The organism is Ligilactobacillus agilis, from assembly GCF_025311475.1.
GTDB classification, from domain to species: domain Bacteria; phylum Bacillota; class Bacilli; order Lactobacillales; family Lactobacillaceae; genus Ligilactobacillus; species Ligilactobacillus agilis.
Window position 1 is genome coordinate 115,344 of the sequence record NZ_CP104397.1, and the last position, 57,671, is coordinate 173,014.

53 protein-coding genes and 2 tRNA genes (2 of these 55 cut by a window edge) are annotated in these 57,671 nt (G+C 42.1%); 39 read left to right on the forward strand and 16 right to left on the reverse strand.

The annotated features are described in order from the left end of the window. A protein-coding gene (locus N4597_RS00460; RefSeq protein ID WP_260904079.1) for a DJ-1 family glyoxalase III crosses the window boundary here: on the forward strand, window positions 1–521 show its 3' portion. The gene continues 55 nt to the left of window position 1, outside the view; 521 of the gene's 576 nt are visible here — the last part of the coding sequence; the start codon falls outside the window, past its left edge; it ends in the stop codon at window positions 519–521. Window positions 522–581: 60 nt separating this feature from the next. Here N4597_RS00460 and N4597_RS00465 read toward each other — a convergent pair whose 3' ends face one another. Both N4597_RS00465 and N4597_RS00470 read right to left on the reverse strand, forming a co-directional pair. Then, a complete protein-coding gene (locus tag N4597_RS00465; protein ID WP_225440761.1) occupies window positions 582–1,757 on the reverse strand; it encodes an MFS transporter in 1,176 nt (391 codons plus the stop codon). A gap of 7 nt (window positions 1,758–1,764) precedes the next feature. Continuing rightward, window positions 1,765–2,130, reverse strand: coding sequence for a PaaI family thioesterase (locus N4597_RS00470; RefSeq protein ID WP_056976086.1), 366 nt, complete (start codon window positions 2,128–2,130; stop codon window positions 1,765–1,767). An 84-nt stretch (window positions 2,131–2,214) separates the two neighbouring features. Here N4597_RS00470 and menB point away from each other — a divergent pair, with 84 nt between their 5' ends. From menB to cydC, 6 genes are all read left to right on the forward strand, one after another. Beyond that, complete coding sequence (gene menB / locus N4597_RS00475) at window positions 2,215–3,036, forward strand: 1,4-dihydroxy-2-naphthoyl-CoA synthase (RefSeq protein WP_050611397.1); 822 nt, start codon at window positions 2,215–2,217, stop codon at window positions 3,034–3,036. Between the two features lie 5 nt (window positions 3,037–3,041). Further along, window positions 3,042–4,466 carry an o-succinylbenzoate--CoA ligase gene (locus tag N4597_RS00480; protein ID WP_260904085.1) on the forward strand — a complete coding sequence of 475 codons (1,425 nt, stop codon included), beginning with the start codon at window positions 3,042–3,044 and terminating at the stop codon, window positions 4,464–4,466. Window positions 4,467–4,692: 226 nt separating this feature from the next. Continuing rightward, a complete protein-coding gene (locus N4597_RS00485; RefSeq protein WP_050611395.1) occupies window positions 4,693–6,114 on the forward strand; it encodes a cytochrome ubiquinol oxidase subunit I in 1,422 nt (473 codons plus the stop codon). After that, window positions 6,115–7,134, forward strand: a complete 1,020-nt coding sequence (gene cydB / locus N4597_RS00490) for a cytochrome d ubiquinol oxidase subunit II (protein ID WP_089144074.1) — start codon at window positions 6,115–6,117, stop codon at window positions 7,132–7,134. After that, the gene (gene cydD, locus N4597_RS00495) at window positions 7,134–8,855 is read left to right on the forward strand and encodes a thiol reductant ABC exporter subunit CydD (protein WP_260904088.1); all 1,722 of its coding nucleotides are present in this window, start codon (window positions 7,134–7,136) and stop codon (window positions 8,853–8,855) included. Before cydB ends, cydD begins: the two co-directional genes overlap by 1 nt. Next, window positions 8,848–10,596: a thiol reductant ABC exporter subunit CydC gene (gene cydC, locus N4597_RS00500; RefSeq protein ID WP_260904091.1), complete on the forward strand. Its 1,749-nt coding sequence runs from the start codon at window positions 8,848–8,850 to the stop codon at window positions 10,594–10,596. The genes cydD and cydC overlap by 8 nt, the downstream gene beginning before the upstream one ends. Window positions 10,597–10,637: 41 nt before the next feature. On the opposite strand, the gene N4597_RS00505 is transcribed toward cydC, so the two are convergent. Next, complete coding sequence (locus tag N4597_RS00505) at window positions 10,638–11,612, reverse strand: polyprenyl synthetase family protein (protein WP_260904093.1); 975 nt, start codon at window positions 11,610–11,612, stop codon at window positions 10,638–10,640. 177 nt (window positions 11,613–11,789) lie between these two features. Between N4597_RS00505 and N4597_RS00510 the strand changes: the two genes are divergently transcribed. The 4 genes from N4597_RS00510 (at window position 11,790) to N4597_RS00525 (ending at window position 16,172) form a co-directional block, all read left to right on the forward strand. Further along, window positions 11,790–12,692, forward strand: a complete 903-nt coding sequence (locus N4597_RS00510) for a prenyltransferase (RefSeq protein WP_050611390.1) — start codon at window positions 11,790–11,792, stop codon at window positions 12,690–12,692. A 17-nt stretch (window positions 12,693–12,709) separates the two neighbouring features. Beyond that, window positions 12,710–13,918 carry an NAD(P)/FAD-dependent oxidoreductase gene (locus tag N4597_RS00515; RefSeq protein ID WP_056976108.1) on the forward strand — a complete coding sequence of 403 codons (1,209 nt, stop codon included), beginning with the start codon at window positions 12,710–12,712 and terminating at the stop codon, window positions 13,916–13,918. Window positions 13,919–13,953: 35 nt separating this feature from the next. After that, on the forward strand, window positions 13,954–14,856 hold the full coding sequence (locus N4597_RS00520; protein ID WP_260904097.1) for a hypothetical protein: 903 nt from the start codon (window positions 13,954–13,956) through the stop codon (window positions 14,854–14,856). Between the two features lie 227 nt (window positions 14,857–15,083). Further along, window positions 15,084–16,172, forward strand: a complete 1,089-nt coding sequence (locus N4597_RS00525; RefSeq protein WP_050611387.1) for an ABC transporter ATP-binding protein — start codon at window positions 15,084–15,086, stop codon at window positions 16,170–16,172. A gap of 147 nt (window positions 16,173–16,319) precedes the next feature. On the opposite strand, the gene N4597_RS00530 is transcribed toward N4597_RS00525, so the two are convergent. Continuing rightward, on the reverse strand, window positions 16,320–17,537 hold the full coding sequence (locus N4597_RS00530; protein ID WP_260904099.1) for a transposase: 1,218 nt from the start codon (window positions 17,535–17,537) through the stop codon (window positions 16,320–16,322). 156 nt (window positions 17,538–17,693) lie between these two features. Between N4597_RS00530 and N4597_RS00535 the strand changes: the two genes are divergently transcribed. Genes N4597_RS00535 through N4597_RS00545 form a run of 3 tightly spaced genes read left to right on the forward strand, consistent with a single transcriptional unit; the run spans window position 17,694 to window position 20,396 of the window. Continuing rightward, window positions 17,694–18,497 (forward strand): ABC transporter permease, encoded by an 804-nt coding sequence (locus N4597_RS00535; protein ID WP_056976112.1) that lies wholly within the window; start codon window positions 17,694–17,696, stop codon window positions 18,495–18,497. A gap of 1 nt (window position 18,498) precedes the next feature. Further along, entirely contained in the window at window positions 18,499–19,326 is an 828-nt protein-coding gene (locus tag N4597_RS00540; RefSeq protein ID WP_050611385.1) for an ABC transporter permease, read from the forward strand. Beyond that, window positions 19,323–20,396: an ABC transporter substrate-binding protein gene (locus N4597_RS00545; protein ID WP_089144082.1), complete on the forward strand. Its 1,074-nt coding sequence runs from the start codon at window positions 19,323–19,325 to the stop codon at window positions 20,394–20,396. The genes N4597_RS00540 and N4597_RS00545 overlap by 4 nt, the downstream gene beginning before the upstream one ends. Window positions 20,397–20,588: 192 nt before the next feature. Here N4597_RS00545 and N4597_RS00550 read toward each other — a convergent pair whose 3' ends face one another. Next, on the reverse strand, window positions 20,589–21,623 hold the full coding sequence (locus tag N4597_RS00550; RefSeq protein WP_260904105.1) for a serine hydrolase domain-containing protein: 1,035 nt from the start codon (window positions 21,621–21,623) through the stop codon (window positions 20,589–20,591). A 157-nt stretch (window positions 21,624–21,780) separates the two neighbouring features. On the opposite strand from N4597_RS00550, the gene N4597_RS00555 reads away from it, so the two are divergent. Both N4597_RS00555 and N4597_RS00560 read left to right on the forward strand, forming a co-directional pair. Continuing rightward, a complete protein-coding gene (locus N4597_RS00555; protein ID WP_260904106.1) occupies window positions 21,781–22,560 on the forward strand; it encodes a DUF4931 domain-containing protein in 780 nt (259 codons plus the stop codon). After that, complete coding sequence (locus N4597_RS00560) at window positions 22,557–22,739, forward strand: hypothetical protein (RefSeq protein WP_056976121.1); 183 nt, start codon at window positions 22,557–22,559, stop codon at window positions 22,737–22,739. Before N4597_RS00555 ends, N4597_RS00560 begins: the two co-directional genes overlap by 4 nt. A 55-nt stretch (window positions 22,740–22,794) precedes the next feature. Here the strand turns inward: N4597_RS00560 and N4597_RS00565 are convergent, their stop codons facing one another. The 3 genes from N4597_RS00565 to treR all read right to left on the reverse strand — a co-directional run bounded on the left by N4597_RS00565 (window position 22,795) and on the right by treR (window position 25,916). Then, window positions 22,795–24,213: an MFS transporter gene (locus N4597_RS00565; RefSeq protein ID WP_260904110.1), complete on the reverse strand. Its 1,419-nt coding sequence runs from the start codon at window positions 24,211–24,213 to the stop codon at window positions 22,795–22,797. Window positions 24,214–24,305: 92 nt separating this feature from the next. Continuing rightward, the gene (locus N4597_RS00570; protein WP_202021591.1) at window positions 24,306–25,076 is read right to left on the reverse strand and encodes an alpha/beta hydrolase; all 771 of its coding nucleotides are present in this window, start codon (window positions 25,074–25,076) and stop codon (window positions 24,306–24,308) included. A 111-nt stretch (window positions 25,077–25,187) separates the two neighbouring features. After that, window positions 25,188–25,916, reverse strand: a complete 729-nt coding sequence (treR, locus tag N4597_RS00575; protein ID WP_202021590.1) for a trehalose operon repressor — start codon at window positions 25,914–25,916, stop codon at window positions 25,188–25,190. Window positions 25,917–26,518: 602 nt separating this feature from the next. Here treR and N4597_RS00580 point away from each other — a divergent pair. Beyond that, window positions 26,519–26,953 carry a GNAT family N-acetyltransferase gene (locus tag N4597_RS00580; RefSeq protein ID WP_172585597.1) on the forward strand — a complete coding sequence of 145 codons (435 nt, stop codon included), beginning with the start codon at window positions 26,519–26,521 and terminating at the stop codon, window positions 26,951–26,953. A gap of 167 nt (window positions 26,954–27,120) precedes the next feature. Further along, the gene (locus N4597_RS00585; RefSeq protein WP_202021589.1) at window positions 27,121–27,606 is read left to right on the forward strand and encodes a hypothetical protein; all 486 of its coding nucleotides are present in this window, start codon (window positions 27,121–27,123) and stop codon (window positions 27,604–27,606) included. Window positions 27,607–27,646: 40 nt separating this feature from the next. Here N4597_RS00585 and N4597_RS00590 read toward each other — a convergent pair whose 3' ends face one another. Then, window positions 27,647–28,627: a DUF1002 domain-containing protein gene (locus tag N4597_RS00590; protein ID WP_202021588.1), complete on the reverse strand. Its 981-nt coding sequence runs from the start codon at window positions 28,625–28,627 to the stop codon at window positions 27,647–27,649. 85 nt (window positions 28,628–28,712) lie between these two features. Further along, the gene (locus N4597_RS00595) at window positions 28,713–29,363 is read right to left on the reverse strand and encodes a type II CAAX endopeptidase family protein (RefSeq protein WP_094131031.1); all 651 of its coding nucleotides are present in this window, start codon (window positions 29,361–29,363) and stop codon (window positions 28,713–28,715) included. A gap of 335 nt (window positions 29,364–29,698) precedes the next feature. On the opposite strand from N4597_RS00595, the gene N4597_RS00600 reads away from it, so the two are divergent. From N4597_RS00600 to N4597_RS00615, 4 genes are all read left to right on the forward strand, one after another. Continuing rightward, complete coding sequence (locus N4597_RS00600) at window positions 29,699–31,678, forward strand: DHH family phosphoesterase (RefSeq protein WP_202021597.1); 1,980 nt, start codon at window positions 29,699–29,701, stop codon at window positions 31,676–31,678. Between the two features lie 18 nt (window positions 31,679–31,696). Continuing rightward, window positions 31,697–32,146 (forward strand): 50S ribosomal protein L9, encoded by a 450-nt coding sequence (rplI, locus tag N4597_RS00605; protein WP_050611373.1) that lies wholly within the window; start codon window positions 31,697–31,699, stop codon window positions 32,144–32,146. Between the two features lie 75 nt (window positions 32,147–32,221). Then, window positions 32,222–33,613: a replicative DNA helicase gene (gene dnaB / locus N4597_RS00610; protein ID WP_260904123.1), complete on the forward strand. Its 1,392-nt coding sequence runs from the start codon at window positions 32,222–32,224 to the stop codon at window positions 33,611–33,613. Window positions 33,614–33,853: 240 nt separating this feature from the next. Next, window positions 33,854–35,146, forward strand: coding sequence for an adenylosuccinate synthase (locus N4597_RS00615; RefSeq protein ID WP_094131033.1), 1,293 nt, complete (start codon window positions 33,854–33,856; stop codon window positions 35,144–35,146). Window positions 35,147–35,716: 570 nt separating this feature from the next. Here the strand turns inward: N4597_RS00615 and N4597_RS00620 are convergent. Next, complete coding sequence (locus tag N4597_RS00620; RefSeq protein ID WP_056976454.1) at window positions 35,717–36,229, reverse strand: acyl-CoA thioesterase; 513 nt, start codon at window positions 36,227–36,229, stop codon at window positions 35,717–35,719. Between the two features lie 111 nt (window positions 36,230–36,340). Here N4597_RS00620 and N4597_RS00625 point away from each other — a divergent pair, with 111 nt between their 5' ends. From N4597_RS00625 to N4597_RS00645, 5 genes are all read left to right on the forward strand, one after another. Next, window positions 36,341–38,221 carry a bifunctional metallophosphatase/5'-nucleotidase gene (locus N4597_RS00625; protein WP_260904124.1) on the forward strand — a complete coding sequence of 627 codons (1,881 nt, stop codon included), beginning with the start codon at window positions 36,341–36,343 and terminating at the stop codon, window positions 38,219–38,221. A 583-nt stretch (window positions 38,222–38,804) separates the two neighbouring features. Next, window positions 38,805–40,040 (forward strand): NupC/NupG family nucleoside CNT transporter, encoded by a 1,236-nt coding sequence (locus N4597_RS00630; protein WP_050611369.1) that lies wholly within the window; start codon window positions 38,805–38,807, stop codon window positions 40,038–40,040. A gap of 201 nt (window positions 40,041–40,241) precedes the next feature. Further along, entirely contained in the window at window positions 40,242–41,393 is a 1,152-nt protein-coding gene (locus tag N4597_RS00635; protein ID WP_170091976.1) for an RNA-guided endonuclease InsQ/TnpB family protein, read from the forward strand. Window positions 41,394–41,735: 342 nt separating this feature from the next. Then, window positions 41,736–41,808 (forward strand) — tRNA-Lys (locus tag N4597_RS00640). 40 nt (window positions 41,809–41,848) lie between these two features. Continuing rightward, window positions 41,849–41,921, forward strand: a tRNA-Lys gene (locus N4597_RS00645). Between the two features lie 121 nt (window positions 41,922–42,042). Here the strand turns inward: N4597_RS00645 and N4597_RS00650 are convergent. Then, complete coding sequence (locus N4597_RS00650) at window positions 42,043–42,594, reverse strand: ECF transporter S component (RefSeq protein WP_050611368.1); 552 nt, start codon at window positions 42,592–42,594, stop codon at window positions 42,043–42,045. Next, window positions 42,584–43,447, reverse strand: a complete 864-nt coding sequence (locus N4597_RS00655; protein WP_260904125.1) for a pyridoxamine kinase — start codon at window positions 43,445–43,447, stop codon at window positions 42,584–42,586. Before N4597_RS00655 ends, N4597_RS00650 begins: the two co-directional genes overlap by 11 nt. 242 nt (window positions 43,448–43,689) lie before the next feature. Between N4597_RS00655 and yycF the strand changes: the two genes are divergently transcribed. The 10 genes from yycF to N4597_RS00705 all read left to right on the forward strand — a co-directional run bounded on the left by yycF (window position 43,690) and on the right by N4597_RS00705 (window position 54,390). Then, the gene (gene yycF / locus N4597_RS00660; RefSeq protein WP_050611366.1) at window positions 43,690–44,403 is read left to right on the forward strand and encodes a response regulator YycF; all 714 of its coding nucleotides are present in this window, start codon (window positions 43,690–43,692) and stop codon (window positions 44,401–44,403) included. Between the two features lie 19 nt (window positions 44,404–44,422). Further along, window positions 44,423–46,294, forward strand: coding sequence for a cell wall metabolism sensor histidine kinase WalK (gene walK, locus N4597_RS00665; protein WP_094131041.1), 1,872 nt, complete (start codon window positions 44,423–44,425; stop codon window positions 46,292–46,294). Continuing rightward, entirely contained in the window at window positions 46,284–47,603 is a 1,320-nt protein-coding gene (locus N4597_RS00670; protein WP_260904128.1) for a YycH family regulatory protein, read from the forward strand. Before walK ends, N4597_RS00670 begins: the two co-directional genes overlap by 11 nt. A 17-nt stretch (window positions 47,604–47,620) precedes the next feature. Next, window positions 47,621–48,415, forward strand: coding sequence for a two-component system regulatory protein YycI (locus N4597_RS00675; RefSeq protein WP_056976448.1), 795 nt, complete (start codon window positions 47,621–47,623; stop codon window positions 48,413–48,415). A 69-nt stretch (window positions 48,416–48,484) separates the two neighbouring features. Beyond that, window positions 48,485–49,669, forward strand: coding sequence for a family 1 glycosylhydrolase (locus N4597_RS00680; protein ID WP_172583975.1), 1,185 nt, complete (start codon window positions 48,485–48,487; stop codon window positions 49,667–49,669). 27 nt (window positions 49,670–49,696) lie between these two features. Further along, window positions 49,697–50,506 (forward strand): MBL fold metallo-hydrolase, encoded by an 810-nt coding sequence (locus N4597_RS00685; RefSeq protein ID WP_202021581.1) that lies wholly within the window; start codon window positions 49,697–49,699, stop codon window positions 50,504–50,506. Between the two features lie 90 nt (window positions 50,507–50,596). Continuing rightward, complete coding sequence (locus N4597_RS00690) at window positions 50,597–51,850, forward strand: S1C family serine protease (protein WP_101811596.1); 1,254 nt, start codon at window positions 50,597–50,599, stop codon at window positions 51,848–51,850. 331 nt (window positions 51,851–52,181) lie between these two features. Further along, on the forward strand, window positions 52,182–52,661 hold the full coding sequence (rlmH, locus tag N4597_RS00695; RefSeq protein WP_056976444.1) for a 23S rRNA (pseudouridine(1915)-N(3))-methyltransferase RlmH: 480 nt from the start codon (window positions 52,182–52,184) through the stop codon (window positions 52,659–52,661). A 147-nt stretch (window positions 52,662–52,808) separates the two neighbouring features. Next, a complete protein-coding gene (locus tag N4597_RS00700; RefSeq protein WP_260904133.1) occupies window positions 52,809–53,564 on the forward strand; it encodes a DeoR/GlpR family DNA-binding transcription regulator in 756 nt (251 codons plus the stop codon). A gap of 16 nt (window positions 53,565–53,580) precedes the next feature. Continuing rightward, window positions 53,581–54,390, forward strand: a complete 810-nt coding sequence (locus tag N4597_RS00705; protein WP_260904135.1) for an HAD family hydrolase — start codon at window positions 53,581–53,583, stop codon at window positions 54,388–54,390. Here N4597_RS00705 and N4597_RS00710 read toward each other — a convergent pair. The 3 genes from N4597_RS00710 to N4597_RS00720 all read right to left on the reverse strand — a co-directional run bounded on the left by N4597_RS00710 (window position 54,373) and on the right by N4597_RS00720 (window position 56,345). Continuing rightward, on the reverse strand, window positions 54,373–55,134 hold the full coding sequence (locus tag N4597_RS00710; protein WP_056976441.1) for an ABC transporter permease: 762 nt from the start codon (window positions 55,132–55,134) through the stop codon (window positions 54,373–54,375). The genes N4597_RS00705 and N4597_RS00710 overlap by 18 nt on opposite strands. Then, window positions 55,115–55,771 carry an ABC transporter ATP-binding protein gene (locus N4597_RS00715; RefSeq protein ID WP_056976440.1) on the reverse strand — a complete coding sequence of 219 codons (657 nt, stop codon included), beginning with the start codon at window positions 55,769–55,771 and terminating at the stop codon, window positions 55,115–55,117. Before N4597_RS00715 ends, N4597_RS00710 begins: the two co-directional genes overlap by 20 nt. Window positions 55,772–55,874: 103 nt before the next feature. Then, window positions 55,875–56,345, reverse strand: coding sequence for a nucleoside 2-deoxyribosyltransferase (locus N4597_RS00720; RefSeq protein ID WP_056976439.1), 471 nt, complete (start codon window positions 56,343–56,345; stop codon window positions 55,875–55,877). 195 nt (window positions 56,346–56,540) lie between these two features. Between N4597_RS00720 and N4597_RS00725 the strand changes: the two genes are divergently transcribed. Both N4597_RS00725 and N4597_RS00730 read left to right on the forward strand, forming a co-directional pair. After that, complete coding sequence (locus N4597_RS00725; protein WP_050611353.1) at window positions 56,541–57,278, forward strand: deoxynucleoside kinase; 738 nt, start codon at window positions 56,541–56,543, stop codon at window positions 57,276–57,278. 125 nt (window positions 57,279–57,403) lie between these two features. Then, window positions 57,404–57,671 carry the 5' portion of a universal stress protein gene (locus N4597_RS00730; protein WP_050611551.1) on the forward strand. It continues 209 nt past the right edge of the window, so only the first 268 of its 477 coding nucleotides appear in the window; the start codon lies at window positions 57,404–57,406; its stop codon lies off the right edge, out of view.

Here is a 57,671-nt window from a genome sequence, read left to right on the forward strand (position 1 = left end):
TAACACCAGTCGATGTCTTACGGCGGCTAGGCCAAGACGTTGATATGGTAGGGTTAAAGGAACTAGCAGTAACAGGTGCCCACCAAATCAAGTTGACCTGTGATAAAGTTTTAGACGATAGTCTCCTTGATTATGACATGGTGGTCTTACCTGGTGGTTACCAAGGGGCTCAGAATTTGCGCAACAGCGACCAGTTACTGGCGCTAATGCAAAAACGCAACCAAGCCGGTAAGTGGAATGCAGCCATGTGTGCAGCGCCTATGGCCTTTGCTAGGTACGGCTTATTAAATGACAGTGATTATACTTGTTATCCAGAGATGGAAAAAGAATTTGCAAGTGACGTAACTAATGGTCGGCACCATGAAGACATTGTTGTCGTTGATTCGACCAAGCATATCATCACTAGCCGGGGGCCTGCAACCGCCTTGGCATATGCTTATAAAATTGCTGAGGTCCTCGGAGTAGACCCAGCCCCTCAAAAAGAGGCCATGCTTTATAATTTCTTGGCAACTAATATTTAAGTTTAATGAATAATAGCCCTAGCTTGCGGTGAGTCTGCAAGCTAGAGCTATTATTTTTTATTAGTTCTTAATAAAGAAGCTACTGATGAAGGCCAGTAGGGACCATAAGACTAGGCAGAAGAAGGCGGCGGTAAAGGAGCCACCGCTAAGTTGGACGACTGCCCCAATCATGATAGGGGCGAGGAAGCCGCCTAGTTGGCCCCCGAAGTTAACTAACCCAATCGAAGCACCGTAGTTTTTGAGGTTAGGCGTTTGGGCAATGTAAGCAAAGCAGCTTGTGAAGGCTAAGGCTTTGAAGAAGAAGGTCAGCACTTCACAGACAATTACCCAGGTTAGAGCAGTGGCTTGGTACATCCCAAACATAAAAATTAATGTTCCTAAGGTGCTGAGGGCAATTAGGAGCTTAGCTTGGTTTTTAAAGAGGTGAACTAGTAAAAAGCCGCTGATTAAGGCCGCAATCCCACCGGCAATTGTAGGTAGGGGGACCAACCAGGCGATATTTTTGAGGTTTAAATGCCGTTTGGCTAGCAAATAAGTCGGCATCCAGGTATCTAACCCCTTGGTCACGACATTAAGGCTCAGGCCGATAATGATGAAGCTGATGATTTTAGCGTCGGCTTGCTTCAAGCTTAGCTTTTGTTTAGGTGCGCTTGAAGTGGAAACTGTTTGGCTAAAGGGCCGTTCGTAGTAACAGTAACTTCCTAGGATAAGAAGCCCCAGTAAGCCTAAGGCAAAAAAGGCGCCCCGCCAGGACCACTGACCGATGGCAAAGGTAATTAAAAAGGGCGCGATGGTTGCTCCGGCATAGTTGGATGACAGGGTGATGCTGGTAGCCTGTGAGCGTTTAGACTTTGGATAGGTTTCAGAAATTTGCTTTAAAGCTGCGGCTGGATAAGGACCCTCGGCTAAGCCAAAGGCAAACCTAATAATCAATAGTGAAAGTAAAGACCAGGCCAGCCCAGTGGCAATGGTGAGTAGTGACCACAAGCCTAGGGTGCAAGCGACCATTTTCTTACTACCTAGTTTATCGACTAGCCAGCCACCCGGGATTTGCATGAGAGAATAGCTGAAGAAAAAGGCGCTGGCTAGGCTGCCTAAAGCGGTGGGACTTAGGTGGAAGTCTTTGCCGATATAGGCAAGTGAGATATTTAACACGGAGCGGTCGATGAACAGCAGCATATAAGCTAGGTAGATTAAGCTTAAAGTTATTAGACGACTAGTACTTTTTTTATTCATGGTAAAACTACTTTCTATTAATTTTTAAGGTAATGGTTGAAAAGCTGGTTACAGTTTGATTGAGGTAAGTTTTTGCTTGCCAAACATGAATTGTTCGTCCAAGCGAAAGGGGGCTTGCGATTACGGTGAGTGTTTTTCCAGCTTGAGCAGCCTTTAAATGATGGGTCGTAATGTCGAGTCCCACGGGGAATTGGTCAGGTTGACAGTAGAGGTTAGCTCCTAGGCTAGCAGCACTTTCTGCCAAGACGGCGTTTAGGCCACCGTGAAGGAGGCCATAAGGTTGGAGGTGCTTAGGCTTGATGGGCATAGTTAGGCGGACCTCGGTTTTAGAGAGTAACTCTTGGTTAATCTCTAATTCTTCTAATAAATTCATGGTATCACCCCTTAAATATATTGCTAACAATGTTATAATAAGAGCGGTTCAATTATAACATTTTTGTAAGGATGTGGATTATAAATGTCAAATGTAACTTGGGAAAAAATCAAAGATTATTCTGAAATTATTTTTGAACGGACAGGAAAGATTGCCAAGATTACCATGAACCGGCCGGAAAAACTTAACGCCTTCACCCCGGTAACGGTTCAAGAGATGATTGACGCTTTTACTATTTGTCGCGACGATAGTTCGATTGGGGTCATCATTTTAACAGGGGCTGGCGATAAGGCCTTTTCATCCGGGGGTGACCAAAGTGTCCGTGGAAATGGGGGCTACGTTGGCCCCGATAAGATTGCCCGCCTAAACGTTTTAGATTTGCAACACCTAATTAGAATTATCCCTAAACCAGTGATTGCTATGGTTAAAGGCTGGTCCGTTGGGGGCGGTAACATCTTACAGTTAGTATGTGACTTAACCTTGGCTGCTGACAACGCTAAGTTTGGTCAAACTGGTCCTAAAGTAGGGAGTTTTGATGCGGGGTACGGTTCAGGTTACCTAGCACGGGTAATTGGGCACAAGCGGGCTAAGGAAGTATGGTTCTTAAACCACTTCTACACGGCTCAAGAAGCTTATGAAATGAATTGGATTAATAAGGTGGTTCCACTTGCAGACTTGGAAAAAGTTACCTTAGAGTGGTGCCATGAAATTTTGAAGAAGTCACCAACGGCAATCCGCTTTATTAAGGCGGCCATGAATGCAGATACGGACGGCTTGGCCGGTTTACAGCAATTTGCAGGGGATGCCACCATGCTCTTTTACACTACCGATGAAGGTAAGGAAGGGCGCGATGCCTTTAATGAAAAGCGCGAACCAGACTTTGATCAATTCCCTAAGTTTCCTTAAAATAAATGGAAAACTGGCTCAAAAAAAGAATTGCTTTAAGTCCCACTAAACTAGCAGTGGTTACCCCTGAAACTAAGCTCACCTTCAGGGAATTGGGCGACTTGGTTTCTAAGCAGATGGGTTTACTGGCAAAGCTTGTCAAGAAGGGGACGCACGTTGGGGTGTTGACCAATAATAATTTGACGGGTTACAGCTTAATCTTGGCGCTGCAACAACTAGGCTGTGTTATTGTCCTCCTCAATAAACGCCTAGCCGCGCCGGAACTTCAATATCAGCTAGCAGACGCTGAGGTGGAACTATTAATTTACGAGGATGACTTAGCGTTGGTAGGCCTAACGGGGCTTGAGATGATAAGTTTTAGTGAGCTTACTAACCAGACTAGCGAAGCTTGCCAGGTTCAAGCAGAATTTAAGCCTGACGAAGTCACCACGATTATGTATACTTCGGGGACGAGTGGTCAGCCTAAAGGGGTCTGCCAAACCTATAATAACCACCTCTACTCAGCGTTGGGTTCGGCCTTAAATCTCGGCTTGACTACTGAGGATAACTGGCTATGTGTGGTGCCTTTATTTCATATTAGTGGTCTGTCAATTATGATGCGGTCACTGATTTATGGTATGACGGTGACCCTCTTACCTAAGTTTGATGCTGACGAGGTAATGCGGTATTTAGTGGCAGTAGATATTACCGCGATTTCAGTGGTACCAACCATGTTAAAGCAACTACTAGCACTGGGACAATCTAGTTTGAATCCAGCCTTCCGCTTCTTTTTGCTAGGTGGGGGACCGATTGATAAGCCTAGCTTGGAAAAATGTCGAGCACAAGGGTGGCCGGTAATCCAGTCTTATGGGATGACGGAAACAGCGTCTCAGGTCGTGGCTTTAAGTTTTAATGACGCTGCTAGTCACCTCGGTTCCGCGGGTAAACCACATTTCTTCATCCAGTTAAAACTCGCTAGTGACGGGGAGATTATGCTTAAGGGACCAAATATTAGCCCAGGTTACTATCACCAGGCATTAAAAAATCAGCGGACCTTTGTTGACGGTTGGTTTAAAACCGGAGACATCGGGAGCTTAGATCAAGACGGCTACTTGTATGTAAAGGGGCGGAAGGGTGACATGATTATTTCCGGGGGAGAAAATATCTTCCCACGGGAAATTGAGGATTGTTACCTTAAACTGGCTGCGGTGGCAGAGATAGTGGTTGCTGCTAAGGAAGATGCTAAGTGGGGCCAGGTACCAGTGGCGTTTATAAAATTAAAAGAAGATATTTCCCGGGAAAAGTTAGTGACCTATGGTCGTAAGTTCCTGGCCCACTATAAGGTGCCTAAGGAATTCTATCTAGTTACCGACTATCCCCGGACTGCCAGTGGGAAAATTCAGCGCTATAAATTACTGGCACAGTTGGCAAAACTACAAAAAATTGTCTAAAATTTAAAATTATTAGTAAATCTTTGAAAAATTTTAAATGTAGGCGTATACTTCAAGTGTAGACTAATTTGTGACGTGCAACTTAAATTTAAGTTGGACGCAACAATTAAGGATATGTTAAAATCTAGCTTGGTTTAAGGTAACTAGGATGAAACTGTGCACTTGTTTGCTTATTTATAGCCTAGTTACCGTTTAAGAATGTAAATTAAAACGGGAGGGGATTTCTATGAGTATTGTGACTTTGGCACGCTTCCAATTTGCGATGACGACCATTTTCCACTTTTTCTTCGTACCTTTTACAATCGGTACGGCTCTAGCAGTCGCAATTATGGAACTTTGTTATGTCAAGACAAATAATGAAGAGTATAAGAAATTAACCAAGTTCTGGGGTAATATCATGCTCTTGAGTTTTGCGGTGGGGGTTGTGACCGGGATTATCCAAGAATTCCAATTCGGGATGAACTGGTCTGATTACTCACGGTTTGTTGGTGATATTTTTGGGGCACCATTGGCTGTTGAAGCATTGTTAGCCTTCTTCATGGAATCAACATTCTTAGGTTTATGGATGTTTACTTGGGATAAGGTCGGCAAGAAGCTACACGCAACTTTTATTTGGTTGGTAGTAGCAGGGTCAATGTTGTCTGCAATGTGGATTTTAGCCGCTAATAGTTTCATGCAACACCCAGTTGGATACACTATCCGTCATGGCCGGGCCGAAATGACCGACTTTTTAGCACTTATTACTAACTCACAGTTCTTCTATGAATATGGGCACGTAATTACCGGGGCAATTACCATGGGTGGGATTATTGTCGCTGGTTTGGCTGCCTTTAGATTGTTGAAGAAGGACAAGTTATCGGCTACAACTACTAACCTTTATAAGAAATCAGTGCGTTTGGGCTTAGTGATTTCATTAATCGGTTCAATTTCCGTAATGGGGATTGGTGACTTACAAATGAAAGCCTTACTTAACGACCAACCAATGAAGTTTGCCGCTATGGAAGGTGACTACAAGGATTCTGGCGACCCAGCTGCTTGGACAGTGGTTGCTTGGGCTAACGAAGCCAAACACGAAGAAGTCTTTGGGGTTAAGATTCCTTACATGTTAAGTATCCTTTCTTACGGCAAGCCATCCGGTTCAGTTAAAGGGATGGATACCGTTAATAAGGAATTAACGGCTAAATATGGTAAGCGTAACTACTATCCAATGGTTAACACGCTGTTCTATAGTTTCCGTTTGATGGCGGCCTTCGGGGTCTTGATGTTCTTAGTATCTGCTTTAGGACTCTTCTTCACACGCAAGAAGAACCCAATCTTGTATGAGAAGAAGTGGATGCTATGGATTATGGGTCTAACAACCTTTGCCCCATTCCTAGCTAATACTTTTGGGTGGATGATTACCGAATTCGGTCGTTATCCATGGACTGTTTATGGTTTATTTACCATCCAACAAAGTGTGTCACCAAATGTTTCTGTAACCTCATTACTAATTTCTAACACGGTTTACTTCTTGCTCTTTACTTCCTTAGCAATCACGATGATTGGCTTAGTGGTTAGAGAATTGAAGAAGGGGCCGGAATATGAAGAAGAACAACTGCGGGCAGTAACTAATGCTTCAGTTGATCCATTTGATAAGGGGGCGTTTTAGATGAGTGGTTTACAATTCTTTTGGTTCTTACTAATCGGCGTCTTATTTTCAGGTTTCTTCTTCCTAGAAGGTTTCGACTACGGGGTAGGGATGGCTGTTCAGTCACTCGCTCACAATGAAGAAGAAAAAGACCAAATCGTTGCGACGATTGGACCGGTTTGGGATGGTAACGAAGTGTGGTTACTAACTGCTGGGGGGGCAATGTTTGCTTCCTTCCCATACTGGTATGCAACTTTATTTAGTGGCTACTACCTCATCTTATTGATTATTCTCTTTGGGTTAATCATTCGGGGGGTATCCTTTGAATTTAGACACAAGGTTCCAGTTGAAAAGAAGCAACGTTGGAACTGGACTTTAAGTATTGGTTCATGCATGGTGCCTTTCTTCTTAGGGGTTATGTTTATTAGTATGGTTCAAGGGATGCCAATTGATGCTAACGGCAACATGTCAGCTACCTTTACAGACTATATCAACGTCTTTTCTGTCGTTGGTGGGGTGGCCGTAGTACTTTTGACTTACCTCCATGGTTTGAACTACATTAGTTTGAAAACCGAAGGTCCTGTTAGAGAACGGGCTCGTAACTACGCCCAATTCTTATACTGGGTGCTTTACCTAGGCTTGGTAGTCTTTGCGGTCTTACTCTTCTTTATGACCGACTTCTTTAAGCTTCATGCAGCTACAACCTTAATTACTCTAGTAGTCATTGTTTTACTAACAGTGATTGCTCACCTAGCTGTCTTTAAGCGTAAAGAAATGACTGCTTTTATTGCTAGTGGTCTTTCCCTAGTGAGCGTGGTAATCTTGCTCTTCCAAGGGCTCTTCCCACGGGTAATGATCAGCTCACTTGGTTCTAAGTATGACTTATTGATTAAAGATGCTTCATCAACTCCATATACTTTGAAATTGATGTCAATCATTGCAATCACCTTGGTTCCATTTGTATTAGCTTACACTGCGTGGGCATACTACATCTTTAGAAAACGGATTAAGCAACCAGTCATTGTAACGGGGGAAAAATAATGGTCGATAAAGCGATTATGCGCTTGTCGGGTATTCAGAAATTAATGGGATTGCTTGCGGGGCTTGATGTCTTGCAAGCTTTCTTTATTATCGGACAAGCTTACTACTTGAGTAGTGCAATTACCGGCCTATGGTCGGGTGAAAGTTTAACAACACAAGGTCCGGCAATTGGGCTATTTGTCCTCTGCTATTTAGGCCGGCACCTAATCAATTACTTCAAGGATGAACGGCTAGATAGTTACGCTGCAACGCAAGCGCGCTTATTACGGCGTCAGTTGCTCACCAAACTTTTTAAGCTCGGGCCGCAAATTGTTCAAGAAGAAGGTACCGGGAACGTAATTACTATGGCCTTAGATGGGGTTAGCCAGGTGGAAAATTACTTACACCTAATTTTAAACAAGATGGTCAACATGTCGATTATTCCATGGATTATCCTTGCCTTCGTCTTTTATCTCGATTGGCAGTCAGGGCTAGTATTACTGATTGTTTTTCCATTAATCATCATCTTTATGATTATCTTGGGTTATACGGCTAAGGCTAAGGCGGACCGGCAGTATGAATCCTACCAGCGCTTATCTAACCACTTTTTAGACTCATTACGTGGGATTGATACCCTCAAGTTCTTTGGTTTAAGCAAGCGGTATGCGCAAAGTATCTACCGGACCAGTGAAAGTTTCCGCAAGGCAACGATGAGCACCTTAAGGATTGCGATTCTATCTACCTTTGCGTTAGACTTCTTCACGACCCTGTCAATCGCGGTGGTAGCGGTCCTGTTAGGGTTGCGGTTAATCGACGGGCGGATGGAGCTTTTCCCAGCCCTAACCGCTCTAATCCTAGCGCCAGAGTACTTTTTACCGGTGCGTGACTTTGCTAATGACTACCATGCGACCCTTGACGGTAAAAACGCCATGCAAGCCATTCAAGCTATCTTGACTAAAGAGGAAATCAAAAAAGAGCAAGTTAAATTGCCTACTTGGAGTGAGGATTCAGTCCTAGAGCTAAACAATGTAGGGATGGCCTACGGTCAAAAGGAAATCCTAGCGGGGACCAACCTAAAGTTTAAAGGTTACCAAAAGGTGGGGATTATCGGGATGAGTGGTTCCGGTAAATCAACCTTAATCAACCTTTTGAGTGGCTTCTTGCCTGCTAAGGAGGGTCAAATTAAATTGGCCGGTCAAGAGGTAGCTAACTTCGACCAAGCTGATTGGAAAAAGCAGTTACTCTATATTCCCCAAAACCCCTATGTCTTTGAGGGTAGCCTACGGGAGAATTTGACCTTCTATACGCCTAATGCTAGTGAAGCAGATATCCTTGAAGCTATTAAGGTGGTTGGTTTAGACGAGCTCTTAGCTGAACTGCCCCAGGGGTTAGAGACTAAGATTGGAAATGGCGCCCGGGCTTTAAGTGGGGGCCAGGCGCAAAGAATCGCGCTCGCCCGGGCCTTCTTGGATAAACAGCGGCGGGTAATGATTTTTGACGAGCCAACTGCTCACCTAGACATTGAAACTGAACTAGAACTTAAGGAAAAAATGTTGCCGCTAATGGCCAACCGCTTGGTCTTGTTTGCGACCCACCGCCTCCACTGGTTAAATCAAATGGATTTGGTGGTAGTTTTGAATGAAGGTCAAGTCGTTGAAGTGGGACCTTATGCTGAGTTATTAGCCAAAAAGGGTTACCTCTATCAGCTTAAAAATGAAATGGGGGGTGGAGTCAATGAATAAGGTAGCGTTATTTAAGCAACTTCAAGGCGATAAATGGGTGAAGCCCTTTTTGAAACAATATAAGAAAACCTTGTATTTGGCCCTATTTTTAGGGTTCTGCACCTTCTTTTGTGGGGGGGCATTGATGTTTAATTCGGGCTATTTGATCAGTAAGTCGGCCTCACATCCAAGCAATATTTTGTTGGTTTACATTCCGATTGTGCTTACCCGGGCCTTTGGGATTGGCCGCCCAGTATTTCGCTATGTCGAACGCCTAACCAGTCATAACTGGGTTTTAAAGATGACCTCCAACCTACGGGTGAAGCTTTACCGCATCCTAGAGCAAGATGCGATTTTCTTCAAGCGTGATTATAGCCTGGGGGATGTAATGGGGTTGTTGGCCGAAGATATTAACCACCTCCAAAACCTTTATTTACGGACGATTTTTCCGACCGTAATCGCCTGGCTCTTGTACATCTTCATAGTGATTGCCTTGGGCTTTTACTCACTATGGTTTGCGCTTGTCATGCTCTTTTATTTTGGGATTATCCTCATCGTCTTTCCTTTATGGTCAGTGCTAGTTAACGGGGCCCGTCAAAAGCAAGAGAAGGTTCTAAAAAACGAGCTCTATACTAACCTCACTGACAATGTCTTGGGAATTTCAGATTGGATCTTTAGTCAGCGGGGCCAAGAGTACGTTGAGTTGCATGAACAGGCTCAAGCTGACTTGTATGCCGTCCAAGCCAAACTGCGGAAATTCAATAACTTGCGCAGCTTACTGTTTGAGTTAACCTACGGGGGGATGGCCTTAGTAACCTTGCTATGGGCTAGTGGTCAGTTTGTTGGTGACCACGGGGGTGCAGCTAACTGGATTGCAGCTTTTGTTTTAGCCATCTTTCCTTTAGTCGATGCTTTTGCCGGCCTACCAGCTGCTAGTCAGGAAACCAATGTTTATGCCGACTCGTTGGAACGATTAAATAAGTTGCCGGACCAACGGGAGGCTAAAGAAGTCAGTGAGTTGCCACAAGCACCTTATGACTTGGTCGTCAAAGACTTATCATTCCAATATGGTAAGAATCAAAAAGAAGTGCTGACTGATTTGAACTTAACGATTAAACGGGGACAAAAGCTGGCCATTTTAGGGCGGAGTGGTTCTGGTAAGAGTACCTTAGCCAACTTATTACGCGGTGACCTCAAGCCTACCAAGGGCCAAATTACCCTCGGTGGTGTGGATGTCAGTGTCCTAAATGAACAAATGGCTGATTATATTGGTGTCATTCAGCAAGCGCCATATTTATTTAATACGACCTTAATTAACAACGTTCGTTTGGGTAATGAGGATGCTAGCCCTGAGGACGTTTGGGCAGTGCTTGAACGGGTTGGACTTAAGAAGATGGTAGCTAGTTTACCAAAGGGTTTAGAGACCATGGTTGATGAAGCCGGCCTCCGTTTTTCTGGCGGGGAGCGACACCGCTTGGCGCTAGCCCGCATCCTACTTCAAGATACTCCGATTGTCCTCCTAGATGAGCCGACGGTTGGGCTAGACCCAGTAACGGAGCAGGCCCTAATTACGACCTTTATGGAACAGTTACAGGGCAAAACCTTGATTTGGATTACCCACCATTTGAAGGGAATCGAACAAGTAGATAAAGTAATCTTTATTGAGGATGGTCAGCTAGAGATGGAAGGTAGTCCAGAAGAATTGGCTAAGACCAGTCCTCGCTACCAAAAGCTAAAGGCGATTGATGACGGGCGCCTTTAAACTAAAAGTCACGCATGGAGATTCATGCGTGACTTTTTTAGTTAGATTTTACGTTTAAGTAAATGGTTGGTTAGTTTAGTAAGCTGCTTTTTAGTCTGAGACTTAGGCAGGCCTTCAATATCAACTAAGGCTTTGTGGGTAAACTTGCGGGCGACCTCACGAGCAGCATCGACTCCGCCTAAGGTTCTGACTAGGTTAGCGACGGCCTGCATATCTTCCAACTCCATTTGGTTTTGTTTATCTAAGTATGGTTTAAAAGCTGCCGGCTCTTTTTTTAGGGCTAGGAGCAGTGGAAGCGTGTAGACCCCAGTATTTAGGTCCTCGATGACTGGTTTATTGAAGTCGGCCTGGTTAGCACTATAGTCCAAGATATCGTCTAGCATTTGGAAGGCTAGGCCAATGTTGAGCCCGATTCGCCCGGCCCGGCGGACTACTTCTGGGCTAGCCCCACTAAAGTAGGCGCCTTCTAAACTTGCCAGGCGAAAAAGTTCGGCCGTCTTACCAGAGGTTGACCGTAAGTAATCGTGAATTGACTGGGTCTGGTTGTAACGGAGCTGCATTTGGTCTAGTTCACCTAGTAAAATCTTTTTCATAGCGGCTGCGTTGATCTGCATATAATGAGAACCGTTCATAGTTTCTAAGGTCAAGTCAAAGAAAATGGTAAACAATAAGTCACCAGTATAAACGGCGATGTCTTTCCCAAATTTAGCTTGGATAGAAACCGTGCCACGCCGTAAGGGGGAATCGTCAATAATATCATCATGGATTAGGGTCGCCATATGTAAGATTTCTAGGGAAGCGGCGATTTTGGTCAGCCGGTCTTCGTCTTGGTTGGGGCCAAAGTTGGTAAATAAAAAGAAAAAGGCCGGACGCAGGTACTTACCCCCAGCCTGAGCTAGCTGGGCGACCGCCTGGGAGATTTCTGGATTACGAACTTGGACGCGTTGTTCGATTAGGTTTTTAACTAGCGCAACTTGCTTTTCTAAAACAGGGTATGTTTTCCAATATGATGACATGAATAAACCTCTTTACTAACGTTTAGATACAAGTTTAATTCTACCCGTTTAAAAGCTTAAAAGCTAGTTAAGAAATTAAATTGTAAACGATTTTAATTTGGCAAAATATTTTTCAAATTTAAGAGATTGCTTTATAATAATTATGTAAAAGTTTTATTGAGAGAAGGGTACTTGAAGATGACTGTCCCAGTTTTTTTGGAATTGGTCGAAATGAAAGCTAAGACGGCCAGTGTTTTACCCTTTTTAATTGGTCTTTGTTTTAGCTATTACTACTATGGTACGGTCCATGTTGCCTATGTTCTCATGTATTTTGTGGCCATGTTTTTATTTAACATGTTCGTCGACATTTGGGATAACTATAATGATTATCACCGGGCGGTCGATGTTCATGATTACAAACAAAATACCAATATCATTGGCCGTGAGCACCTATCTTTAGTCCAAGTCAAAACAATAATGGCTTGCTTTTTTATTAGTTCACTGTTGATAGGGTTAGTGCTAGCCTGGCTAGTAGGCTGGCCCCTGTTGATTATGGGGGGCTTTTGTTTCTTGGTGGGCTTACTTTATTCGGCTGGACCTAGGCCGTTATCGAGCCTGCCACTAGGTGAATTTTTCTCTGGTTTTACCATGGGCTTTGTAATTAGTTTAATCTGCGTCTACCTCAACACCTACCAAGATTTTGCTTGGACCTGGGCGAATTTAGGGCGGATTTTGCTAATTGCCTTGCCTAACACACTGTGGATTGCTAATTTGATGTTAGCCAATAACCTGTGTGATAAGGAAGAAGACGAAAAAAATCACCGCTACACCCTGGTCCATTACATAGGCTTAAAGGGTGGGCTGTGGCTGTTTGCCGGGGCCAATGTCGTAGCTTTATTAGCAATTATTGGAGAGTTTTTATGGGGGCTTGCCCCAGCCACAGTTTTGCTGAGTTTGCTATTGATTCCATTTATCTACAAGCAAACTAAGTTGTTGTGGCAAAAACAAGTAAAAAGGGAAACGTTTATCTGTGGAGTAAGGATTCTTGCAGTGGGTTCTTTAACCCAAGTAGTGACTTACTTAATCGGAATTATATTGTAAAGGAGTTCGTGCTGACTATGAAGGAAGTATTAGTATTAGGTGCAGGTTATGCAGGTTTAAAGACTGTTCGTAATTTGCAAAAGGAAAGTGGAGATTTCCACATCACTTTAGTTGATATGAATGACTATCACTATGAAGCAACTGAGTTACACGAAGTTGCTGCTGGTTCCCAACCAAAGGATAAGATTACATACCCAATTAGAGATGTCTTAAACGACAAGAAGGTAACTTTCTTACAAGACGAAGTTACTAAGATTGACCCAGCTAATAAGTTGGTATCAGTTAAGAAGAATGGTAGCCTCCACTATGACTATGTGGTTGTCGCCTTAGGTTTTTGCTCAGAAACATTTGGTATCAAAGGGGCCCAAGAAAATGCCTTGCAAATGGTTGACATTGATACTGCCGAAGCAATTCACCAACACATCATCGCCATGATGAAGAAATACAAGGAAACTAAGGATAAGAACTACCTCAAGTTACTTATCTGTGGGGCTGGTTTTACCGGGATTGAATTAGCTGGGGCTTTCGTTGACGAACGCAAGAAGTATGCCCAAATTGCCGGCGTAGATGAAAGTGAAATCGAAATTATCTGTGTAGAAGCAGCTACCCGGATTTTACCAATGTTTGATGATGAAATGGCTCAATACGGGGTTAACCTAATTAAGAAATTAGGGGTTAACTTGATGACGGGCTGCATGATTAAGGAAATTCGTCCAGGGCAAGTTGTTTACGCTAAGGGCAAAGATGATCCAGAAGAACACGTAGTAGAAGCAGCTACAATCGTTTGGACTACTGGTGTCAGTGGTAGCCCTGTTATCGGTGAATCTGGCTTTGAACAACGTCGGGGTCGGGTAATGGTTAAGCCTAACTTAACTGCCCCAGATTATGATGATGTTTACATTATCGGGGACGTTTCCGCATTGATGGATTCAGCTTCTAACCGGCCATTCCCAACTACTGCTCAAATCGCAACCCGGATGGGAGCTCACGTAGCTACTAACTTAGCTCACCAATTAAAGGGAGAAGCAACAGAAGACTTCGACTTCAAGTCACTAGGGACAGTTGCTTCCGTAGGTAACACCCACGCCTTTGGGGTGGTTGGTACTAAGAAAATCAAGGGGTACCCTGCTTCCTTTGTTAAGAAGGCAATCATGAACAAGTCTTTAGTTGATATTGGTGGTTTGAAGGAATTATTAGCCAAGGGACGTTTTGATTTGTACCACTAAAAAATGTCCCCGTCGTTAAGATTGGGGGAATGGCTATGAAAAAAACGTTGATAGTTTCGTTAGCAGCCTTAGCCTTAATGTTAGCGGGCTGTGGTAACCAAACGGAAAAGCAAGCGCAAGCTAGCAGCGATAAGGTTTCCACGAGCCACAAGAAGCAAGCCCAGACTAAAAAAGCAAGTTCTACTAGTAGCTCAAGTTCGGTTTCTAGTCAAAGCAGTAGTGAAGCAAGTAGTAGTCAGGCTCAAAGCAGTGCTACTACTTCGAGTGCACCTGACTACTCTGGTCAAGTACGGATTTCGGCAACGCAAAATCTACAACGGCTAGGCCAGTTTAATTATTTGCTAAAGTATAACTTAGGTAAGGAGATTGTGCTTCCTAATAATCCAGGTTATAACGATGAAAGTAAGAAGTTAAACGTCTGGTATGAAGGTGATGGGAACAACTATAGTATTCACTACAGCCAAGCTGCCAGTGGTCAAGACTTTAACGCCAATAGTTTGCGGGATGTAACTGATTATGCCGTCTTTACCAAGCAGACCTATGGTTCCGCTAGCGAAGCCCAGGCTGAAATCAATTACCAAACGGCGGCCATGACTCAAGGTCTACCTAAGGTTAACCTGGGATATGGAATTATTGGGACGATTGATTCTGGGGCAGGTCAAAAGTACTTGCACTGGAATGAAGGTCGCTGGTCTTTAGGTGTCCACGCAGTGGCAGTCAATGACGAAGACCCAGTACCAACTGCTCGCAAGGTAGTGGAACTGCTAGAGCGTTACTACTTGCCTACACCTGATAAGTATGGGTCTGGTAGCTTTAGTGTAGCTAGTTCTAGTGGCCAACAGGCACCTATCTTAAAGTGGCAGGCTGGTAATAGTGTTTATAGCCTGGAAGCCAAGGATTTAACGGTATTAGTTAGAATGGCTTCAACTGTCAAATAATATAAGAATGACCTCTACGTTGAAAATACAACGTAGGGGTCATTCTTATTAGTGTTGGTTTGTAATCTCAATGACATTTTTTATTTAAGTTTATTTAATGTAAATTGAATAAAAATGCTAGCATAATAATTATATATAGTGTATTATCCTAGGAGTGCTAATATATCGTGCACTAAGAAACGTGAAAAGTCACGCAGCGGTGGCTTATAAAACAAGGGGGTTAGATTGTGAAACAAGCAATTATTTCATTTAATAACGTCATGAAGTCTTATGACGACGACGTGCCAGTTTTGAAAAATATCAGTTTTGACATCGAGGAGGGGAAGTTTTACACCTTACTGGGGCCTTCAGGGTGTGGTAAGACGACGATTCTCCGCATGATCGCAGGTTTTTCAGAGCCAACTAAGGGAGACATTTACTTTGAAGGGAAAAGAATTAACAAGGTTCCGGCTAATAAGCGCCAAGTTAATACCGTTTTCCAAGATTATGCTTTGTTCCCACATATGAATGTATTTGATAATATTGCCTTTGGTTTGAAGATGCGGCATTTACCTAAGGAACAGATTGAAACCAAGGTAAAAGAAGCTTTGAAGATGGTTCGCTTGGATGGTTACGAAAAGCGCGGGATTAATGAGATGTCAGGGGGACAAAAACAACGGGTGGCGATTGCCAGAGCGATTGTTAATGAACCTAAGATTTTACTATTAGACGAGCCTCTTTCAGCTTTAGACCATAAGTTGAGAACTGATATGCAGTATGAATTGCGGGAATTGCAACGGCGGTTGGGAATCACCTTTATCTTCGTGACCCATGACCAGGAAGAAGCTTTGGCCATGAGTGATGAAATCTTCGTCCTCAATAACGGATCAATCGTTCAAAGTGGAACACCGGTTGATATTTATGACGAGCCGATTAACCACTATGTGGCTGACTTTATCGGGGAAAGTAACATTGTTGATGGAACCATGATTGCAGACGAATTGGTCGAATTTGTTGGGCACCAGTTTGCCTGTGTTGATGGGGGGATGCGTCCTAACGAACCCGTGGAAGTGGTGTTACGTCCAGAAGATTTGACTTTGACTAGCGTGGAAGCGGGTAAACTCAAGGTTAAAGTCGATACCCAACTCTTCCGGGGAGTTCACTATGAAATTATCTGCTATGATGAAGCAGGTAATGAGTGGATGATTCATTCCACCCATAAGGCAGTTCCTGGACAAGAATATGGCTTAAACTTTGAGCCAGAAGATATTCACGTTATGCGTTTCAATGAGTCGGAAGAAGATTTCGATGCCCGGCTTGAAAGTTACGAAGATTAGGGGGACTAGTTGTCAACTACCCCTCACTAAAGTGAGAGGCTTGTAGTTCACGACCTTACGGTCAGTGGTCATAACGCAATTGATTGCTCCTACACTATGCGTGACTACATCATTGGGTGGTTGACAGCACCCACTTAACTAACACGTTTACGCGTTAGTTGTTAATTCCAATTTAGGTTGTTCTTGCCCACTAATATATTGCGTACCCAATAACTGGATATTCATTGCACCTAAGCGGTCATCATTAGAGCGATAACCACAATTAGAGCAGTGATATTCATGTAAATCGTGATTACGGTTAGATTTTTTAGTCGTTCCGCATTTAGGACAACGTTGCGAAGTATATTGAGCTGAAACTTCAATTACTTCACTATTATTTAAGTGCGCTTTGTAAGTCAAGAATTGTGCTAATTGATAAAAAGCCCAGGATTTATTTTGATCACGTAAGGCTTTGGGTAAATCAGTGCGTTCAAAGGAAATACCTGTTAAGTCTTCTAAGACAAATAAGGTGTTGGAACCAAATTTTTGGGCCAGTGTCTTAGATAACTGATGATTAACATCGGTCATCCAACGGTTCTCTCGTCCGGATAATTTCTTTAAACGCCGTTTAGCTGATTTAGTGCCTTTAGCTTGTAATTTAGCCCGTAACTTTTGATATTTAGCCCGTTTACGCATCACAGCCTTGCCGTCAAAAAAGGCAGTTTGACCTTGTTCGTCATAAGTAGTAGCTAAAAAGCGCAAACCACGGTCAATACCAACTACGTGCTTTACAGTTTGGTTATCAAAATTAGCTACAGTTTTAGTAGCTGAAATGTGTAAATACCACTTACTACCAGTTTTAAGTAACTTGGCTAAACCAAAGCTCCAAGTGCCATCAAAGTATTGGTCAAAGCCGTGACAAATCGGATTAACTTTAACCCGACCATCAAGGGTGTTAATCGATAACTGACCGCTACTCAAATAGGACCAATCGCGATTACGTTGTAAATCTACTTGAGGTCGGTTAAAGGCGATTGGTTTTTGTAACCAAGTTAAATCTCGAATTTCACGATACCATTCACCAGTATTAACATCTTGATACTTATAAGGGTTGCGTTTCATTTGAGTTTTAACGGTTTTATAACGGGCGATCACGGTTCTAATTACAGATTGAGCCATTTGCGATTTAAGCATAAACAGGCTACGTAAATTAGTATACAAAGCTTTGTTTAATCGGCTTTGTTTCATATCAAAATCGTGATTAAAAATGTATTCAGAAACGTAATTACAAGCCAAGCGATATTGTTCCATCATATTAGTAAAACTCGAAGCAATATCTGCATTGGCAAGATTTAATTTTACTTTAACAGTAACTTGTGTTTCCATTAGGTTCACCTCACTTTCTTCACTAATAATTATAGCACCTTTGTTCGGTAAATACACATCATAAGGAGGCGAAAGGGTAAAAAGTAGGTTCTAGCGAACCTAAAGTGAGGGCTATCCCTCCAGTGGTTAAAACCACTGGTATCCCACCCTAAATTAATGAAAAAGATGCAGACCCTCTTTGCCATCCCATATTTTTTATGGTTGGTACTCTTTGTTTTTGCGCCGGTGGCGTTAATTGTTTTTTACTCATTTTTAGATCCCCAGGGTCACTTTACCTTAACTAATTATCAGACCTACTTTGCTTCGGGCAAGTATTTGCTGATGACCTTTAATTCGGTGTGGTATGCTTTTTTGATTACGATTATCACCTTAGCAATCAGTTATCCTACCGCTTATTTCTTAACAAAGTTAAAGCACAAAGACCTTTGGTTGTTGTTGGTTATCCTCCCAACCTGGATTAACCTCTTACTGAAGGCCTATGCTTTTATCGGTATCTTTGGAATTCACGGGGGCATTAACCGCTTCTTGGGCTTTTTTGGCCTAGCTCCCCACCAACTCTTATTTACAGACGCTAGCTTTTTGATTGTAGCGATGTACATTGAGTTACCCTTTATGATTATTCCAATTTTTAATGCCCTAGAGGAGCTAAATCCCTCCTTGCTTTCTGCTAGCAAGGATTTAGGGGCCAATAGTGCGCAGACCTTTTGGAAAGTCATCTTGCCTTTATCCATGAATGGGGTTAAAAGTGGAATTCAAGCAGTCTTCATTCCTTCTTTATCCCTCTTCATGCTGACGCGGTTAATTGGTGGTAACCGGGTAATCACATTGGGGACTGCGATTGAAGAACACTTCTTAGTGACCCAAAATTGGGGCATGGGTTCAACTATCGGGGTGGTCTTGATTATTGCCATGTTTATCGTGATGTTACTAACTGGTGAAAAAAAGAAAGGGGGTAAGTAAGGTGAAACAATTAAAGTGGTCAAACTTGTATTTAACCCTAGTCTTTATCTTCTTATACTTGCCTATCGCCTACTTGATTTTTTACTCCTTCAATGCTGGCGATTCGATGAGTAGCTTTAAAGGCTTTTCCTTGGTTCACTTCCAAGAGTTATTTGGTGATACCCGCCTCATCATCATCTTGCTTAACACCTTTATGTTAGCCTTTTTATCTGCCTTAATTGCGACAGTGATTGGCATTTTTGGGGCTATGAGTATTTACTACCTCAAGAAACGGGCAGCCAAGACGGCAATGCTTTCGGCTAATAATGTCTTAATGGTTTCACCTGACGTTATTATCGGGGCCAGCTTCTTGATTTTCTTTACCTTTTTAGGCAATCTCTTCTCTGGCTTTGGCCTTGGTTTTACCACGGTACTGTTATCGCACATTGCCTTCAGTATCCCGATTGTAGTCTTGATGGTCTTGCCAAAATTACAGGAAATGAATGACTCAATGATTTCGGCCGCCTATGACTTGGGGGCTAATAATTGGCAAATTTTAACCAACGTTATCTTGCCTTACCTAACCCCAGGAATTATCGCGGGTTACTTTATGGCATTTACCTATTCGCTTGATGATTTTGCCGTGACCTTCTTCGTGACGGGGAATGGCTTTACCACTTTGTCTGTAGAAATTTACTCACGGGCGCGGCAAGGGATTAGTTTAGAAATCAATGCCCTCAGTACCTTAGTCTTCCTCTTTTCCTTGGTGTTAGTGGTGGGCTACTACTTCATTAGTAAAGATAGTCGGAAGCGCCGCGGCAAGAAGAGAAGGGGGGCGTTACTTAAATGAAAAAACTCCGTTCACTTTTAATTGGTATTATCGTTATTATCATAGTCTTGGTGGCGGGGGCCTATGAACTCAATAAATCGACGGGCCAGGCCGGAGCAAAGATTGTTAATATTTATAACTGGGGTGATTATATCGACCCGGCTTTAATAACTAAGTTTGAAAAGGAAACAGGTTATAAAGTTAACTACGAAACCTTTGACTCTAACGAGGCGATGTATACCAAGATTCAACAAGGGGGAACTAGCTACGACATAGCGGTCCCAAGTGAATATATGGTGGAAAAGATGAGAAATGACCACCTCTTAGTCAAGTTAGACAAAAAGAAGTTACCTAACCTTAAATACATTGGGAAGGAATACTTAAACGAAAGCTTTGATCCCCATAATACCTACTCAGTTCCTTATTTCTGGGGAACGCTGGGCATCATTTATAACGATAAATATTATCGGGCTAGTGATGTTGATACCTGGGCTAAGTTATGGAATCCGCGCTTTAAAAATCAAATCATGTTTATTGATGGAGCCCGTGAGTTTATTGGAATTGGGCTCAGTAGCCTAGGTTACTCGCTTAACAGCACCAATGATAAGCAGGTTGAACAGGCCTATGAAAAATTGAAATCCTTAACTCCGAATGCTAAGGCAATCGTTTCCGATGAAATTAAGATGTACATGGTTAACGGGGAAAGTAACCTAGCTGTAACCTACTCTGGTGAAGCGGTGGATATGCTGTCCAAAAATAAGCACCTTCACTATGTTATTCCAGAGGAAGGAACCAACCTGTGGTTTGATAACATCGTAATTCCTAAGGGGGCTAAGAACTTGAAGGGGGCTTATGCCTTCATTAACTTCATGCTCCGTCCGGAAAATGCCGCTCAAAATGCTGAGTACGTCGGGTACTCAACGCCTGATGAAGGAGCGTTGAAGTTATTGCCTAAGTCAGTAACTGGGGATAAACAATTTTATCCAAGTAAGCAACAGTTAGCTAAGATGGAAGTTTATAAGAACTTAGGGCCTAAGTGGCTGGAACGCTATAACGACTTGTTCTTGGAATTAAAGATGTACCGGAATTGATTTTAAGAAAAGCTTAGGATTTTATCGAACTTTCCTAAAAAATTGTTCACAAAATCTTCACTTTCACTCGGTATAGTATAAGCATACCCAATAAATAAAAAACTTTTTCATAGATATTTCTTCCCCTAAAAGAAATAAATACTCCTTTTGAATAAAGGTCTCGTACTAAGGATAATTCCTTGGTGCGAGACCTTATTTGTTTAGGGCTGCAAACAGTGGTAAATCGAAGGTATAGTTGACTCCGCCCTTGGTGTAAGCAGTAACGTTTGACTGGACTAGGACGGCCTGCTGCCCGTCAGGACTGATGGTAACCGAAGTTTCGTCCCCTAACTGGGTTCCATGTAAATGATAGACGCCAGACTGAAGGTGGTAAAAGCCGGCACTATAATAGGGAAAAGCAGCGGTAGGGGGCTTATGATAAAGGGTGGCTGTTAAGCTTGGGGTTAGTAGCTTACTTTGTAAAAAGGCAGCTAAGAGGTAATAAAGGTCACGACCATTCATGGCTACCTGTCCGGCTCCGTAGGCATTATAAGGATTATAGTCTGTTTGGCTAAAGAAGCCACCTCTTAGGTAGGAATAGCTTTTAAGGGCGGTGGCTTGCATTAAGTCCAAGTGGATGCCTAGTGGGGTAGTTATGGCTTGCTTCAAAAAAGTAGCATAGGATTGACCGCTGACTTGGGTAACAATACCTGCTAGTAAATTATAGTTGTAGGAAGAATAGTGCCAGCTGTTAATATTTTGCGGGTCAATCTTAGCTTGATGTACCAGGTCTGTTAGGTAGGTTTGGTAAGAGTCATAGTGCTTATGTAGAGAAAAATAGCTAGTATCAAGGCCTGAGCGGTGATTAAGTAGCTCAGCTAAGGTGACCTTGCTTGCCCCAGGTAGATTAGGATAATAAGTGACTAAGCGGTCGGTTAAAGCCAACTTCTTATTTTGGGCTAAAAGAGCGATTAATTGAGCGGTAATGGCCTTGGAAACAGAACCAATCATATAAGGGGTAGTAGCCGTGTTTTTGACTTTAGTCTGGTAATTTTGGTAACCATTTGAAATTTGGTCAATAATCTGGCCATTTTTGACCAGGGTAATGGTTCCAGCAAAATGTTTCTGTTTAATCAATTTGTGTGCCAGCTTAATGGCGTGGGTATTAGGGTTAGTCTGGGCCTTGGTAGTTATAGGAGTACTTACAAGCAAGGCTACCAAGATAAGCATCAAGTTAAACTTTTTCATTGTTAAACCACCTTAAATTAAACTGCCTTTATTGTAGCAGGCAAAGTTAAATAATCATTAACCAGGGAAGAAAAAATTACTAAAGCTAGCTAGTTGGTAAATAAAAATTGTTGGCGCTATAATTTAATTAAGAAATCAACTAGGTAGGTGAAGCTTAATGACCCCCTTAGAATTTATTCCCGCCATTGCGCGGCAAAAACCGACTAATCAAGATGCCTGCCCCTTTTGTAACCTGGCCAGCCTGGAGAAAATCATTGATCAAACGGGTGATTTCTTGTGGTTGGATAATAAGTACCCGACCATCAAGGATACCTACCAAACTTTGGTGATTGAAAGCCAGGATCACCTTGGAGATGTTAGCAACTACTCCTATGACTATAATAGGCGCCTATTTAATTATCTTTGGGACTGCTTTGATAAGTTGCAGGCCACCGGAGCTTATCAAAGTGTGGTAATGTTTCGTAATTTTGGCCCAAGGTCGGGGGGTAGTTTGCGCCATCCGCATACCCAGATAATCGGTTTTGACCACGTAGATGCCTACGAGCAACTTGAGGAGGCTAATTTCTTAGGAAAAGAGTTGCTAGCGGAAACGACATCCAGTCCTAAAATTACCCTCTCTAGCCAGCCTTTGATTGGTTTTAGTGAGTTTAACGTGCTGGTTTCGAAGAGACAATCCCTAGCCAAGTTAGCCGACGGGGTAAAAGAATTGGTCGGCTACCTAATGACGGCGTATTTTAACGGACGGTGTGATTCCTATAACCTCTTTTTTTATGAACGGCCAGGAAAGTTTATCTGTAAGGTGGTTCCCCGCTTTATTGCCTCGCCTTACTACATTGGTTATAAATTGCCCCAAGTAGACGATGCAGCAAGGCAAGCGGAAGTGAAAGCAGAATTTTTAGCTTACCGGGCGCAATTAAGAAAGGATTTATTAGGATGAAGAAACGTAACTTGTGGCTGGGCTTGGGTTGGTTTGTCCTTGCCTTAGCGATTGGAGCCGTGCTAATGTACCGCTTTACACATTCAGGCCATATGGGGATTGGGCCCGTTAGAAGTTTTAAGCTAATGGCTTTAATGGTGGCGGCTTTAGCGGCGGCAATTTACCAGTTTAATAAATAAGACCTGGTATCTCTTCCAATTTGGGGTGAGATACTAGGCCTTATTTACTTACTGCTTATTTGCTTTTGATGAGTAGGGCTAATCCTAAGCCGCAGAGCTCGAGAACTAGCATGGTATAACAGACGTAGCTAAAAGCCGTTAAGGTTGCGGCTAGGTGTGTTAGGCCTAGCAGTTGCTGATGATCACTAACCTGGGTAAGGATGATGGTTGCTAGGGCAACACCAGCGGAGCCTAACACCTGCCGGACGGTCGTAATAACAGCTGTTCCATGTGAAACTAACTTGGGAGAAAGAAAGTTAGAACCGAGGGTGATAGCAGGCATCATTACAAAGGCATTGCCACCTTCGATGATGGCAGCACAGATTATCATCAAGGTTAGTGATTGAAAGGAGAGCAGGTTACTTGTTAAGTACCAACCACCGCTAATCATAATCATCCCAATTAAAATGGTGGGTTTGAAACCAAGGTGGTCGGCTAATTTACCGGCTAAAAAATTAAGGAGACTTAAAAAGACTGCCCCAGGTACGAGGGCTAAGCCTGAAATAAAGGGTGATACCCTTAGGACACCTTGATAATAAAGGGGAAAGATAATGGTGACTACGATTAAGGCAATGTAGGAACAAGCGGTTAATAGGAGGGCAAGGTCATAGTTGAAACTCTTCAAAACCCGTAGGTCTAAAAGGGGATTAGTAGCTTGTAGTTGCCGGTAAACGAATAAAGCTAGTAGCACTAAACTGACTACTAATAGACCGAGGTTAACTTTGAGATTACCTGTTCCCTTAGCCAGGCTGTTAAAGACATATACTAACCCAATTAAACCAAGCGAGAAGAAAACAGAGTACCAATCTAATTTGCTGGGATGACGGGGCATGACGTCTTTAATGAAGCCACTGGCTGCTAAAATAATAACCAGGGAAATAAGGCAGATAAAGACGACAAAGAGGCTTTGCCACTTGAAGAATTTCAGAATTAAACCGGAAATAATGGGACCACAAGCTAGTGCGGAGCCCATGACTAATCCGGCAAGCCCCATAGTACTACCACGTTTGGCTGGCGGGGTAATTGTTAGGAGGACCGTTTGGTAAGAAGGAAATAAAATCCCGACAGCAAAGGCTTCTAGGATGCGGCCAAGCATCATGATGGCGAAGCCAAAACTTTGCAGTTTTAACGGAGTTAAGACAATAATTAAGGAACCCAAGTCAAATAAGACGAGGGCTCCTAGAAACATCGTTTTGAAAGAAAAGTTATTCAGCAACCAGGGACTTAAGGGCATACTAATGCACATTACGAGCATAAAGCCGGTAGTAAGCCATTGAATGGTGGCTGCTGATAAGTGAAAGGCACTCATTAAGGTGGGATAGGCAGTCGACAGGGCGGATTGACTAATCGACATGGTGAAAGTTCCCAGTAAGAGGGTGCTTATAAAAGCTAAGCGACTAAATTTAGTCTGCTGGTAAGAATAATCTAGATCCATTTTTAAACACTCCTAAATAATAAAAATTATAAATTAATCCTTTCGGTGTCAATTATAGGAGCAATTTCGATAAATGTAAATATAACTAGTTTTTAAAACCAGAGAAATTCTAAGTAGCGTTGGTTTTGTTCTTGCCAGCTAGCTTCGTTGTGTTGACCATACTCTTGTAAGTAGAAGTAGGTTTGGGCCCCCTTTGCCTGCAAGGCGGCTTCGAGGCTGAGATTGCGTTTGACGGCCGGAGTCTGGAATGGTTCAAGCTGATTTTGGTTTGCCTGGGCTTCGAGTTGCCCGACTGAAAGGTAGAAACGCGAATCGGCATTAAGTTCTTGCTTACTAAGGTCGGTCATCAGTTCTTCAAAATTAAAGCTAAGTGCAGACGATAGGCAGGCCATCTTAGAAAAGTAATTATTAAAGGCAATTCCTGCGTAAGCTGCCATTAAACCACCCATGCTGGAGCCGGCAATCCCGGTTGCTTCTCTAAAGGGATAGGTGCGGAATTTTTGATCGATATAAGGCTTTAGTTCTGAAACTAACCAATTTAAAGTTTCCTTGCCGTAAGCTTCTATCTGGCCAAAAGGTTCTTCGAAAAATGAATAGGGAGAATACTCGGCCAAACGTTGGTTACCTTGGTGGCTACACTCAATGCCTACGACAATCATTTTTTTAGGCCAAACATCAAGAAAGTCTTTTAGGCCCCAAGAGGTTCCAAAGCTAGCTTCGTAATCGAAAAACAGGTTTTGACCATCGAAGTAATACATGCAGGGATAAGCTTCTTGGCTTTGATAGTAATCGTCAGGTAAATAGATATGCAAAGTGCGACTAGAGTTAGCAGGAGTAAAGGGAAAATCTTTAGTAACAATCATATTGACGACCTCGCTTTAGTGTTGTTGCCTTAATTTTAGTTAGCTAGGAAAAATTTAGCAAGTAAAAAAACAGTGACTAGCCTTGAAGTGAAGGCTTAGTCACTGTTAAGCTTAGCTACGAGCGGCATTCTTTCTGCGCTCGAAATCGATAAACTTGAACTTATCTGGACGCTGGTAGGAAGTTGTCAGTTGGAATAACCGGGTGTCATCCAAATAAGACATACTTCGAATTACAGCGGCATAGTGATCATCTGTTAGTTTGAGAATTTTGGCAATCCGCTCAGGTACCCGTTCAACGGTAATCTCTTTTGTTGAGTAAGAGATGTTGAGGCCTAAGGTTCTCTCGAGGTAACTGTAAAGCGAATTGATTACATCTGCCTTGGTGATGATGGGAACGGCTTCTTTGAACAGGAACTCTTGGTTTAGCACACTGGGAATATTATCAATATAGCGCAAGTGTTCCACGTAGTATGAAGGCGCCCGCCTGTTTAAATTGTGTCCCCCAAAAGTAGAAGGCGATGTCCGTTCACTTAGGTTTAAAACCTCAATGTCGCTAGACTTACCTTGTTGCCTATCGAAGTCCTTAAAGCTTACCACCCCAGAAATAGGGAAGGTAAAGTTTTGAACGTCTAAGACAAGTGACCCCTTGCCCCGAATTTTTTGAATCAGCCCTAGGCTAGTTAACTGAGCTAACGCTTTCCGGACTGTTTCACGAGAAGTACCATATAACTCACACAAACGATGTTCACTAGGCAAGTAGTCACCAGGTTTATATTGAGCAAAACGAATTTTTTGAATAATATCTTGTGCAATAATTTCTTTTTTTGATTGGACTGGCATGTTACTGACCCCCTTTAGTATGAACAATATCATTATATGCCAATTTAATTAGCTAGACAAGTTATAGACCTTAAAATAATGGTAAAGTTAGGGGAGTTAGATTTACTTAGTGTACAAGTTATTGGGCGGAGTTAGAGGGCCTAATAGTAGGTGAGATGGAGAGGATAATTTTACTTACTATTTTTCAGAGTTCTTTTTCAAAATTCACACTTTCTTCACAAAATGAGTGTACTATACAAGCATAGGCTAATAACCAAAATAAACTTTTTTCATTTACTTATCTCCCCTATAGATAGGAAATGATGAAGAAAAAATTACTGTTTCCCCTAACAGTGATTTTATTACTCCTTTTTTCACCGTAACTTCCCCTGGTTACGGTGTTTTTTTAGGTTGGAAATATTTTTAGGCATTTTGATATTAATCAAAACTCTTTACAAAAAATTTACGCAAATTATATATACAAAAAGTAAGTTAGTTGCTATAATTAAAAAGCAGACTAGGAGAGTTTCCAGTTTTGTTGGCGGATTGACGCTTTAATTAGGGGAATTCTACTTGGTCTATTTTTTATGTAAAACTTATTCTTATGAAAAGAGGTGTCTGAAATGGAAATCAGAAAAGTTACTTTATTCAGTCCAGTTCACTATGCAGCGTTAGCTTTACGCGAGGAGGTACTAGGTTCCAAACCTGACCTGGAGTTAGAAGAAAAGCTAACCGTATTTGTGGCGCTTTTAGATGGGCAAGTAATCGGGACAGCGGCGGTACAACTATATCCTTTAGGTATTGCTAGAATCCGGCAGGTGGCGACAGCGAAAGCAGCGAGGGGCCAAAATGTTGGGACCATGTTGATGGATGCTTGCGAGGAATATGCCTTAACCAAAGGAGCTCACCAGGTGGTGTTAACGGGACGGCAAAGTGCAAGTGGTTTCTATTACAAACGGGGTTACGAACAATTTTTATTACCTTTTTCTAGCCACGGCATTGACTTTTTATGGATGAGAAAGGGACTAGCAGTTGAGACGGAAGCCGAAATTGCCTAACATACAAAGGATTGATTATTATGTCAGAAGACAGTAGGTAAAAGACTGAGACGAATTAATTTGTCTCAGTCTTTTTTGCTAGGAAAACTTAAAAATTTCATTAAATCTTCAAAACTATTTGGGACAATGTGGGTAAATTAATTTGTAACGTTAGGACGGCATAAAAAATGAAAAAATTACTAAAAATTTGGCTCGTAGTTATTTTATGTTTGGTACCTAGTCCCTTAATCTACCTCCTCAATCGGGGGGAAGGTAAGATTTTGTGGGCAGCCAGTTGCTTTATTCTAGCCTATTGTTGGCTTTTGTTGGGAATGTGTCTAGCGGTTAATTACCACCACGTGCTAGCTTGCTTGGCTGTGGATGAGAATAAATTTAATCTGAAAGTTAAGCACTGTCCGCCTAGGATACGAGCGCTACTAGCTAGTTGCTATTACATTTGTGATTTTAAGGTAAGACGAGGAATTAAGTGGTTGTTCTTTTTACTCCTAGTAGTTTTGTGGGGAGTGATTCAATTTCAAGAGGTATTTACCAGTAACGTCACCTTTATTTTGGCCCTCAATGGCTACACCTTTGTCGGGATTATTATTTATATGGCCAAGTTATTGTTTGGTTCTAATTTAGATGAAGAGTGGTTACATCACGAAAATAAATAAGTCCGGACTACCAGGAGAGGTAATCCGGACTATTTTAAAATTAGCTAAATAAACTTTGAATCCAGGCGATTAACTTTTGGAACCAATTTTGAGCGGTCTCGCTAGCTTTTTTGGTATCGAGGCTGCTTGCCCAGTCCTTAGCCTTATTCATCAAGTTGCCGGTTGAGTTCTTAACGTTGTTGATGGTATTGCCAACGTTAGAAACGTACTTGGAACTGGATGAAATTGGGGAATTTTGGAAGTTAACGAGGACGTTAACGATGTTGTTGACTTGGTTAGTGGTCGTTTGTTCTGAAATTCCCCGCTTAGCTAATGCTTCTTCCAGGAGTTTAGCAATTTGGTCGGTAGTTAAGCTGTTACCGTCTTGTTTTTCTTGGGCGATTTGCTTAGTGGTATCACCGACGGCGGCCATTAACTTACCAGGATAGGTCTTATCGTCTGAGTTAGCGTTAATTGCATCTTGGGTAGCATCTAGCATCTGGTTGGCGGTGGCAGTATTAGTCGTATTTAAGGTAGCACCATCAGCGGCAAAAGCTTTATAAACCCCAGTTAGGGCAGCTTCACCAGAAACAGGACGGTTAGCTGTGACAACGATTGTCACGTCAGTAACCCCGGCCATTTGGGCAACGAGGGCGTATTGCTGAGCGGTTACGGTTGTAATGTTATTGCTACCATTATAGTCCTTAATATTAACTTTCACCCCAGAACCAGGATCTCCTGGTGCAATCGCAACAGAACTGATCATGGCCGCGTCCGTTGTGTTAGTGGAATCAGAGATATATTTACGGTAGTCGCTTGCAGTTGAGGTGAGCTTCTTGAAGTTAGAATCTGTTCCTAAGACATTATCTAAATCAACGTAGTGCTCGGATGCTACCCCGGCCCCATAGACTACGTATGAATTGTTAAGGGTATGAGTAGTGGTACTTTGACCATCAGCCTTAGCAAGCAGCGGGACACTCAAACTTGCAAGCAAGATAGCCAGCAGTGAATAGGTAAATCGGCGTAATGATTTAAACATCATAACTACCTCCTTTTTATGTTATTAACCTACCTTAATTGTAACACTAAGAGGCGTTAACCAAGATTAAGATATTGGAAAATAAAACTTAGTGAATTCCTAAGAAGAAGACTAAGATTACGGGCGCGTTGTTTAAAACATGCAGGGTCAAGGAGGCGCTTAAATTTTTGGTATGTTTATAAACAAAGGCCAAGGTCCAACCTAAGGCCGAGTAAAGCAGGGTCCCTAAGATATTAAAGTTTGAGTGAGCTAGGCCAAAGAGGAGTCCGCTGACAATAATAGGTAAGAAAAATTTTTGGGGCCAAAATAGTTTCATGAAGATCCCTCTGAAAAGCATTTCTTCGCATAAGGGTGCAAAGATGCAGGCGATAATCACAATCATTAAGGCGGTGGTTTGGTTATGACCCATAGCCGCCCTGATGAGGTTATCATTTTTGGTATCCGTTTGGTGATACAACCACTGGCTTAAGTCAGCGTAAACTAGTTTAATCATGGTCAGAGTAAAGTAGCCCACGATAATAGCGACCCAGTCGTTTTTACTCAGTTTGTGGAAGGCGTCCTTTTTAAGCACCCAAAAGTAAAGACAAATCAAGAGGGCATAGAGTCCAAAGAAGGCTAGCCAGGCGAGGGCTTTTTTGCCAGGAAGAGTGGCTAAGCGTAAGCTGATTTGTGGCACGAAGAGTGCAACGGCTAGCAGTCCAAAACTGATAGTTGCTAGCAAGAATTGTTTTAGTTTCATTATTATGGCCCCTTTCAATTAGCTGCCTTTAGATTAACAAATTTTACTATAAAAGACTAGTTTGTTTAATTTTTGTGAAAGGCTGGGGGCAAAACGTGCTTTTTAACCTGAAAAAAGTTATACTTAGTTTACAGATAACTCATAACACAAATAAAGCTGGTGCGTAAGTGCCGGCTTTATTTGTTAGTAGCAAGGCTCATTTTACAAATAAAATACAAACACCGCCCTTTTAAGACAGGCATAAACTAGTATGATAAAATAAAGGATATATTAATTTTTAGGAAATACTAAAAAATGGTGGGGATGTACCCGTGAAAAAATTTTTACCAGCTTTTATGAAAAATGAGCAGTTACGCTTGTTAGCCTTCTTATTATTGGGACTAGCGGTAGTAGCAGTAATAACTGCTTTTATAGTTAATGGCTTATGGGGTTTAATCGTTTTGGTTTTATCCTTGATAGTTGGGGTCTTGGCTTACAGTGTCTTGTTGCAAGCCAATGAAGATACCAGTGAGTACCTAGCCGATTTATCTTACCGGATGAAACGTGGAGAGCAAGATGCCTTTATCAGAATGCCCTTAGGTGTATTATTTTACAATGAACAAGCCGAGGTTGAGTGGGTTAACCCGGCCTTACAGCATTTTTTTGGACAAGAAGATGTCTTAGGGCGGCCTTTGACCGAAGTCGATGAGGATTTAGCCCAAATTATTGCGGAAAATCAAGAGAATCACAAGGCAGTGGAGGTTGAATGGCGGGGAGCCTACTTCAATCTTTTAGTTCAAAGTGAAATCCATGCAGTTTACATGATGGAAATTACACACTATGCCAAGTTACAGAAACGCTATGATAACTCACGGCTGGTGATTGGCCAAATTTTTTTGGATAATTATGATGAAATAACTAAATCGTTGAACGATAAGGCCATTTCTAATTTGAGCAATTACATGACTAATGCCTTGTCCGATTGGGCCCGACAATTTAAGATGTTTTTAAAACGGGTCGACGAGGACCATTATTTTTTCCTTGGTTATACCCAGGCTCTACGCGAATTAGAGGCCGAGAAGTTTAAGATTTTAGACAGAGTTCGTGAAAGTACCTCCAAGCGCAACAGTCCGTTGACTTTAAGTATGGGGATTGCTTATGGGGGCGAGGATTTAGCCGAGCTTTCTAAGCTTTCCCAAAGCAACCTAGACCTAGCCTTAGGTCGGGGTGGGGATCAAGCTGTTGTCCGTGAAATAGATGGGCAAGCCCGCTTCTATGGCGGAAAAACTAACCCGATGGAGAAGCGGACGCGGGTTAGGGCCCGGATGATTTCTCAGGCCTTACAAGAATTAATGAATCAGTCTGACCAGGTATTTGTGATGGGTCACCAACGGCCTGATATGGACTCGATTGGGGCCTGTCTTGGCTTAAGACGGATTGCAGCGATGACTAAAAAAGAATGTTGGATTGTATTAGATCAAGAAAAAATGCATTCCGATATTGAAAGGTTGCTGGCAAGTCTAAAGCAGTACCCGGAAATTAAGGGTAAGATTATCTCGCCTAGCGAGGCGTTGGAAAAGGCTACTAAGAAGAGCCTATTGATTATGGTCGACCACTCTAAGCCATCAATCTCGATTAGCGCCGAACTTTACCAACGTTTACAAAATAGGGTAATGGTGATTGATCACCACCGGCGGGGCGAAGAATTTCCTGAAAATCCAATTTTAGTTTACATTGAGCCTTACGCAAGTTCTACTTGTGAGCTGATTACAGAAATGTTTGAATATCAGACCAAGGACGCTGAACCAATCAATAAGATAGAAGCCACCGCCATGCTGACGGGAATCATTATTGATACGAAGTCATTTTCACTTAGAACGGGGACGCGGACCTTTGATGCGGCCTCCTACCTACGTTCGGTGGGAGCTGACTTACAAATGACTAGACATTTTATGAAGGAAAATGTTGATAGTTACTTGCAAAGAAATCACCTCATTGATAGGGTTGAATTTATTGGGGCTGGTAATGCAGTGGTTGCGGGTGAAGAAAAGAAGGTTTATGATCCAGTAACCGCCGCCCAAGCAGCCGATTCACTCCTAAATATTAGTGGGGTTGAGGCTTCCTTTGTGATTACGAAACGGGCCGAGAATACGGTTGGCATTTCTGCTAGAAGTAACGGTGAGACTAACGTCCAAGTTATCATGGAAAAAATGGGTGGTGGTGGTCACCTCTCAAATGCAGCCACTCAAATTGAAGGGCAAAAGATTGCGCAAGTGAAAGACGAACTACTTGCAATTCTGAATGCAACACTTCAAAATGATACTGAGACCGAATAATTTTAGGAGGTAGATTTGATGAAAGTTATTTTTACACAAGATGTACGTGGTAAGGGTAAGCGTGGGGAAGTAAAGGAACTTCCAGACGGTTACGCTAACTTCTTAATCAAAAGTGGCAAGGTTAAGCAAGCTAATGCGCAAGCAATGAGTCAATTAGCTGGCCAAAAGCGGGCTGAAGCAAGACACGATGCCGAAGTTTTAGCCGAAGCTAAGGTATTAAAAGAAAAATTGGAGTCCGGCGACTTTGTGGTTGAATTAAAAGCCAAGGCGGGCACAGATGGCCGCTTATTTGGTTCAATTACTAGCAAGCAAATCTCCCAAGCCTTAGAGCAACAATATCAATTAAAGATTGATAAGCGTAAGATGGACTTAAAAGAACCAATTCGTTCAATGGGTTACGTTAATGTTCCCGTTAAGTTGCATAACGAAGTTACTGCTAAGATTCGGGTTCACATTTCAGAAAAATAAAGGCGAGATAAGCCGGCGTTTGGTGACAAAAAAGTTAGGCCAAGCGCTTTTTTAAGCTAGAAAGGAAGAAAAGTAATGGATAATGAGGTGCTTGAGCAAAATCTGCCACCCCAAAATATTGAAGCTGAACGTGCGGTTTTAGGGGCTGTTTTCTTCAACGCTGATGCTTTAACCGACGCGATGGAATACATTGAAGCCAGTGACTTCTACCGCCGTGCTCACCAACTTATCTTCCAGGCAATGGTTGATTTAAATGATGTCGGTGAAGCCATTGATGTGTTAACGATTCAAAACAAGCTGGCAGAAAAAAATCAGGTTGAAGATGTTGGTGGTCTAGATTACCTAATGGAATTGGTTGATTCGGTGCCAACGGCTGCTAACGCGGGTTATTATGCGAAAATTGTCAAGGATAAGGCGGTAGGCCGGCGCTTGATTACGGTGGCCTCTGACATCATCGGAATGGCTCAAGAGCAAAATGATGATATGACTTCTATCCTTGACCAGGCAGAAAAAAAGGTAATGGATGTTGCCGAAAATACCAACCGGGCTGGCTTTAAGAAGGTGGCTAGCGTCTTAGATGAGGCCTTAAATGAGGTGTACAGGCTATCAACCCAACAAGAAGACATTACTGGGCTAGCTACAGGTTACGATGCCTTAGACAAGATGACAGCCGGTTTGCAGAAAGATAATTTGATTATTATTGGGGCCCGACCTGCGGTGGGGAAAACAGCCTTCGTCTTGAATATCGCGCAAAACATTGCCATCAGTACCGACAAAGCGGTGGCAATCTTTTCGTTGGAAATGGGGGCTGAATCGCTGGTTAACCGGATGTTATGTGCCGAAGGCTCTATTCGGGCTAACAACTTGCGGACTGGGCAGCTAACCGATGAAGAATGGGATAACCTCACCATGGCTTCCGGGGTGCTTTCGCGGACCAATATTTATATTGATGATACGCCGGGAATTAAGGTGGCCGAGATTCGAGCTAAGTGTCGGCGTTTGGCTAAGGAAACGGGTAACTTGGGCTTAGTAGTAATCGATTATTTACAGTTAATTGAAGGCTCGGGGAGAGAAAGTCGCCAGCAAGAAGTTTCCGAAATTTCACGGCAGTTAAAGAAACTGGCCAAGGAATTATCGGTACCGGTAATTGCCTTGTCCCAGCTGTCACGTGGTTTGGAACAAAGGCAAGATAAGCGCCCGGTATTATCCGATATTCGGGAATCCGGGGCGATTGAACAAGATGCCGACATTGTAGCCTTTCTTTACCGGGATGACTACTATGAACGAGAAGGTAGCAATGATGAAGATACCAAGGCGCCTGCGGATGAAGGTGCAAACGACGCCGGTGAAATCGAAGTAATTATCGAAAAAAACCGGGCCGGTGCGCGCGGGACGGTGAAGTTACTCTTCTTAAAAGCTTACAACAAGTTTGTTAATATTACTTACCAGCAACCAGAGGGAGTTTAAATTAGGGAAACTAAGAAAGACGAAAGTTCTAGCTTGGTTTCTCTTTTTTTTACTATTTGGTCCTAAAAAAGTTCGTTAATTTAATTTTAATTATTATTTCAGTGAGATAATATTCGGCTTTACCTTGAATGTTAGGGGGCGATTTGTTACAATAGTTACGGTGTTAAGACAGGTTAGCTGTCTAAAAGAAAACTAGAAACGAAGTACCGTTTTCGTGACAAAAATAATGAGGTGAAGTTAATGTCATCAGTAGTAGTTGTAGGAAGCCAATGGGGCGACGAAGGTAAGGGAAAGATTACTGACTTCTTGAGTCGGGATGCTGAAGTAATCGCTCGTTATCAAGGTGGGGACAATGCCGGTCATACCATCGTTTTTAACGGGGAAACTTTTAAGTTACGCCTAATTCCATCCGGGATTTTTTACTCAGATAAGATTAGCGTTATCGGTAACGGGGTGGTTTTGAACCCGAAATCATTAGTGGCTGAGTTGGACTACCTAAAAGAAAAAGGGGTTCCTACAGACAACCTCCGAATTTCTGACCGGGCTCACGTTATTTTGCCTTATCACATTGTTCTAGACGGTTTGCAAGAAAAGTCTAAAAAGGGCAACAAGATTGGGACAACTAATAAGGGGATTGGCCCAGCTTACATGGATAAGGCCTCTCGCGTGGGCATTCGGGTAGCCGACCTGTTAGATAAGGAAACTTTTGAAGCAAAATTACGGACTAACCTTGCGGAAAAGAACCGCCTCTTTGAAAAGTTCTATGATGCAGAACCATTGAAGTTTGAAGATATTTTTGAACCTTACTTTGAATACGGCCAACGCTTCAAGGAATACGTAACTGATACCTCAGTTGTTTTAAACGATGCCTTAGATGCAGGCAAACGGGTCTTATTTGAAGGAGCCCAAGGGGTAATGTTAGATATTGACCACGGGACTTACCCATTCGTTACTTCATCCAACCCCGTAGCTGGTGGGGTTACCATCGGTAGTGGGGTAGGCCCAGCTAAGATTGATAAGGTAGTAGGGGCATGTAAGGCCTATACTTCCCGTGTAGGGGACGGACCTTTCCCAACAGAATTATTTGATGAAATCGGTGACCGGATTCGGGAAGTTGGTCATGAATACGGAACGGTAACTAAGCGCCCACGGCGAATTGGTTGGTTTGATAGCGTGGTTATGCGCCACTCTAAGCGGGTTTCCGGTTTAACTAACCTTTGCCTCAACTGCTTAGACGTGTTAACCGGGTTAGACGAAATCAAGATTTGTACAGCCTACGAATTGAACGGGGAAAAGATTTATCACTACCCAGCTAGCTTGAAGGAATTGGCAGCATGCAAGCCTGTGTATGAAACCCTACCTGGCTGGCAAGAAGATATTACTGGCTGCAAGACTTTGGAAGAATTACCAGAAAATGCGCGTAACTACATCCACCGCATTCAAGATTTAGTTGGAGTTAAGGTGTCAACCTTCTCTGTTGGCCCAGACCGTGAACAAACAAACGTCTTGGATAACGTATGGGCCCGTATCTAATTAAGAAGCAATAACCTCAAGAACTTAGCTAAGTTCTTGAGGTTATTTTTTATCTAAATATAATTTTTAGGTAATGAATAATAATGAATTCTGCTAAAAAGTAAGTCATATTAAGCTTGAGCACGGTTACCGTTTAAGGGGAGGAAAAACAGTTGGGCTTGATTTTAAAGGGATTGAATAGTTTAAACGGGTAGTAAATAGTTGCAATGAGTGTATATGATTGTATATTGGAATGCAAAAAAATTTTTTTCTAGTTATGAAAGCTTGCTACGATAACCTCTATTGGGATTGTTATATTTTTTTAACTATATTAACCCTTTTCTTTTAGAAAAAAGCGCGCTAAAATATAGAAGTATTAAAAAATCAAGAACGGACGTTTGAATTATTTTTGAGTTAACTTAGGAATAGGGGGAAGACTGCATGGTAATCTCAGCAGAAACATCCACGGAAGATTTAATTAAGCAAGTAATGGCAGAACGCAACTGTTCGTACCAAGAGGCAATTAAGTTATTGCTAGAATTAGCCCGAAACTAAGCTAAAAGTCCAACGGAACTAGCCGTTGGACTTTTTTTAGTTTTCCCAAGGATGTTTGAGCGATAGCTGGGCTTGGAAGGCCTTTTGTTGTTGGTAGGCTAACATCCGCGCTTGCCGGCGTTTAGGGTAGCCAGCACAAATATATTGTTCTTCTTCACTTACGGGGGTAATTTGGCCTAGGGTGACCCCCTTGTCAGGAACGACAAAGGTTAAGAAGGCGGTTGCCCCTAGATAGCGTTCGCCAGTATTTAGGTGTTCACCAATGATTTTGGCAAAGACCTCGATTGAGCGGGTACCTGTTCCCGTAACGTAAGTTTCAATGCAAAAAGAATCATCTAATTTGAAGGGTAAAATAAAGTTTAACTCGTCAAGCGAGGCCGTAACGAGGCTGGCCCTTCCAATCCGGGAGGCCGAAATTGAAGCAGTGCCGTCCAAAATTTCAAGCAGGCGACCGCCATAAACGGTCCCGTGCTCGTTTAAATCACTGGCGAGTACGCGGTGGCTGGTAACCGCTAGGGTTTGACGACAAGTTAGAATTTGACTTGACATAAAAAACACTTCTTCCTAACAATGATACCTTTAGTTTAACAAACTTTGACACTTGCGGCCTATAAAAAAGTTCTTTAAAATAAGGCTGATAAAAAGAGAGGGGAATAACTAGTGGTGAAAAAGACTTTGAAGATAGCAATTGTGAGTATTTGCGGCCTGTTATTAAGCCTAAGTTCGGTTCAAGCAAGTAGCCCTAAAAAAGTAGAGGTCATCTTTACTCATGATCTACATTCACACTTAGATTCATACCGGGTGGCAAGTCCAAAGGGGATTGAGGATGTCGGAGGGGTTAGCCGGTTAGCAACTGTGATTAAAACGCAGCGCCAAAAGCATCCTGACACGTTGGTAGTTGATGCCGGTGACTTTAGTATGGGGACTTTATACCAGACTTTATATGAGCGCCAGGCGACCGAATTAAATTTTTTGCAGGAGCTAGGCTTTGATGCGACGACTTTGGGTAACCATGAATTCGACTATGGTGATAAAGCTTTGGCTAAAATGTTGACCAAGGCTAAGAAGCTGCCCTTGTTAGAGGCAAACATTGACTGGCAAAAATCAGCTAGCCCTAAACTGGAAGCCGAATTTAAAAAGTACGGTTTAAAAAAGTACACGGTGGTAAAAAAGGGTAACGTCAAAATTGCCTTAATTGGGGTAATGGGTAACGATTCAATCGAAGATACCCCGACAACCAAGTTGAAGTTCAAGGATCCGATTAAGTCCGTTAAGCAAACGGTGGCGGAAATTAAGCGTAAAGAAAAAGTTGATATGATAGTTTGCCTATCCCATAGTGGTACAAGCCAGACTAAGACTTCTGAAGACGAAGAGCTGGCAAAGAAGGTCCCTGACTTAGACTTAATTATTAGTGGGCATACTCATACCGTTTTGAACAAGCCGCTAAGACATGGCCAAACCTACATTGTTTCTTGTGGTGCATACGGACGGTACACGGGCCTAGTGAAGTTAAAGCAAAAGCTAAATCACCGCTGGAAGTTAGTTGATTATCGCTTAATTTCAATGACGCAAGCAATTCCTAAAGATCAGCAGGTAGAAAAACAATTAAGGGCGGATACGGCCTTGATTGACCAAACTTATTTAAGTAAGTTGGGCTACCGTAAAGATCAAGTAATCGCCTATAATCCTTATAACTTTGAAAGCGTGGATGATCATTACTTTAAGCCGGGAGAGCATCGGCTGGGTGATTTTATGGCAGATTCGTATTTATACGCGTTACAACAAGCTAAGATTAAGGCGGATGTAGCGATTGTCCCAGCGGGGGTAATTCGCGATACCTTAGTTAAAGGGCCGGTAACAATCAACGATGCCTTTAACCTCTTTTCGCTAGGTAAGGGTCAAGATAAGTTGCCAGTTTATCCCTTGGTAAAAGTTTATCTGACCGGGAAGGATTTAAAAAAGGTGGCTGAAATTGATGCCTCCTTAGCCAACTATTTAAACTCGGCCCGCCTGTATATGAGCGGATTAGGTTATGAATACAACCTGCATAGAGCCTTGATGAACAAGGTGACGGCGGCTTATTTGCTTGATAAGCAGGGGCACAAAAAGCAAATCAAGGATACTAAGTTATATCCAGTGGTCGCTGATATGTACTCAGCTCATATGTTAGGCTCACTAAAAAAACAATCGTATGGTCTCTTAAATGTAACCCCACGTAAAAGTAATGGCCAGGCGGTGACAGATTACCAACAAATGGTGGTGATGAAGGGTCAGCGTGAGTATAAGGTCTTTGAGGCTTTTGCCAGTTACTTACAATCATTTCCTAAAGGTAGCCAGGGGCTAGCGACAATTCCTAGCTACTATAACCAGTTGCACAAGCGGAAGGTGCAAAAAGCTAGCTATAATCCGCTAGCCTTATTGAGTAAGCCTAATCGCTTTACCTTTGCCTTAATTGGGACAGTACTCGGGTTAGGATTAATTGTAATTTGGGTAGCTAAAAAGTTATTGCGTCTAAAACGGGCAAAATTTAAGCGGAAATAATAAAAAGACGATGGACTAGTAATCTTCATCCACCGTCTTTTGTTATATAGTAGCCTATAATTTCTAGTAACCTTACATCACCGCAAATAGTTCTTCACGATCTTCTTTTACATTATCAGGCGATCCGTTAGGAGAAATTATAGCTTATAGAAAGGAGTTCCATCCTACCTATCTGTTGATATCCAAAGACATCTTAATATAAACGCTTGGCCAGTACTGGCACTTCTTCGTAGGATTGCTATAACCCCTTTACACCTATTATTATAGCTGAATTCTTTAAAAAAGCAAGCGTTTTCAAAAAATATCTTCTTTTTAAGCTTGAATTTTACTTAAAAAATAAATTATTTTTCTAAGTGAAAATTAATCGTTCGGGGAAATGATAAGGTGGCAATTATTTGAAACCGTATTTTTGATGTGAGTAAAACCTTTTTCTTGATAAAATGTTTTACCTATTAGATTAGTAAATCGTAATTTTACGAAAAATGTTCAGAGTTTACAAAGTAGGGCAAAGTATATATACTAATTAAAAAGTTTATATTCTTTAATTTTTTATTATGTTTCTTAATTTTTAGGAGGTATTATTGTGTATTTAGCAATAAACGTTATTGGTTTGCTAATTTTTCTAGCCATTGGGTGGATTTTCTCCAAGGATAGGAAAGCAATTAACTGGAAGGCAGTCTTAATCATGGTTGTCTTCAACTTAGTCTTAGCTTGGTTCTTAACAAGTTTCCCAATTGGACGGATGATTGTTAAGGGGGCAGCGGCTGGATTTGACCAACTTGTTCAAGTTGCTTATGAAGGGATTGCCTTTGCCTTTCCAAGCATGGTTAAGGTTAAGCAAATGGACTTCTTCTTCTCCGTTTTAATGCCAATTTTACTAATCGTGCCATTATTTGATATTTTAACTTACATTGGAATTTTACCTTGGTTCATTAAATTAATCGGACGGGGGCTTTCCTGGTTAACAGGGCAACCAAAATTTGAATCATTCTTTGCGGTTGAAATGATGTTCTTAGGTAACACAGAAGCTTTAGCCGTATCTAGCTTACAATTAAAGCAAATGAGTAAAGAACGTAACTTGACATTGGCAATGATGTCTATGTCTTGTGTAACTGCTTCAATTATTGGTTCATATACTTTGATGATGCCAGCACAATTTATCTTGACTGCGGTACCTGTTAACGTTGTGAACGCCTTGATTGTAACTGCGATGTTAAACCCTGTTTCTGTTCCAAAAGAAGAAGATACGATTGCAACAATGCACAGTGCCGTAGCGGAAGAAGCAGGCGATGTTGAAGCTGATGGTAAGAAAGAACCATTCTTCTCCTTCTTAGGTGACTCTATCTTAGGAGCAGGTAAGCTAATCTTAATCATCTGCGCCAACGTTGTGGCCTTCGTTGCCTTAGCCGCTATGATTGATAAGCTTTTAGGGGCTATTTATCCATGGCTATCCCTAGAACACATCTTAGGAATCATCATGTTCCCATTTGCTTGGTTAATGGGCTTACCTGTTGATGATGCCTTCAAGTTTGCTCAATACATGGGAACTAAGTTAGTTACTAACGAATTCGTGGTAATGGGTGAAGTTACTAAGACCATCCGGACAGCGGCCTTTAGCGACCACTTCCGGGCAGTATTGACAGTGTTTGTTACCTCCTTTGCTAACTTCTCAACAGTTGGGATGATTATCGGTTGTTTCAAAGGGATTGTTAACAAAGAAAAGAACAGCTTAATTTCTAAAAACGTTGGTTATATGTTAATTTCAGGGATTTTAGTTTCCCTTCTATCCGCAGCAATGGTCGGAATTTTCGTGTGGTAATCAGCTTATAAGTAAGGTAGAAAGCAGCTAGCAGAGAGTTTTCCTAGCTGTTTTCTTTTACCAAAAATATAGAATATTGTAGAAAACAATAGAACTATAGTCAATCAGAAAATAAAAAATGTATGATTGGTACGTTCTAGAACTTATGTTTTGAATTTTGGTTAAGAAAGTGCTATCATCTCTGTAACAGGAGGTGAATTTATGTTGCGTGTACAAAAAGTTAGACTGTATCCTAACGAAACTATGAAACAAGTCCTTGATGATTTATGTGATTATCGTAGATATTGTTGGAATCAAGGCTTAGCTTTATGGAATGACATGTATGATGCTTCGTTAGTTTTAGGCGATAAGAAGTTACGTCCAAACGCACGTAAGGTTCGCGATGAGTTAGTTGCTACCAAGGAAGATTGGCAGTACCGGCTGTCGGCTCGTTGTTTACAGCTAGCCATTTCTGACCTAAATAAAGCTTGGCAAAACTTCTTTAAGAAGTCGTTGCCCGATTGGGGTAAACCAAAGTTTAAGTCTAAAAAGACGGCCCGCCAAGGCTTTAAGACGGACCGAGCACAGATTATTAATGGCAAGTTACGACTGGATAAGCCTCGTGAGATTAAAGCCTGGGCTGATATTAGTTTTAAGGGTGCCAAAAGTTTAGTCGGCGACCTAAAAGTTGTTTCGATTTATCGTGAAAACGGTAAGTACTGGGCGAGTTTACCCTTTGAAGTTAAGGTGACGAAGAAAACTAAGACCGGACAAAAGACAGCCGTTGACGTTAATGTTGGTCACTTTGACTATACTGAAGGTCAAGTCAAAACTTTACCTAACAATTTAAAGGCTTTATACAAACGCATTAAGCATTACCAACGCCTCTTAGCTAGGAAACGAGTGGCAAACGGAAAGAAAGCGACGCAAACAAATAATTACGTTAAGACGAGAGCCAAGTTACAACGTGATTATCGTCGGGTTGCCAATATCCAACACGATATTGTCCAAAAGTTTACCACTATGCTAGTCAATAATTATGACCGAATTGTCAGCGAAGACTTGGCTGTCAAGCAAATGCAGATGAGTCATGTCGCATCCAAAGGCTTACACCGGTCAATGTTTGGCTATTTCAAGCAGGTTTTAAAATATAAGTGTGAATGGTATGGCAAGGAGTTAATCCTAGCGGACCGTTACTATCCAAGTACCCAGCGCTGTTCTCAGTGTGGTCATGTTAAGACTGGCGCAGATAAAGTCGGACTTGACGGCAATAAGAAACACGGAACAAAACATAACGAGTATGTTTGTTATGAGTGCGGGGCAGTTATGGAGCGAGACAAAAATGCCGTGAGAAACTTACTTGCTTTACTGTAAAAATAAACGGGGTGGGCTACACCCTTAAGCTACAAGAGTCAGTCACTGTCATTACCCCCAAGTTGGGATATGGGAATACTGGTGTTGACGGTAGTAAATAAAATTAGGAAAGGAAAACTATATTCTTTCTGATAATGTAGAAGAAGCTACACGCTTTTCTATGTTATTCTACATTTTGTATAGCAGAGAGTTTTCCTAGCTGTTTTCTTTTACCAAAAAAGCTTAAAAGTAATTAATTTAAATAAAAGTGCAAAAAAATAAAAAAAAGACTTGCATAAGTAAAAAATACTTGGTATTATATTTCTTGTCGGTAAGCGATAAAGCTTCTGGCTTAAGAAATATGGGTGGTTAGCTCAGCTGGCAGAGCAACGGACTCTTAATCCGTGGGTCCAGGGTTCGATCCCCTGACCACCCATTGAAGACTTATCTTCATTATCTATTTTTAATATAGATATGAGTGGCTAGCTCAGCTGGCAGAGCAACGGACTCTTAATCCGTGGGTCCAGGGTTCGATCCCCTGGCCACTCATCAGAGATTTACTAGTCATCCCTTGTGGATGGCTTTTTTGTTATAACCAGTATTTTTTAGACAGACTAAATAGGACCTTAGCAAAGCTAAGGTCCTATTTATATTAGTTGTTATAATTTCGCTAACGCTTAGTGACTGCCTGTAAAATACGCTTAAGGAAGAAGTATAAAAGCGGGGTACAAATGGCTGTCGAAATAGAATTGATCACCGTAGCAGGTAAACTGAAAAAAGACGCAACTAGGGCAACTTTAAAGACCGTTCCTGCCATTAGTGCCTCGACAATTGACGTACAATAAGAAGTAAAAATCTTAGTCACACCCGCGACAATTGCAAGGATGATAATATTTCGCCGGCTGTCTTGATAGTTGAAAGCCTTGAAAAGTCCGGAAATTACCAAGGCGACAATAACCACTTCAAGCATTGTTAACCAAGAAGTAGCAGCATAGCCATTTAAAATATCAAAACCGCCTAAACCGATAATCCCGGCTAACATACCGTTACGTAAACCTAAGGTTAGGATGGCCACAGCTGTTAGGGTATTACCAAAGTGAATGAAAGGGCGTCCCACCATAGCGGGGATTGGAATGCGCAGAACCCAAATCCCAATATAGATGATGGCAGCAAATAAACCTGTTAACACGATGGCGCGCAGGCTGTTTTGGTTAGTCCGCATCGACTCTCCTCCTTTTATTAAGGGTATTTAGTAGAAAATCTAGGCTAGAAGCGTAATTAATTCCCAAGCGGCGGTCGTGGTTTTTGGGGGTGTTAGCAATCGCTTGGCTAATGAAATCCATTGCTAGCTTGCATGCTACAGGAGTTGCTAAGCCCGCTAAAACGCCAGCTAAAAGACTACTTGCAAAGAGGTCGCCCGTCCCAAAAAAGTTCCCAGCCAATTTAGGTTGGACGAAGCTTTGACTGCGGTCTGGCCTTTGTTCATAACAAACTAAGCCAATTTGGTCTGCAGCTAGGTCAATCCCCGTGATGACAACAGTTGGAATTGAATATTTTTCAGCTAAGGTGCGGGCTAATTTTTCTGCTAGTTCAATTGTTGGTGGAGAAGTAGCAAGTTGAGGCTGGTTCAATAAGAAGGCAGCCTCGGTAAAATTTGGAGTAACAATTGTCGCAGTTTTAATTAGCGCTTGCATTTCCTTAACGTAGTCGTCATCAAAGCCACGATAGAGCCGACCATTATCGCCCATAACCGGGTCGATTAGGGTAATAGTTGAAGGAGTAGCTAGGGTTTGGTAATGGTTTAACCAGACAGATAAAGCCCGCTTTCCTAAATATCCCAGATAGATCGCGGTAAATTTTAGGTCTAGTTGTTGCCAATGATGAATGATGTTAAGCATTTCATCGGCTAAGTCAAGATAACTATTAGCTCCAAAGCCGCCGGTATGCGTTGAAAGAACTGCAGTTGGCAGGACTGTGGGGGCAAAACCACTGGCGCCTAGCAAGGGTAAGGCTACTCCTAGCGATACCTGCCCATAACACGATAAATCTTGACTGATTAAAACCTTATCTAGCATGAATCCTCCTCGCCTCTAACTAAAAAATCTAGACTAGCAGCTCAAACGAAGAGCTTGTTAGTATTATAGCATGTTTACAAGTGAAAATAAGGATATTTACGGGAAAATCTTTAAAAAGTGACTAGGTGTAAGCGCTGGTTAAGCGGTGACTTTCTTGGTTTTGCCCTAATAATGGGTTATAATTAGGGGGACAGAATTTTATCTTATTATGTGTAAGGATTTATTCCTTTAGGAGAAGAGTTATGAAGAAAATTTTAGTTGTTGATGATGAAAAACCGATTTCAGATATTATCAAATTTAACTTAACTAAGGAAGGCTATGACGTTTATACGGCTTATGATGGCCAGGAAGCTTTAGAACAAGTCGAAGAAGTTAACCCTGATTTAGTAATCCTTGATTTAATGCTACCTAAGATTGATGGCTTAGAAGTTGCGCGGGAAGTTCGTAAAACCCACGATATGCCGATTATCATGGTGACGGCTAAGGATTCAGAAATAGATAAAGTCCTCGGGCTTGAAATGGGGGCGGATGATTACGTAACGAAACCATTTTCTAACCGGGAATTAGTGGCCCGGGTTAAGGCCAACTTGAGACGCCAGTCAGCTGTTGCAGCTAATAGTCAAGCGGAAGAAGAAAATGCCAATAGCGATATTACCATCGGCGATTTAACCATCCATCCTGAGGCGTACATGGTTTCAAAGCACGGGGATAAAATTGAACTAACTCACCGTGAGTTCGAGTTACTTCACTATTTGGCTAAGCATATTGGACAGGTAATGACACGGGAACACTTATTACAGACCGTTTGGGGCTATGATTATTTCGGCGATGTCCGGACAGTTGACGTGACGGTTAGACGGTTACGCGAGAAAATTGAGGATAACCCTAGCCGGCCTGTTTGGTTGGTTACCCGGCGGGGTGTAGGTTATTATTTGAGAAACCCTGAAGCAGAATAAAAAGGGGATAAACGGGTAAATGAGTGTCAATAAGAAGTTGCGCTTTTTTCAATCAATTCATTTTAAAATAGCTCTTGTGTTTGCGTTATTACTGTTAATAACGTTTCAAATCGTGGGGGCTGTTTTTGTGCAACAGTTAAAAAGCGATAATATTAAAGCCTTCAAGCAAAGGGTCGAGTTGTCGACTTATGTTGATAATTCTCTAATTGCTAGCCTAAATAGCAGTGATACGGCGGCTGCTAACCAAAAGATTCGTAAAGTACTAGAAGATATTAACAATGAAAACATCTCGGAGATTCAAGTGGTCGACGTTAAGGGAACCATTAGGGGCGATAGCGATGTCAACAACCGCTCGTTAGTTGGGCAAAAGACGACGGATGCCGAGATAAAGCAGGTTATCTATAATAGTCGTTCCTTTACTAAAACTACCTACGATAAGCGGGATAACCGCCGGTATTATATCGCAATTACGCCGCTTTTAAGTGTTAGCGGTAATACTAACACCGTGGTGGGGGCAGTTTACGTCAAGGCTAATATGGAGACGGTGTATGATTCCATCAACAGCGTGGTAGTGATTTTTGCAACCGCCTCGTTAATCGCGACCGCTATTGGGATGGCCTTAGCAATCGTGATTTCGCGGGCGATAACGCGGCCGATTGATGAGATGAAAAAACAAACTAGTCGGATTGCCCGCGGGGACTATTCAGGCCAAGTTAGAATTTATGGTCAAGATGAACTCGGTCAGTTAGCCCAAGCGGTTAATAACTTGTCGGTCAAGATTGAAGAGGCGCAGGAAAGTTCTGAAGCGGAACGCCGCCGGTTAGATTCAGTCTTGTCCCACATGTCTGATGGGGTGATTGCAACTGACCGCCGGGGTAATATTACCATCATTAACGAGATGGCTTCGGAGGATTTAAATGTTAACCCCGACGAGGTCATTGGCCGGTCGATTTTAGATGTGCTAGATATTCGGTCTCAGTATACGTTACGTGAAATTTTGGAGAACCAAGACGAGATTATCCTAGACTTATCTGATGCAGAACACGAACAGATTTTAAATGCCTATTTCTCCTTGATTCAACGAGAATCGGGCTTTATTTCTGGCTTGGTCTGCGTTTTGCATGATGTGACCGAACAACAAAAGATTGATCGCGAACGGCGTCAGTTCGTTTCTAACGTTTCTCATGAGCTACGCACACCGTTAACGAGTATGCGCAGTTATATCGAGGCGCTAAATGATGGGGCCTGGAAGGATCCTGAGGTTGCCCCCCAATTCTTAAAGGTTACCCAGGATGAAACCGACCGCATGATTCGGATGATTAATGATCTCTTGAGCCTGTCTAGGATGGATTCTGGCAGACTGCAATTGGAACTAGAATTAGTTAATCTAAACGAATTATTTAATTATATTTTAAATCGCTTTGATATGATGCTGGATAAGGACAATAATGATACCCGTGATACCAAGACCAAGAATTACACCATCAAGCGGGATTTTACCAAGCGGGACTTATGGGTGGAAATTGATACCGACAAGTTTATTCAAGTGGTGGATAATATCATGAATAATGCCATCAAGTACTCGCCCGATGGTGGGGTAATTACTTGTCGCTTGTTAGAAACGCATAACCATGTGATTTTGAGTATTACCGACCAAGGTTTGGGGATTCCTAAGAAGGATTTAAACCATGTTTTTGACCGCTTCTTTAGGGTTGATAAGGCCCGTTCACGTGCCCAAGGCGGAACCGGGTTAGGTTTGGCCATTTCTAAAGAGGTAATTGCCCTCCACCATGGTAAGATTTGGGTAGACAGTATCGAAGGAAAGGGATCAACATTCTATATTTCCTTGCCTTATGAAGAGTACGAGGGGGATGCATGGGATGAGGCTTAATTTAAGAAAGTACTTATTGGTACTAGGACTCCTAGTTGCAGTAGTTATTAGTTTGGTATTTTCATACTTGATTTGGATTAACCCGGCCCGCTCGCAAGCTAATTCTAGCGCGACGAGTAGCACGCCTAATAGCGCGCTGCCAGATAGCATTAGAAAAAAGGTTGGGGACATTTACCTGCCAACTAACGTGGTTTTTAATGACGATGCTAAGCAATACCGCTTAACCAGTGATACGCTAGATTTAACCAATTACACTAAAAAGCAACTGGTTAAATGGCAATACGAGGACATTAAGCGGCTGCCGACTAAATCCGCTAGCACTTACCAGCGCTACTTGCACACTAAAAATGCCTTAGTTTTAAATTATCCTGTAGCCGTGACTGCTAGGACGGTGGCAGAAACATTTAACTTTAAGGTAAGTAAGTATAAGTCAGCTTTGATTTCAAGGATTATTATCCCCCTAACTAAGATGGACAGAATTTACCTCCTGGATGATAAGCAAGAGGCTGTTTATATGGTGGGATTAAAGAAAGCCACTAAGCAAAAACTCATCGCACTTGCTAAAGATAAGGACAACTTACGAAGTGAGGTAACCTTTGAAAAAATCGGGGATAAGTATACTTTGTTCTATCAAGATGGGATTAGGGTTGCCCAGTATAGCTATCTTTTAAATAAGGAGAGCACGGGCTTATTTGTTAACCGGCTATTGGGAACTAATAACACTAGTGCTATTACCGCTAAAGAACAGGACGCGACTACAACCTACTCTGACGGTGCAGCAATGCGGTTAACTATTCAAAAGAAGACTGGGGCCGTGACCTTTAATGACTATAACAGTAGTAACTCTAGGAGAAATTACAGTTATGAAAATTATTTGACGGCCGGACTGACTAACTTAAATAACATTGGGGTGGCTTTAGATGACGTTCGCTATGATTGTTATGATAGTAAGCGCCACTTGCTGACTTACCGTAATTATATTAATGGTTACCCTGTGATTGCAGCCGAAAGTGCGGGGGCATATAGTATCCTGTTGACAAATAGCGGAAAAAAGCGGTTAGATTTTTCGTTATATACTTTGCAAATTCCGGTGCCTTCAGCTGGGGGAGCGATAACTTTACCTAATACGAGGTGGGTAATAAGCCAGTTGCTTAGCCAGGGCTATGATCAAGCTAAGATTGGCGATATTAAGGTAGGCTACAGTTGGAATCAAAACCAGACTTCTAACCAAGTGGTGGATTTAAAACCAACGTACTTTGTTAAATATGATAATCAATGGTCAGATTATCAGAGTTTGCTTAATAGTTAGGAAAGGTGGCAAGTGACATGAATTTTAAGAAGATAATTTGGATTTTTTTTCTAGCCTTCATTGTGCTTGACATCTTTTTAATCTATTCGTATACCCAGCAAAATGATTACGTTGATGCCACGACCAATACAGTGAATGGTAATGAAGCGAGTTCGATTTTGAAGAGCATTCATAATGACCAAATAACCACCGGTAAGATTTCCCAAGCTAAGGGGGCGGGCTATTACATCGCGAGTGCGGATGATGATTACCTAAGGGATAAGGCCGACCAACTAAATTTTGTTAGCTGGGCGTATAATAATCACCGTCTAACCGTTACCTTTGCAACCATGGTTAAGCTAGGAACTAACCCCCAAAAGACAATGAAAGCCTTACTCAACAAGGAAAACCAGGTTATCAATGGCAAAGATTACCGCTACGCGGCTAGTCTTTCCAGCAAAAATACGCTGGTCTATACCCAATTGGTTCATGGTAAACCAGTGTATTCCAGTGCGGGCCAAATTAGGTTTACGGTGAAAAATGGCTATGTAACTGGCTACACCCAGGGGTATTTGAGTAAAGTTCAAACCCTGCGCGAGAAGAAAGAAACGATTAGCCAACAGCGGGCTTTAGTTTGGCTATATCAATATAATAAGCTGCCTAGCAACTCGACGATTGAGTGGAGTGACTTAGGCTATACGAAGTTACTGGCCGTTAATAACAGCACTATCTATATTCCCACCTGGAACTTTTACATCAAAAATAATGCGTCGGGTAATTACTATTACCGCAGGATTAATGCCTTTACTGGAACCGTAATGGAGGAAGACTAAGCAAAATAGGCCCGGTTAGGGTAAGTTGCGTGCTATACTTTTAGGAAAAACAGGTAGGAAGGATTAACAATGACAGTAATGCGTTTTCCCAAACAATTTAATTTTGGAGCGACTATTTTAGCTAAAGATGATGAGGGAGGCTTTGACCAAGGTAATAAGGGGTTGACCACCTATGATGTACTCACAGCTTCTGAGAACGTAGCTAAGTTAGACCTTGAAGAAGTGTTAGCGGCCGTGGAAATTGAAGGGTTAGCTTCTTATCCTAGTCGGCAGGGGGTGGACTTTTACCACCGCTTAGATGAAGACTTACAAACATTGGTTAACCTTGGGATTAGTCAGGTATTAGTGTCCTTATCATGGGCTCGGTTATTTCCTAAGGGAGAAGAATTGAGTCCTAACGAAGTCGGACTGAAGTTTTACCAAATTTTGTTAACTAAGATAAAAGCTTTAGGGCTAGAACCGATTGTTATTTTAGGCGACGGGGCCTTGCCGCTAAACTTGAGTGTTAAGTATAATGGTTGGGCCACACGCCGGTTGGTAGCAGATTTTAACCGCTATGCTAACGCCTGCTTCGATAATTTTGGGCAGTTGGTAAGTAAGTGGTTAACTTTTATTGACTTGACCGCGGTTTTAAACGCCCCTTACCTAGCTGGAGGTATTTTAAGCCGGGCTGATGCCGAGATTGCATACCAAGCCTTGGTTCACCAGTTGCTCGCAAGTAGCCTAGCTAGTAAGAACCTGCACGAACAGTTTCAGGCTAGCCAACTAGGATATGGGATTAGCTACCAAGTTGATCTTACCGAAGGTCGCGCAGCATTTGAGCAAAATTTCAAGCAAAGGTTGCTAGCTGATTTGGTATTAAGAGGGGCGTACTCCCCCCTACTAGCGCAACTTTTGGAACAGGCTGAAATTGAGCTTGACTTAGACGAACTAGACGCGGAAACTCTGGCTGAAAGCAAGGTTGATTTTATTTACTTAAATTGGCCAGAGACACAGCATAACTTAGAGGTGGCCTTATTAGAACTGACGGAAAGATATCAGTTACCGATTATAGTCGGGGATTTCAGTTCTAAGTATCGGCAAAATATTCAAGCGGTTGCTAGGGCCTTAAGCCAAAAAGCTACGGTGGTCGGCTATTTTCCGCAGGTATTTAATGGGGGGCTAGTAGCAGTCGCTAGTGACCTAACCCGCCAAAAAACGGCAGCCTATAATGACTATCAAGACATAATTTTTAATAACGGACTTGAAATTTAGTAATGTTAGAAGGGAACCTAAAATATCATGGCGTCTAAAGATGATAAGTTAAAGATTAGTGTGTTAGCTAGTGGTAGTAGTGGGAACGTAACCTACATTGAAACTCCTAAACGGAAGGTATTGGTAGATGCGGGCCTATCTGGTAAAAAAATTGCAGGCTTAATGGAATCTATCGGTCGAAGTTTAGACGAGGTAGATAGCTTATTTGTAACCCATGAACACTCTGACCACATTCAAGCGGTAGGGGTCCTAGCACGGCGTTATGGTTTAGACGTCTACGCAAATGAAAAAACTTGGCAGGCGATGGGGCCAAAGATTGGTAAGATTAAGGCTGAACAAAAACACCTCTTTCAACCGGGGGAATTGAAAGCCTTTGACGATTTAGACGTGGTTAGCTACCAGGTCTCACACGATGCAGCCCAACCGCAATTCTACGAATTTCACCACGCCGGGGCGACCTTTGCGATTGTAACGGATACGGGTTACGTCTCAGAAGAAGTGGCCGGGGTTATTAGCGATGCAGACGCCTACTTGTTTGAATGTAACCACGACATTGAAATGCTCCGGGTTGGGACCTATCCCTGGTCACTAAAGCAAAGAATTTTAAGTGACCAAGGTCACCTGTCTAACGAAGACGGGGCTAAAGCTTTAATGAGTGTGATTGGCAATCATACTAAGCAAATTTATTTAGGTCATTTAAGCCGGGAAAATAATATGAAACCTTTAGCCCACCTAACGGTTGCAAACTTACTAGCCGAACATGAATTAGGGGTCGGACATGACTTTGAATTGTTCGATACCGATCCAGCCCAGGCAACGCCATTAGTTAGTCTCTAATTTAGCTTAGGAAAGTACCAAGAATTTCAAGCATTTTTCATATTTGCTCGCTAGAATAAAAGCATAAACTAACGTGGGAGGAGAATTTTAATGGCGCAGAAAGAAGAAAAACAAGCAAGATTAAAGTCGTCATTTTTAAAAACTGCCTTGGTAGCGGTAGTTGCCGGGGTACTTGGTGGTGGGCTAACGATTGGTGCCTATAACCTTTATCAAAATCAAGCGGTAAGCAGTAGTGATGATAGCCAAGCTACCACTAAGGTAAGTAATGTTAAGGTTAACGTCAGCACCCAAGCTACCAAGGCCTTTAACAAGATCAAGCGGGCGGTGGTGACGGTTGAAGCCTACCAAAAGAGTGATAACAGTATTGATTCCATTTTTGGTTTTAGTAGCGGTAGTTCCGAAGAGACGACCTCAGAAAGTGAAGGTTCGGGGGTAATCTATAAGAAAAATGGTAATACCGCCTACGTAGTAACGAATAACCACGTTATCTCTGGAGCAGATAGCTTTTATGTTATGCTTTATAGTGGTAAGCGGGTTAAAGCGACCGTGGTCGGTAAAGACTCTGTCTCTGATTTAGCGGTCCTAAAGATTGACGCCAAAAACGTTGAACAAACGGCCACCTTTGGAAATTCTGACAACATCCAAGTAGGGGAAACGGCCCTAGCAATTGGTTCACCAATGGGGTCAGAGTATGCTACTTCGTTAACCCAGGGGATTATTTCGGCTAAGAAGCGGACCTTAGACATTACCAACAGCTCGGGGGTAACGACAGGCTCGACAACCGTTATCCAAACGGATGCTGCTATCAACTCCGGTAACTCAGGGGGACCATTGGTTAACTTAGACGGGCAGGTAATTGGGATTAACTCGATGAAATTATCGTCTAATTCAAGCAGTTCTGAAAATGCTTCGGTTGAGGGGATGGGCTTTGCCATTCCAAGTAACGAAGTGGTAAAAATCATTAACCAATTAGTCACCAAGGGTAAGGTCTCCCGTCCGGCCTTAGGTATTTCTGGCATCGACTTAGATTATGTATCTGATAGTGCTAAGTCTGACACCCTGAAGTTACCTGATGGGGTTGACAGTGGAGTTGTGGTGATGAAGTCTGATTCAGACTCACCTTTAAAAGATGTTCTTTCTAAGTATGACGTCATTGTCAGCTTAGGGGGCAAAAAGGTTACTGGAATTTCCAGTTTAAAGACAGCTTTATATGCGCATAAGGTAGGAGACAGCGTGACGATTAAGTACTATCACGATGGGCAGCTTAAGAGCCAAAAGGTGACTTTGAGTTTAGAAGCTAGTGAAAGTACCACGACTGCTACTAGTTCGGAGAGTGAAAATTAGAAGTGAAAAGAATCGGTTCCAAAAGTGCCGGTTCTTTTTTTAGCTTTGTTAAAGTAGTGGACTTTGCTAAAATAAAAAGGGGCTAAGCGCAAGGTGGAACTTATCCACAAAAAGAGTTTCAACCTGTGGATAAGTTGCAATATTCAAAAATATTGACGTTGATAACCCTTGGTAATAAAGGAATACAGCCGGTGGAGTGTAGCGAAGCTTAGTTTTATTAACTTGTGGATAAGTCGGTCAAAAAAGATAGCTTATCTTGTTAGGAACACTCATTCTTGCCAAGATGTTGTGGTTAGGTTGTGGAAAAAATTGTGGAAAAGTAGGGTGAAAAATGAACATTAAAATTATTGGTGTCGGTAAGTTAAAGGAAAAATATCTCAAGCAAGGAATTGCTGAGTATGCCAAACGGTTAGGAAAATTTTGTAAGTTTGAGATTGTGGAAGTGCCTGACGAAAAGGCGCCCGAAAAATTATCTGCGGCTGAGATGGAAGGCGTAAAAGAAAAAGAGGGTGAGCGGATTTTAGCCAAAATTAGGGATAAGGAGTATGTCTACGCCTTAGCAATTGAAGGAAAAGAACGCTCATCGGAGGAATTTGCTCAAGAAATTGCCCAGTTGACAACCTATGGCAGAAGTGACATCACCTTTGTTATTGGGGGGTCACTGGGGTTAAGTCCCGCCGTCTTAAAAAGAGCGGAGACTAAAATTTCCTTTGGGCGGTTTACGTTACCACACCAGTTAATGAGGTTAGTTTTAAGTGAGCAAATTTACAGGGCATTCATGATTAATAACGGCAGTCCATATCATAAGTAATGACAAGAGTAGCGTTAGCTTAAGTGGTTAACGCGCTTTTTTTAACTATAAAAACGCAAATAAATGCAAGAAAATGGATTGAAACGCAAATTAACCGTTTTCAAATCAAGGGAATGTGGTAGGATAAAACTAAAAGAGGGTGAGAAAATGTTACCGGCAGAAAGGTTACGACTAATAAAGCAGCTCTTAACTAAAAAAGAAGAATTAACGACTAATGAGGTGGCTTTGAAGCTAGCGGTGTCAAAGGATACAGTCAGACGAGATTTTGACCACCTGGCGCAAACAGGTCAGGCCCTGCGGATTCACGGCGGGCTGATGACCCTAGGAGATAGCGGGGTGCCTAATTTTAAGGAGCGGACTAAGATTTTATCCCCCTTGAAGCATGAGATGGCCAAGTTGGCGGCGAAGTTTGTTAGTCATGATGGGCTATATTACTTTGATACGTCGACAACCTTAGTACAGTTAGCTAAACTAATTGATTTTAAGGGGACGACGATTGTGACCAACTCACTAGACAATGCTCTAGCCCTAACTAATAGTCGCTTAATGCGGGTTGAACTACTAGGGGGGACCCTTAATAAGCATAATCGTTTTACTAGTTCGATGACCTCACTAGGTGAGCTAGCTAATTATCAATTTGACGTTGCCTTTATTGGAACGTCGCGTCTTAGTCCTGCGGGTATTTTTGTTGTGGATCAAGATGATTCGTATTTACCACGGCAGGCAATTAAACAGGCCCGTAAGGTGGTCGTAGTTGCAGAACAATATAAGTTTCACGCCGATAGATCTTCATTTAAGGTCTGTGATTTAAATGAGATTGACGTGTTAATTACAGATGAACAGCTAACAAAGACGCAACGTAAGTGGTTTAGGTCGGATACGCAGATTTTATACGCTAAGTAGGAAGGAATGGGAAGTCATGTACAAACACCTTTTTTCAGATATGGATAATACCTTGTTAAGGACGGATGGTTCTTTTAGTGAGGAAAACGCGCGGGTAATTAAACAAACCAACTTACCCTTTACCTTGGTTTCGGCCCGGGCCCCAATGGAGATGGACTTTGTCTTAAATAAGCTAAAGTTAAGTAACCCGCAGATTGCCTTTAACGGGGCCTTAATTTACAGACAGTTGGGCACCCAGCGGGAGGTGCTTTATTCCCAGCCATTACAACCAAGTGATTTTACTAAGTTAATGGCGGTTATCAAAGCCTACCCAGAGGTCAGCCTAACCTGGTATGATGCCAATAACTGGTACGCCTTTAAGCAAGATGAGGGTACCGCTTATGAGACGTCCATCACCCACCTAGAGCCGACTTTAGTGACGGAAGCTGATTTAAAGAGTTTAACAGGACCTTTTTATAAGTTTATGCTAATTTGTTTTGATTTGGAAGTGTTAGGAAAATTAAAGGCTGCCTTGCTAGCTTTAGGTTTAGAGAATGTAAGTATTGTTAATTCTAACCCAACTTACATTGAAATCACCCATAAAGATGCGACTAAGGCTAATGCCATTGCACATGTACAAGCAGCAGAAAAAATTACCAAGGACCAGTTGATGGCCTTTGGTGACGGCGAAAATGATTTACCAATGTTAACTGCCGTAGGGACAGCGGTAGTTGTTGCTAATGCAAGTGCTAAGATTAAACAGGTCGCCGACTTTATTTCTAAGTCTAACGACGAGGACGGAGTCGCCTACGCAATTAAAAAACTAATTTTAGATGCGGAGTTGTAGTTGATCATTATAGTAGTCGACATAGGTGCGGTAGCCAGCGATAATTGAACCTAGACTAGTAGCCGATAAAAGCATGAAGGTTACCATAATTTGGTATTTGATAGCGTGTAAGGGGTCGACGCCGGCAAAGATGAGTCCTGACATCATCCCCGGTAGGCTGACAAGGCCAACGGTTTTAGCTGAATCAATCGTTGGTTGCATGGCGGTTTTAATGCTGGCGTGCAGTAGGGGCAGCGAAGCTTGTTTGCGGTTAGCACCTAAGGCCAGTTTTTCTAAGACTTGTTGGCGCTGGTTAATAAAAAGCTCATGTAAATTCCGGTAACAAAGCCCAATCGCAACCATGGAGTTGCTAGCAATCATCCCACTGATGGGGACGATCTGGGAGGGGACAAACTTAATGGCCCCTGCCAAAACGAGGACTCCTAGGGTAACGTAAGTGCTAATAAAGATAGCTAACAAGGAATTAAGGTAGTGCTTGCTGTGATTAGGGTTGCGTTTATGGGCATTGTAGGCGGCATTGAGAACAATGAAGAAACTCATAGCGGCGGTCAACAGTACGTTATTGACGTTAAAGATATATTTGAGAACGTAGCCGACGATAATTAACTGGATAATTGCCCGGGAAATACTATAAAAAATGTCTTTAGTCAGGCCAAGTTTTTCGCGGTTACTAATATAGACGGCAACCAGTACGAGGGCAAAGGCTAGGGCTAGTGAAAAGTTATTAACGGCTAGTTGTGACATCTGAAAGACTCCCTTCTTCAAGCCAAAGGACCTTGGCGGCTTGGCTTAGCTCTGTTTGGTTATGCGTGATTTGAATAATTGTTAAGCCGGCTTCCTGCCATAACTGCTTGATAAATTGGTGGACAATTTCGATTGAACGGGCATCAAGACCCACAGTTACTTCGTCTAGAAGTAAGATTTTAGGGAGAAACATGGTGTTTCTTAGGAGGGCCACCCGTTGTTTTTCACCCCCGGAAAGCTCGGTGATGTTCTTATTTAGATAACTGGTGGGGAGGTTAACCTTGGTTAAAGCCTGCTCAATTTGAACCTGAGAACTAGCTTCATTGCGGATAACAAAGGGAAACTGTAAGTTATCGGCAACGGTTTGGCCAAATAGGCTGGGTTGTTGGAAACAATAAGAGACTAGTTGCCGGTAGGTGGTTATTTCATAGTCACGCTGGTTTTGACCTTGAAAAATAATTTCACCATCACTCGGGGAGATAAGACTGGCGATAATCTTGAGGAGGGTGGATTTGCCACCACCAGAGGGACCGGTAAGAGTTAAAAAGTCACCGGCTTGCACTTCGAGGTTAACCTTATTTAAAATCTGCCGCTGCTCAACTTGGTAACTGATGTCAGTTAAAGATAGAATTGACATAGGTTTAGCTCCTTTGTTTATAATTTTTCTAAAATTATAACATAAAAAAAGAACCCTAACAAAAGTTGTGCTCAACTTTTGTTAGGGCTTTTCATCTGGAGCCTTAAATAACCGGCCGCTCTGCGTTAAAGCTAGGCATTAGCTCAGTAAAGTCATAGTTACTTAGGGCGTTGAGGCCATCTTTGTTGACGTCAAAGTAAGCGGTCATTGCTTGGCGAATCATGAGGTTGATCTCCTTATTAGGGTCAAATTGAACAACAATTACGGGGATATTGTTACCGTAGGCATAGCCAATTTCAAAGGCAGTGCCAGAGTCTGCCTCATTATCGCTTTCTTCCAATTTATAGTCGATGATGGCAACAACGGCATCTGCCTTAATGATTTGGGAAGTGTCCAGCATAAAGCAGGCCTTTTGCCATTCGAGGCTGCCAAATTCAGCGGCTTCATAAGGATGCTTAGCTGGTTCAAAAACGGAACTAACAGTAGGGTTTTGATCTAAAGCTGCTTTAACTTGGGCGATGCGTTCGTTTTGGGCATCTGAAAAGAAGGGGGAAGCAAGGTAGATACGGTTCATAATTTTTCTCCTTAAATACAAATAACTAGATATAGTAGTTTATCTTTAGAGTAAGCACAATATAATGAAAATAGGGCTTTTCTTTTGGGAAAAATCCAGGTATTATATTAAAGGTTACTCTATTTTTATTATACAGATTAATTTTGAGATAAAAAAGTCTCTAGTTGTTTAAAAAGAAAGGATGAGTTAGTCATTTTGATTACTTTATCAGGAATCATCGGTTCAGGAAAATCAAGTTTAACGGAAATTTTAGCCCAAGAATTAGGCACGAAAGCCTATTATGAACCAGTTAAAGACAATCCAGTCTTACCAATTTTTTATAAAGGTAATGAAATTGCTGCTAAAAAGCGGGCTCAAGGCGATAAGGATGCGACTAATCCCTATGCTTACCTCCTTCAAACCTTCTTTTTAAACCGGCGCTTTGCCATGATTAAAGCGGCAATGGCTGAGGATAATAATATTTTAGACCGGTCAATTTATGAGGACGAAATCTTCATGAAGATGAATACCGAAATGGGTAATGCTACCGAAGTAGAGTACGATATTTATAAGAGTTTGTTAAACAACATGATGGAAGAATTGCCATTTGCAGCCCATAAAAAGTCCCCTGACTTGATGATTACCATCAAGGTTTCCTATGAAACGATGATTAAGCGGATTGAAAAGCGGGGCCGGGACTACGAACAAATCAAGACGGATCCATCATTGGTAGACTACTACCATCGCTTGTTAAAGCACTATGATACTTGGATGAAGGAATACGATGCTTCCCCACTGTTAATCATTGATGGTGATAAGTATGATTTCGTAGCCAACATGGCTGACCGGGTTACCGTACTAGAACAAATCGAACATAAGCTAGTCGAACTAGGCAACCTTAGCCACGACCACCTCTTAAACCTAAAGACGAAGCATAGTGAATTATTAGCCTAAGTAATAAGGCCCCGGAAATTAGCACCGGGGTCTTATTTATTTAGATTAACAAATGATAACGCTTGAATTTTGGTTAAAATGAAGCTATCATTAAAATAGATAGATAAAAGGGTAGGGTGATTAAGATGTCACAAGAATATAAACGCATTTTAGTAGCAGTAGATGGTTCCAAGGGAGCAGAGGTGGCTTTACGGACGGCGGTAGAAGTAGCTAAACGTAACAACACCCACCTAGATATCTTGCGGGTCTTAGACCTTAACTCCCTTGAATATGGTGGTGCTGGCATCGCTTTAGACGGTGCTAAGATTTATGATATCGAACAAGAAAATGAAGCTTACTTGTTAGATTTACGCGATCACTTAGTTAATGTTGATGGCCTAGATGAAGCTAATG

Bases quoted from the DNA above. Each gene is read 5' to 3' on its own strand.
- N4597_RS00480 (WP_260904085.1), top strand. From the start codon at position 3,042: ATGGAAAACTGGCTCAAAAAAAGAATTGCTTTAAGTCCCACTAAACTA.
- N4597_RS00690 (WP_101811596.1), top strand. From the start codon at position 50,597: ATGGCGCAGAAAGAAGAAAAACAAGCAAGATTAAAGTCGTCATTTTTA.
- N4597_RS00535 (WP_056976112.1), top strand. From the start codon at position 17,694: ATGAAAAAGATGCAGACCCTCTTTGCCATCCCATATTTTTTATGGTTG.
- menB (WP_050611397.1), top strand. From the start codon at position 2,215: ATGTCAAATGTAACTTGGGAAAAAATCAAAGATTATTCTGAAATTATT.
- N4597_RS00715 (WP_056976440.1), bottom strand. From the start codon at position 55,771: ATGTCAATTCTATCTTTAACTGACATCAGTTACCAAGTTGAGCAGCGG.
- N4597_RS00580 (WP_172585597.1), top strand. From the start codon at position 26,519: ATGGAAATCAGAAAAGTTACTTTATTCAGTCCAGTTCACTATGCAGCG.
- cydC (WP_260904091.1), top strand. From the start codon at position 8,848: ATGAATAAGGTAGCGTTATTTAAGCAACTTCAAGGCGATAAATGGGTG.
- N4597_RS00590 (WP_202021588.1), bottom strand. From the start codon at position 28,627: ATGATGTTTAAATCATTACGCCGATTTACCTATTCACTGCTGGCTATC.
- N4597_RS00545 (WP_089144082.1), top strand. From the start codon at position 19,323: ATGAAAAAACTCCGTTCACTTTTAATTGGTATTATCGTTATTATCATA.
- rplI (WP_050611373.1), top strand. From the start codon at position 31,697: ATGAAAGTTATTTTTACACAAGATGTACGTGGTAAGGGTAAGCGTGGG.
- N4597_RS00675 (WP_056976448.1), top strand. From the start codon at position 47,621: ATGAATTTTAAGAAGATAATTTGGATTTTTTTTCTAGCCTTCATTGTG.
- N4597_RS00685 (WP_202021581.1), top strand. From the start codon at position 49,697: ATGGCGTCTAAAGATGATAAGTTAAAGATTAGTGTGTTAGCTAGTGGT.
- N4597_RS00585 (WP_202021589.1), top strand. From the start codon at position 27,121: ATGAAAAAATTACTAAAAATTTGGCTCGTAGTTATTTTATGTTTGGTA.
- N4597_RS00680 (WP_172583975.1), top strand. From the start codon at position 48,485: ATGACAGTAATGCGTTTTCCCAAACAATTTAATTTTGGAGCGACTATT.
- dnaB (WP_260904123.1), top strand. From the start codon at position 32,222: ATGGATAATGAGGTGCTTGAGCAAAATCTGCCACCCCAAAATATTGAA.
- N4597_RS00470 (WP_056976086.1), bottom strand. From the start codon at position 2,130: ATGAATTTATTAGAAGAATTAGAGATTAACCAAGAGTTACTCTCTAAA.
- N4597_RS00720 (WP_056976439.1), bottom strand. From the start codon at position 56,345: ATGAACCGTATCTACCTTGCTTCCCCCTTCTTTTCAGATGCCCAAAAC.
- N4597_RS00595 (WP_094131031.1), bottom strand. From the start codon at position 29,363: ATGAAACTAAAACAATTCTTGCTAGCAACTATCAGTTTTGGACTGCTA.
- N4597_RS00615 (WP_094131033.1), top strand. From the start codon at position 33,854: ATGTCATCAGTAGTAGTTGTAGGAAGCCAATGGGGCGACGAAGGTAAG.
- N4597_RS00485 (WP_050611395.1), top strand. From the start codon at position 4,693: ATGAGTATTGTGACTTTGGCACGCTTCCAATTTGCGATGACGACCATT.
- N4597_RS00635 (WP_170091976.1), top strand. From the start codon at position 40,242: ATGTTGCGTGTACAAAAAGTTAGACTGTATCCTAACGAAACTATGAAA.
- rlmH (WP_056976444.1), top strand. From the start codon at position 52,182: ATGAACATTAAAATTATTGGTGTCGGTAAGTTAAAGGAAAAATATCTC.
- N4597_RS00520 (WP_260904097.1), top strand. From the start codon at position 13,954: ATGAAAAAAACGTTGATAGTTTCGTTAGCAGCCTTAGCCTTAATGTTA.
- N4597_RS00655 (WP_260904125.1), bottom strand. From the start codon at position 43,447: ATGCTAGATAAGGTTTTAATCAGTCAAGATTTATCGTGTTATGGGCAG.
- N4597_RS00505 (WP_260904093.1), bottom strand. From the start codon at position 11,612: ATGTCATCATATTGGAAAACATACCCTGTTTTAGAAAAGCAAGTTGCG.
- N4597_RS00710 (WP_056976441.1), bottom strand. From the start codon at position 55,134: ATGTCACAACTAGCCGTTAATAACTTTTCACTAGCCCTAGCCTTTGCC.
- treR (WP_202021590.1), bottom strand. From the start codon at position 25,916: ATGCCAGTCCAATCAAAAAAAGAAATTATTGCACAAGATATTATTCAA.
- N4597_RS00550 (WP_260904105.1), bottom strand. From the start codon at position 21,623: ATGAAAAAGTTTAACTTGATGCTTATCTTGGTAGCCTTGCTTGTAAGT.
- N4597_RS00510 (WP_050611390.1), top strand. From the start codon at position 11,790: ATGACTGTCCCAGTTTTTTTGGAATTGGTCGAAATGAAAGCTAAGACG.
- N4597_RS00465 (WP_225440761.1), bottom strand. From the start codon at position 1,757: ATGAATAAAAAAAGTACTAGTCGTCTAATAACTTTAAGCTTAATCTAC.
- N4597_RS00700 (WP_260904133.1), top strand. From the start codon at position 52,809: ATGTTACCGGCAGAAAGGTTACGACTAATAAAGCAGCTCTTAACTAAA.
- cydD (WP_260904088.1), top strand. From the start codon at position 7,134: ATGGTCGATAAAGCGATTATGCGCTTGTCGGGTATTCAGAAATTAATG.
- N4597_RS00560 (WP_056976121.1), top strand. From the start codon at position 22,557: ATGAAGAAACGTAACTTGTGGCTGGGCTTGGGTTGGTTTGTCCTTGCC.
- walK (WP_094131041.1), top strand. From the start codon at position 44,423: ATGAGTGTCAATAAGAAGTTGCGCTTTTTTCAATCAATTCATTTTAAA.
- N4597_RS00670 (WP_260904128.1), top strand. From the start codon at position 46,284: ATGAGGCTTAATTTAAGAAAGTACTTATTGGTACTAGGACTCCTAGTT.
- N4597_RS00530 (WP_260904099.1), bottom strand. From the start codon at position 17,537: ATGGAAACACAAGTTACTGTTAAAGTAAAATTAAATCTTGCCAATGCA.
- N4597_RS00600 (WP_202021597.1), top strand. From the start codon at position 29,699: ATGAAAAATGAGCAGTTACGCTTGTTAGCCTTCTTATTATTGGGACTA.
- yycF (WP_050611366.1), top strand. From the start codon at position 43,690: ATGAAGAAAATTTTAGTTGTTGATGATGAAAAACCGATTTCAGATATT.
- N4597_RS00705 (WP_260904135.1), top strand. From the start codon at position 53,581: ATGTACAAACACCTTTTTTCAGATATGGATAATACCTTGTTAAGGACG.
- N4597_RS00555 (WP_260904106.1), top strand. From the start codon at position 21,781: ATGACCCCCTTAGAATTTATTCCCGCCATTGCGCGGCAAAAACCGACT.
- N4597_RS00565 (WP_260904110.1), bottom strand. From the start codon at position 24,213: ATGGATCTAGATTATTCTTACCAGCAGACTAAATTTAGTCGCTTAGCT.
- N4597_RS00515 (WP_056976108.1), top strand. From the start codon at position 12,710: ATGAAGGAAGTATTAGTATTAGGTGCAGGTTATGCAGGTTTAAAGACT.
- cydB (WP_089144074.1), top strand. From the start codon at position 6,115: ATGAGTGGTTTACAATTCTTTTGGTTCTTACTAATCGGCGTCTTATTT.
- N4597_RS00650 (WP_050611368.1), bottom strand. From the start codon at position 42,594: ATGCGGACTAACCAAAACAGCCTGCGCGCCATCGTGTTAACAGGTTTA.
- N4597_RS00570 (WP_202021591.1), bottom strand. From the start codon at position 25,076: ATGATTGTTACTAAAGATTTTCCCTTTACTCCTGCTAACTCTAGTCGC.
- N4597_RS00620 (WP_056976454.1), bottom strand. From the start codon at position 36,229: ATGTCAAGTCAAATTCTAACTTGTCGTCAAACCCTAGCGGTTACCAGC.